This is a genomic window from Clostridium tunisiense TJ (assembly GCF_000300195.1).
GTDB classification, from domain to species: Bacteria; Bacillota; Clostridia; order Clostridiales; family Clostridiaceae; genus Clostridium_J; species Clostridium_J tunisiense.
The window spans coordinates 461,372-519,042 of the sequence record NZ_AMQH01000002.1; the positions used below are offsets into that span (position 1 = coordinate 461,372).

Below are 57,671 nucleotides of genomic sequence, written 5' to 3' on the forward strand. Positions count from 1 at the left end.
TTGACAATATTGACACCTTCTAAGTTTCTTATTTTGTTTTCATAAAAAACTTCTTCGTATGCATCTATATTTAATGGTTTTTTATCATTACCATTTTTCACGCTATGTAAATAATTAAATATTTGAATTACCTTTTCATTTACGTCCACATCTATTCCTCCGTTTTTAACCTATATTATATAATACGTTTTAAAGCTTTAGCTTCACAAAACATTTTTATCTTTTGTCTCACTTTACCCATCTTTAAGAAAGATTTCTGCAGTGAAAGTGGCTATCCTTTATCATAATATCTATCTATATCTGAATATACCTTATAACTACTTATGTAATATTCTACATTAGATTATATTTTACCACATTATTAACTCCAGCTATATTATAATTGAAGCTTTACAATTTTAAAAGAACACTTTACAAATTACAACTCCTGATACCTTTTTAGTGTGAACTTTCAACAATCACTTAAAGTTATGTTTCACAGCCTTTATATTAATAGCGTTACTTTACTTCATAACTGATTAATATTATTTAGACCAATAGAAAAAACAATGATATTACTTATACCATTGTTTTTAAACTAATTAATTATTCAGTACTATAGTTACTCCACTCAAATAAATATCACCCTTAGGAACCAGTAAAATTTCCTTTAAATCTTTTATATCTTTAAGTGAAATGTAATAACTTACCTCTTTAACTTGTCCACCGGAGGATTTTAATGTTTTACTTAATTGTGAATCTTTAGTTTTTACTTCAACATTCCCTCCATTATTGGTAGCAATTAAGGTGATTACCACCCCAGTAACTTGTCCATCAGGCATCTTGAAACTAGTATTCTCCCCAACACCCAAGGTCATAACACTACCATTTCCAGTGTTAAATTCTTTCGCTGTGCTTTTCGTTGATAGGTTCTGTACTTTTGTCTTAGCTACTGTATCATTAACCTCATATTGGGATATTAATTTCGTAGTACTTTTAGTCTCAGACTTTTTAAATTCTACATTATTTCCTATAATTCCTTCGGTTATTAATTCTGCTATGTATTTATACCCTTCATTATTTGGCAATATTCCATTTGAACTCAATTTAGATATATTCTCTCCAGCATTTTTCTTTTTTAGAAGCCCATTGTATACATCTACAAAAGTAGCTCCTTCTTCTGCTGCAACTTCTTCTATAGCCTTTTGGTATTGTGAGTATTTACCTTCTACTAATTCTCCTGTACTTATGTTTATCTCTGGAGGTTCTGTAACACAAATAACATCTATATTATTCTTTTCACCCTGAGCCACTACAGTTTTGTAAAGAGCCTTAAATTCCTCTACTGTCATTGTTTCCATTTCATTTCTGCCAGTGATTAATATCCAATAAGGGTACTCGTAAGCTTTAGACTTTTTTGAGCTACTATCCGAAATATAGGCTAGCATGTTTTCTACAGTACTTCCACCTACTGAGTAATTATCTGATATAAGAGTTTCCTTAGTAAGCATATTAAGACTACTAAAGATTGTTCCCCCTATTTCATCACCCAAGATATTAGGTTTAGATGCTCCACTACCTTGAGCTATGCTATCTCCTAGTATAATCCCCTTAAACTTACTCTGGTTCAGGGCTTCTTCAATATAAGAATTTCTTGGGAAAACTATTTCTTTATTTTTAACTTCTTTAACTAAGATCTTTTTAACTTCTTCGTTTGTTGCTTGTCCCTTTTCTGCTATTTCAACATTGTTATTGGTTTGAGATAAACTAGTAAGTTCCTTGGCATAATTTCTATCTCTAATTTTTCCAAATATAATTATAACTAGATTTATTACTATTAATACAGTTATAATTATTATATCTTTCTTTGAAAAAGTCCTGTTTTTATGGTTTTTAAAATTGCCTCTAGCCATTTACTATCCCCCTACATTTGTATACTACACGTTCTTTATTTATATCCGGAATCCCTTTAATTTTACCATATTATTACATTTAGCGCAATGATTACAGAACTTAAGGGCCACGGATATATTGCTGAATTTACAACCTATCTATGGCCCTAAACCACTTCTATTTATGGGTACCTATTACTTCTTGCAAGAATCTCTTTCTACAATATTATAGGGAAGTAAAAAGTTTCTGTCATCTATAGGTAAATTATTTATAATTTTAATTAAAAGTCTCATAGCTACAGACCCCATGTCATAAAGAGGTTTTGATACTGTAGTAAGCTTTGGATAATAGACATCTGCAAGAGATATATCGTCAAATCCCATTACATCTACCTCTTTAGGAACCTCTATGCCACTTTCTCTTAAAGCATTAATAGCCCCCATAGCCACTTCATCATTAGCACAAAAAACTCCATCCACCTTATTGGATTTTAAAATTTCTTGTATTCCTTTATATCCATCCTCAGCCTTTAAAGATCCAAAGTATACTAATGAAGGGTTAAAACTATCCTTTTCCTCCATAGCCTTTTTATAACCCTTGTAAATCTTTGAATAATCACTAGACTTATCTTCATAATATCCTATGTAAGCAATAGTTTTATTTCCCTTATCCATAAGATACTTAACAGCATCATAGCTTGCCGCATAGCTATCTATTCCTACACTTGGATAGCTTTTGTTGCTATCTATAGTACCTACAAGCACTGTTGGTACTTTCATAGCTTCTATTATATCTTCTATATCGCTCTCTAGAGAATTGCTCATGTAAATAACTCCATCAACCATCTTTTCCCTAAGTACATTAAAGCTTTCCTTTTCCCTCTCCAAATCCAAATCAGTATTGCAAAGCATAATATTATAGTTGTATATACTAGCTACATCCTCTGCTCCTCTTACTATTTCAGGATACACGGGGTTTGATATATCTGGGATTACAATACCTATAGTACTAGATTTATGAGTTTTTAAACTTCTTGCTAAAATATTAGGTCTATAACCCAATTTTTCAATGGTGTCTAACACTTTTCTCTTAGTTTCATCATTAACTACATCTATGCCATTTAAAACTCTTGAAACAGTTGCAATTGATACTCCTGCTTCACGAGCAACATCCTTTATTGAAGTTGCCATTATTATCACTCCTATTTCTGAAACTTATTCCTTGAACCCAGAAATAACTTAAATTAATCATATTATTTCCAAGTTTATTTATATTAATGTAAATGTATCCTTTGAGAAATATACTTATGGTAAAATGTCTGAATATTAGAGGCTATAGTCCTTGAATAAACTATAGAAAAGTTTGTCTTTAGTCAAAGACTCCTACCTTAAATTTGCTTAAGAGGTAACAATTATGGAATAATTACCCTTCCAAAATGTGGCTAAAGCCTTAAAAGAAACTTTAGATTCCATCTAAAACTTGTTTTCTTCTTATTAATTCTACCATATTATGAAAGATTTATCCTTTGAAAATGTCATTTAAATTAAGTATATTCTATGAAAATAAAAAAACTCCTTCTTTAGTTGAAAGATTCCTCTTTAAATTTAGTAATTAATATTAGTATAATGCTAAAATGAAGACTTAACTTTTATAAAAACTTATATTGATTTTCCTATGGATTTCAGCAGTGTATAAGATAAGCTCTACATCATTGGTGTTAGTTACTTCCATTGATTAAAGCTCACTTCTGCATTTTATATGATAACTTCTCATTTTAATTTCTATATTAATAAGGCGATTAACCCAAATCCTACTGATTAAAAGAACTCCCCATAGATTTATATGTTAAAGTCTATGGAGAGTTCTTTCTATTTCTAACTACAAATGTATTCATTTAACGTAACTAATTCTTGTTCTTTTAAATCATTGCTAAAAAAACTATAGCAATTTTTCCCGTTGCTCTTACACTTATACATTGCTACGTCTGCGTTTTTAATTAGTTCCTCTAAGCTTTTTCCATGATGAGGAGATAAGCTTATTCCTATACTGCTTGTTATAGAAAGTTCATTTCCATCTATAGAAAAGGGATTTGTAAATACCTTTAATATTTTTTCTGCTACGGTAACAATATTTTCCTCTTTGTTTAATTTTGGAAATAATATAATAAATTCATCTCCACCTAACCTACATACCATATCATATTCTCTTACCGAATTTTTAAGTCTTTTAGATAAGGCAACTAGAACCTTATCCCCTATGCTATGTCCTAGAGTGTCATTGATAACTTTAAATCCATCTAAATCTAGAAACATCACAGCCACAAACTCCGGATCATTACCACTTTCCACAAAGATTTCCTTAAAGTAGCTAGAAAGAAGACATCTATTAGGTAATCCTGTAAGAGAATCATAAAATGCAAGCTTCTTAATAGCCTCTTCCTCACTGATATAGTTATTTCTACTTTTAATGATTAAATATAAAGTAGGAATTACTATAACTTCAACTAATAGTATGTCTAGCATAGTTTTTAGTGCATTTGTGCCTATGTTTAAAAGATAATTAACTAAAATTTTCTCACCTATTATTCCTAGGGAAATAACCACTAAAAATTTATAGTTTAAAACACTTTTATAAATCCAATTTTTAACCTTAACCCCCCTTGAAATGTTGCACTCACACTTAATTTCCTTCATATTTTTGACCCCCAATGAGATGAAATTTGTTGCTTATAATATATATATGCTATTTACCTAGTTTTTGATTATGTAAATAAAATTAAAGCTATAGTTTAGTTGTTGGATCCTAGTTGGTTATTTATATTATAAAAAACACCTGCCTTCATCCCAAAACCAAGTGTGATCAAAATAAAAAGCACCCTTGAGAAACCAAATTATCTCAAGGATGCTTAATTATATTATTTTTACTTCTTGAATATTCCGAAAGGCTTTCCTACTGGTAAGAATACTCTTCCAAAATGATTATTTAAAACTGATGCAGCTGAGCCATAAAACGAAAGAAGTGATATTATTAACTCAGAGTATGCCGCAAGTTCATGTCCGAATTCTGGTGCAATTCCAAGAGTGCTTAAAGTTAAACCTAAAAATAAGAAGTCTATGAAAAAGAAAATTAAAAATAATACCTTATGAGTTTCCATAGCCCCAATTGTCATAAATATAGTAAAGATTAAATAAGCTAGAAAAGCAAAGCCTAGTTGTTTAGGGTCTGCAGCCTTTGCAAGATTCTGCCCTAAGACTCCATTTTGAATTAACCAAGTAAAGGCTACTCCAAGCCAAAAGAAGCCATAAGCTCCAAAAGCAGTTGCTCCAAAGGTATTATTATGCTTGAAATCATTTGCTGATGCAAATAGCTGTGCTAAAGCCCCTAAGAATAATGCCCAAGGTATTATTAAAGACACTCCTTGAGTTATTCCAAGTTTTTGAGAAGATGCAACTAATGTAATTACTGCCAGTCCGAAAAGCCCAATAGCTGAAGGATCAGCTGTGACAATTTTAACTTCTTGTGTTTCTTTCATGTTTTTCCTCCAATATCTCATCATTAATTTTTATGTATAGACTTAAATATTAATTCCCTAAAAACAATATCAAATTTTAAGTGATTTTGTCAAATGACTAATAATACCAACAAAAATATATCCTATTTTCTTCAACGAACTTGGAATAAGCTTAAATAAAGTTATGCATTACTCATACCTTGACTGACTTAAGGTTTTTGTAATAATCAAAATACATTTTCACCATGGAAGACTATAATTAAAAGAACCTCTAAAAAAGCTAAGTTTCTCAGAGATTCTTTATTAATATTATTACCCTAACTAGGTATTTATATTTATTATTGTTTTTCTACAGCAAGATTTAAAGTTTCGCCATTGATTTTTACTTCTGTGTAAGCAGCTTCTGCTCCATATACAGTTTCAATAGCTAGAGTATCCTTCATGATAGTTTCTTCAAACTTCTTAATTACAGCTTCTAGCATTTCATTGCCTGTTACATAGATTTTTATCTTATCTGCAACTTCAAAGCCGCTCTCTTTTCTCATGTTTTGAATCTTGCTTAGGATTTCCCTTACATGGCCTTCTTCTTTTAGCTCTTCAGAGATGTGAGTATCTAGTACTACTCCCATTTCACCTTCTCCAGCAAAGGCAAAACCTTCAAGTCCTTGCATTGTTACAAGTAGGTTTTCTTTATTTAAATCTATTTCTGTACCATCTACATTAATAGTTACAACCTTGCCGTTATTGATGTTTTGAGCAAGTTCCATTTGGTTCATTGATCCTATTGCTTTTCTGATGCCTGGTATCATCTTACCATAAGCTTTTCCTAGTACTGGTAGATTTGGCTTGATTTCAAAGTTAACATACTTAGAAAGGTCTGCACCAAGTTCTACTGCTTTAATGTTAAGCTCATCTTTAACGATGTCTCCATAGTACTCTGGAAGCTCACTCACAGATACAAGCATTTTTGATAGCGGCTGTCTGTTTTTGATGTTAGCAGCATTTCTTGCACCTCTACCAAGTTTAACTATTCTGTAAGCCTTATCCATTTCCTCTTCTAAAGTCTTATCAACCTCAGTTTCGCTGTATTCTGGCCACATGCATAGGTGAATACTTTCTGGTGCATTTTTATCAAAAGCAACTACTAGGTTTTGGTAAAGCTCTTCTGTGATAAATGGTATGAATGGAGATGCAACTCTTGAGAAAGTTACAAGCACTCTGTATAGAGTCATATATGCTCCAATCTTATCTTCAGTTAGCTCTTCTACCCAGTATCTTGATCTATTTCTTCTTACATACCAGTTTGAAAGCTCATCTACGAAGTCCTCAAGTTCTTTAGCACCTTGAGTTATTCTGTAGTTTTCTAGATGCTCATCTATATTCTTAACCAAAGTGTTAAGCTTAGACATCATCCACTTATCCATTACATTTTCTGATTTAAAGTTTTCATACTTCATTGGATCAAAGTTATCTAAATCTGCATATAGCACATAGAAGGAATAAACATTCCATAGAGTTCCTATGAACTTTCTTTGTGCTTCTATAACTGCATCCTCATAGAATCTTGATGGAAGCCATGGTGCTGAAGCAGTATAGAAATACCATCTTAAAGCATCTGCTCCTTCATTATCTAAAACTGTAAATGGAGATAATACATTTCCTTTGTGTTTAGACATTTTTAAACCGTCTTTATCAAGAACGTGTCCAAGTACTATACAGTTTTCAAATGGATTCTTTTCAAATACAGTTGTTGATATTGCAAGTAAGGTATAGAACCATCCTCTTGTTTGGTCCACAGCTTCTGATATAAATTGAGCTGGGAAGTTTGCTTCGAATAGCTCTTTATTTTCAAATGGATAGTGATATTGTGCAAATGGCATTGAACCTGAGTCAAACCAGCAGTCAATAACCTCGTCTACCCTTGTCATTTCCTTTGAACAATGTGGGCAAGTTAAGTGCACATTATCGATATATGGTTTGTGAAGTTCTATTCCTTCTGGAACATTGATACCTTTTTTATGAAGTTCTTCAATGCTACCTATCATTTCTCTGTGACCACATTCACATTCCCAAATTGGAAGTGGAGTTCCCCAATATCTATTTCTTGAAATACCCCAGTCGATAACTCCTTCTAAGAATTTACCCATTCTTCCTGTTCTAACGTTATCTGGCATCCAGTTGATCTTATCGTTGTTTTGTAGAAGCTCATCTCTTACTGAGCTCATTCTTACAAACCAGCTCTCCCTTGGATAGTAAAGAAGTGGTGTGTCGCATCTCCAACAGTGTGGATATGAGTGTAGGAATTTTTCACTCTTATAAAGAATATTATTTTCTTTCATGAAAGCTATGATTTTCTCATCAGCTTTCTTAACGAAAATTCCTGACCATGGCTCTACAGCTGGCACGAATTTACCTTCTGCATCAACTAAGTTTATCATTGGAAGGTTATATAATTTACCTATTTGATTATCTTCATCTCCGTATGCAGGTGCAATGTGAACTATACCAGTACCATCTGATAAAGTTACATAATCACCATGAACTACATAGAAAGCCTTTTCTTCTGGAGTTTCAAACTTGAACATTTGCTCATATTCTTTTCCAAGAAGTTCTTCACCTTTAAACTCAGTTATTACTTCATACTCTCCGTTAAGCTTATTTAAAAGTTGTCTTGAAAGAATTAAAGTTTCACCCTCATGCAGAACTTCTACATAATCATATTTTTTATTCACAGCTAGTGCTACGTTGCTTGGAAGTGTCCAAGGAGTTGTTGTCCAAACTAGTATATATTTATCTTCATTTTTAAGTTTAAACTTAACGTAAACTGAGCTATCCTTAACATCTTTATAACCTTGACCAACCTCATGAGAAGATAAGGTAGTTCCACATCTTGGGCAATAAGGCATTACCTTATGACCCTTGTAGATTAATTCTTTATTCCACATTTGCTTAAGTGCCCACCATACTGATTCAATATAATCATTATGATAAGTTACATATGGATTATCCATGTCTATCCAATAACCAACTCTTTCAGACATCTCTCTCCACATTTCAACGTAAGAGAAAACACTGTCTTTACACTCTCTAACGAATTTCTCTACCCCGTATTTTTCTATTTCTGGCTTACCAGAAATTCCAAGTTTCTTTTCTATTTCAAGCTCTACTGGAAGTCCATGAGTGTCCCATCCAGCTTTTCTTAAAACCTTATAACCCTTCATCACCTTATATCTTGGGATTATATCCTTCATAACCCTTGTTATAACGTGTCCTATATGAGGCTTACCATTTGCTGTTGGAGGACCGTCATAAAAAGTAAAGTATTCACCATCTTCGTTTAAATCGAAGTTCTTCTTTATAATGTCTTTTTCTGCCCAAAGTTTTAATATATCATTTTCCATGTCCATAAAACTCTTGGTTGAATCAATTTTTTTATACATAATATTGCTCCTTTCTTATTGGTGTTATTTTCTATTATCTAAGTGCTAATAATTTGCCAATTGTGACTTAAGGTATTTGAAAATAAATAACAAGTCAAAGATGTGAAGGATATTTTGAGTTCACAAGCAAGTTTGTGCTGACAAGGAAACAGGTTCCGCAGATAGTAGCGCTATCTAAGGGTTCTGTTGACGCAGTATAACTAAAAATAGACAAACATACTGACTTATTTATTTTTTGAAAATGCCTAATTTAATGATTAACTATGAACCTAAGATTTATACAATTGATTCTGTATGCACTTACAAAGAATTTCTTATTGATTATGTAGCACTTAAAACTGTTAGTTGTTATAGCAAAAGAAATCTCTAGAGAAATAGTACAATTCTCCCAGGCAAGGCCACAGCAGAAAGGTTGCTTTCTCAAACACCAATGTAAAAACATTAGCAAGCATCATAATTTGATGCAAAATAAAAAACTTCGTCCTAAAATAGGACGAAGTTGAATTCGCTATACCACCTATAGTGTTAATGTATAATTTCAAGTACTAACATACTCTATTCTTTAACGCAGAATTACGGATAGACTTACTATTTTCAGCCTTCAGCTCCTAGGTGATTTTCCTTTAAACTTCGCTATGGAGTCACACCAAACCTCCACTCTCTGTAAACTACTTTTAAAGTACTTTTCCTACTCTTAGCTATTAGTTTTATAAAAACAAATTTGTTATTTAAACTTTGTTTCTATCATTATATTACACCCTTGGTTTTTTGTCAAAGAAATTTTCACTATTTTCAAAGAATATAAGTACCTCTACTCAGTAACTTTTATTAAGATAAATTTACAATATTATTACTACTTTGTAACTTTTAAACAGCTCCTCATTATCTATTGAATATTTCTTTCATATTAATCCATAATCTAAATATACAATTACTTTAAATCCAATACTCAGGTTAACCCCTCGTTGATTTTTCAAAACTTTTTAAGAGAATAAAATCATATTAACTTTAATCTTGAAAAACTATACTTAAGAACTATTGGACTAAAACTCAGTGACCTTCACTAAGAACTTACTTTAATTAATATAAAAGATTGGAGAGATACTTATGAAAATTACTTGGCTTGGTCATGCTTCATTTTTACTAGAGGACTTTAAGGAAAGAAGGCTTTTAACAGACCCCTTCGATGAAACGGTGGGCTATTCACTGTATAAAGGTTCTGCTGATGTTATAACCATAAGTCACCAGCACTTCGACCACAACAATGTTCAACACATAAATCCTGGCTCAAAGGTCATTGATAAAGTTGGCTTTTTTAATGAATGTGATATTACCATTCAAGGAATTCCTTCTTATCACGATAAATATAAGGGAGCAAAGCGTGGAGAAAACATAATCTTCATTATAGAAATGGAAGGTTATAAGTTTTGCCACTTAGGAGACCTAGGCCATCTACTTGATCAAAAGGATATTGATTTAATAGGTACTGTTGACGTACTTTTTATACCTGTTGGCGGAAACTATACTATAAATGGTGAAGAGGCTGCAAAAATAGCTAAACAAATTCAAAGCAAAATAGTTATTCCTATGCATTATAAAACTCCTCAATTAAGCTTTGACTTAGACGGTGTGGAAACCTTTTTAACCTTTATGAAAAATGGTGAAAAAGTTAGTGGAAATTCCTTGGAGATTAATGATGAAATATTAGGAGAAAATACTGTAAAAATTTTTACTTTAAACTAACTTATGGTAATTTTTTAGGATTATTTGGATTAATTTATTGTTATATGGAATTTTTTCCATTATAATTTAAGTAATGCAATTTATATTGTTAGTTTTGGGAGTGGGGGGTAAAGAATTGAAAAGTAAACATCTTAAATGTCTATGTGCAGTAACCTTTGCTGTAGGCATATCACTTAAATTGAATACTGGTGTTGCAGTTGCAAACCCAAATGTAAATAATGAGTCAACTTCTCTTAAAGCTAGTAGTGGTGTTGTTACTGCTGATGCACTGAATGTTAGGTCTTCTGCAAATACATCATCTACAATACTTGGGAAGTTATATAAGGGTAATACTGTAACTATCGTTGATACTGTAAATGGTTGGCATAAAATCAATTTTAATAATAGAACAGGCTGGATACACGGAGAGTTTGTACAAACTGCAAAACCTGCAGAAACTTCTTCTAGTAAAGTTGGTACTGTAAACGCCACATCTTTAAATGTAAGAAACGGAGCTGGAACCACCTTTGGTGTTTTAGGATCCTTAAAACAAAATACTAAAATAGACATACTAGAAGCTACTAATGGTTGGTTTAAAATTAGTTATAACGGTTCTACGGGGTATGTAAGTCAAGATTATGTAACACTTGGCTCTGGTAGTAGTGATTCTTCTAGACCAAGTCGCGGAGATAGTGGCACTACTTCTCCTGTGCAAAAGTCTGGGATAGTTAATGTTTCAGCCCTTAATTTAAGGACTGGCCCTGGAACTAATTATGGTATTATTAAGTCTTTACATTCAGGTAATAAACTAGAGCTTTTAGAAGAAGTTAATGGTTGGTATAAGATAAACTATAGTGGAAGCACCGGATATGTATCTAAGGAATTTGTTACTATAGATAGTAACACTGAAGCTCCAACACCACCGCCTTCTAATGTAGAGGAACCTACTACGGCTCCAGTAGTTCAAGGTAAAGTTGCCATAATTTCAGCAGATGTCTTAAATGTGAGAAGTGGTGCAGGAACAAATTATAGTAAAATTGAAGTAGCTAGATATGGAAATAAGTTCCCTATCCTTGCTCACTCAAGTGGTTGGTATAAAATATCCATTAATAATAAGGAAGGTTGGGTCCATGGAGATTACATCAAAGTAACTAATGCTACGGATGTTAGCACTCCATTAGTAAGAGAAACCCCTGCTATTGAAAGCAGATACTCCGGTGAGGACATTGTGGCTGAAGCTGAAAAGTATTTAGGCGTTCCTTATCTTTGGGGTGGTTTTACTCCTATGGGATTTGATTGTTCAGGACTTACTCAATACGTATACAGAAAGCTTGGAGTTCAAATTGAAAGAACAAGCTATTATCAAGTTCATCAAGGGATTACTGTAAGTAAAGAGGATCTTAAACCTGGAGACTTATTATTTTTCACTACTGATGATTCTAGGCCTGATTCAGTTTCCCATGTAGCTATTTACAAAGGAAATGATTTATTTATTCAAGCACCTAAACCTGGAGATGTAGTGAGAGTTTCCAACCTAAACTCTGCGTATTATAGAAACACCTACTATACAGCTAAGCGTATTATTAAATAACGGACAAGCCTTTTCACCGGACTGTCCATACTAATAATTTATAATTAACTAAGTTATTTAATTTAAAATAGCGAAATATTTAGGTGTTATTGAAATATTTCATAACACCTAAAATATTTGAGTATAAAAATAACCTTAATTGATAAGAATATAATTATAATTAAGGTTAACCAAATATGAAAAATTGATTTTTCGCTTTATTTTTTTATTCAGGAGGAAGTTAAATGAAAACAGGTACAGTTAAATGGTTTAATGCAGAAAAAGGATTTGGATTTTTATCTGTTGAAGGTGAAGAAGATGTATTCGTACATTTCTCCGCTATATCAGGTGATGGCTACAAATCTTTAGAAGAAGGTCAAAGAGTTCAATTTGACGTAGTTGATGGTGCTAGAGGTCCTCAAGCATCTAACGTTTCTAAAATTTAATAATCAAAAAATATTACACCTTTCAATTCGAAAGGTGTTTTATACATTTTTTCATTCTAAAATCTTCTTAGGAAGATTTTTTTCTTTGGCTTTTTTCCCTTTTGTAGTTTTTTACCTCATACATCTTTTCATCTGCTTCATGAATTAATTCTTCTAAATTTCTACTAGAGTCAGTTACTTCTATGATTCCATAGCTAAAATCCAAATTTATATCTCCTATGGTTTCATGACTATAGACTTCCCTAACCTCTTCAATGACCTTAATAGCATTCTTTTCATCTCCATGAGGAATAAAAACTATAAACTCGTCTCCCGCCATTCTTCCATATATGTAAGAAGAAGAATTCATTTTCTTTTGTAATATGTTTGATATTAATACCAAGGCTTTATCTCCTGATTTATGCCCATAGGCATCATTGATTCTCTTGAAATTATCTAAATCAATAAATATTAATGTAGACTTTTTACATTTATTTTTTGACATTTCTAAGTGGTAACTTAAAAGATATTCTAGGTATCTTCTATTGTAGAGCCCTGTAAGTGCATCATAATTGGCCTGGTATCTTAAATCATCCTGCATTAAGAATACCCTTAACACTAGTTTAAGTTCATTAATTATATATTTTAAGTATTTTATATCATCTTCTGAAAAAATAGCACCCTTTTCAGTACTATCTAAATTAATTACACCAATAACTCTGTCATTTATAGAAATTGGACAACTTAAAGTACAGCAAATATCTAGGGACTCTGTATCCTGAAAAATTTTGTGTTTTTCAAAATTCAGTATGTTCTCATTAAATCTTGCTGGATTTTTTATTACTGCAATACCTTTAAATTGGTTTTTTGCGTATAAAAACACTTCCTCTTTCATTAACTTAATTTCCTTAAGTTCCTCAGAATATCCTATTAAAGCTTCATAATGAAATAGCTTATCTTTTCCTTCCATTAATATGCTTCCTTTAGAAGCTTTAGGTAACATATCAATAGCAGCTTTTAGAATAAGTTTGTACACTTGTTCCTTATCTACAGCTTCTATAACCTTTTCTCTTAAGTCATACAATATATCTTTTGTATTATTTAAATATGCAATCTTCTTTTTGTGTAACCTCATAGTGATTAATTGTATCCCAATTAGTATAAAACATATTAGTAACAGTATATCCTTTATACTCACCCAACCCATAAGCACCACCTCTAAAGTCCATTATATCTACTATAATATATACTTTCAATTAAATTTCCTATTTATTTAGAATAAATATGCTTTCCTAAAGGAAAAATAACTTAAATAGGTTACTTTTTTTAATTTTACTCTAAATCAAAAATTCTATTAAAATAAGACCATTTTTTTCATGTGAGAAGTAACCTATATTTTTTATTATGGAGGAATATTATGTTAGGTAAAATAATTGATATTAATAATACTGATGCCTTTGTAGAACTCATAGATGGAACAACTATGGATGTGTCCATTAATCGGCTTCCTTCAAATTCTAGGGTAGGTGATAAGGTAGACATAAACATGACTAAACCCTTAAACATGTTAAATGATAAAATGATAGACTTTTTTTAAGTGCCGAATAATTTTTTTCATCATTCTTTTAAATCTTATGCTTATTATAGAAAGCCTGTTGGAAAATTAAGTAAAATTTTATGGAATCATTGCATTACTCACCTGAATATATTAAAATATAATTGAAGTTGAAATTTATTTTGACTAAATTTAATATGTGCTAGGGGTGCCGTTGGCTGAGAGATGATTATATTCATTAACCCTTTTACCTGATCTGGTTAATACCAGCGTAGGGAAGCGTTTAAGATAAAAAGATTAACCGTATTCCTAGGAATATGGTTTTTTTAGTTTAAACACTCCTATAGCACTAAACTGGGAGGAATTTTTATGTCATTTACAGAAAATCTTAAAGAGATTTTATCAAACAAAACCACTATTCTTACTCTCATCGGAGTACTTATAATGATGGTATCTTTCACTAGAATTAAAAAGGTTAAACTTACTTCTAGGCTTATGGCCCACATTGGTCTTGCCCTTGCTTTATCTACAGTATTACAGTTTTTTAAATTATTTGAGTTGCCTTATGGTGGAAGTGCTACCTTAGGAAGTATGCTTCCTATAATAGTTATATCTCTATTATATGGTCCAACGGTAGGTGTACTAACTGGCTTTCTATACGGGCTAGTTAACTTTGTTATAGGACCAGCTTATATACTTCACCCAATTCAGGTTTTATTCGATTATTCACTTCCTTTCATGGCAATAGGTCTTGCAGGTGTACTAAAGAATAATAGAATTCTAGCAGTAATATTTGCTTTCCTTTGTAGATTTGTATTCCACTTTATTTCTGGAGTAGTATTCTTTGGAGATTATGCAAAAGAAGGAATGTCACCAATTTTATATTCCTTCCTATACAATGGTGGATATTTGTTAGCAGATTGCCTGATTTGCGTAGCAATTATTTCAGTGGTTAAAATTGATTTAATATTAAAGAAAACCAACGATTTCAACAATGCCGCTTAGCAGATAATTTCAAAGATTTTTTCAGCTAAAGATGCTGTATTTTAATTAAACCTATAAAACATATAAAAAAATGAAACTACATTATTGAATATAGTTTCATTTTTTATTACTTATTTACTTAGGATTTATGATTTAAAAAGGAACTATTACTCCCCAAAATGTAACTAAACTTATGTTTTCTAGAAGTTTTCTGGCTTTTCAGCAGTAATATTTATCTTCCAGCTACCTTGTTCATATACATTATTTATATAATAGATCACAGGTTTTACCTTAGGGTCCCCCTGAAAAGTTACAGTTGCTTTATACTTAGTAGCGGTATATCCTTCCGTTTTTACTGTCATTACTACATCATAACCTTCTAAGTTATCACCCTCAGTAATTTCCACATTTTGTATTTTCTTTAGCCTATCCTCAAAATACATAATATCTGTGGAAAGTTGATATTTAGTTGTTTCTATATCACTTTTAATGCTCAAGCCTATCTTTTTACCCTTATTATCTCCGGTGTTAAAGGTTTCTATGGTTCTTAGCAAGCTTTCATAGTATATATTTTCAAAATCTATTGGTTTTCTGTTATTACCAAAATTCTTAATTATATCATTATCTAATCTATTAGATACAATATAATTTTTACCCTCATTATAAAAATTAGCTCCGTTTCCCTTGTCTAATCCTGCTACATAGTTAAATTTACTTATCTTATCCGGTGCTTCATAAATCTCAAAAATATAATCTGGTTCTAAGGAAGTCTTTCCCTCCACTTCCTTTGCACTAGAAAGAAGCTTATATATATCCATAATTGCCGCTTCATCGGTTACAGTAAACTTATAACTTTTATCTCTAGTGCTTTGAATAGTTATTTTCATAGCTCCTCGTAGTTTTATGTATTCAAAATCCTTATTCTTTTTCGGCATAATTGCGCAGGCTGATAAAAATGAAGTTGCTACCAATATTGTTATTATAATTAAATACTTATTTAAATTTCTCATTTTCCCCTCCATAACAAAAATTTAGAGAAGCATTATGCTTCTCTAATTATTTTTCTTACTTAGTATAAACTACATTTATTAATAAATATAGTTATTAAACATTTTAATGTACTTATATTATAATACTTCTTCTCATAACTTTACAAGTTATATCCCAATTATTTTACATTGTACATAATTAAGTTTCTACAGGCTAGCCCTTTAATATGTCATTAAAAGAAAAGGTATTTATTATATTTTCTAAAAATATAGGTGTGTTTTCTTTATGCTTCTCATCATTTATAACAAAATTTACTTTTATAATATAATCCTTTTGCTTAATATAATAATTATAAATTTTATTAGTTTTATAATTATTTATACATAGGTTATATTGAAGGATATATCCATCATTATTTTTAATTTTTGATGGATTTAAAGTATAATCTTTAATCCCCATACTTTTAATTTCTTTTATATCTACATCAATTAACTTTTTCATATCATCCTTTGTGTTGATAATTTGTATAAATCCATGGGTATATGTATCATCAGATACAAACTCATTAAAGTAAATAACATTTTCTCTACTACTTGAACCTTCACTTGCAATCCATGACTTTGGAAGGCTATAGCTTAACTTACCTTCCAGGGCATCATATTTTTTAAAGGATCCTATATTATTTTGAATTAAAGTGGCCATTTTTAGTTTACTCTCGAAATATTGACCAAGTCCAACAATAGTAATCATTAATCCTATGAGTATCACTACTAACCCTGTCTGCCTATTCTTTGCTATCATTACTCTCATCCTGTGGTTCCTCCTTTTATACATTATAAATGTACAAGTGCCCATTCATCGCTAGGTACTTGTACATTTATTTATAATAAAAATTAGCTTAAATTTAAAATTAGTACTATAACTAACCCTAAATAAAATTAATTCTTTGTAATATATCTATGAGGCTTGTATAAAAAATAGAATAAATTTAAGTAAAAAAATAATCCCCTACCTTATCAGCAGAGGATTATTACATAGTTTTAAGAACGCTTTATTGGAATTACTACATTATTTGTCTTAAAGTCGTAGTACATGAGCCAGTGTCCCATATCCTTTTCTTCCTTAGATGGCATCCAAGTAACAAATCCTGTTTTTCCACCATAAGGTTGATCTTCTAATGCTTTGGTTCCAGGTATTCCATAAATTATATATTTTAGTTTACCTTCATCATCACACTTATATCCAATTATAAAGTTTTTCTTTTTAGATATATATGGGTAATAACAAATCATTGGATAAAATACTACTGTATACTTATTATAGTCATATATGCAATACATATCTTCAAGTTTACTTACTGCAACTTTATACCAGAAACAGTTTTTAATATTTTCATTTTCTCCGAGCTTTTCAAAGCCTTTAACTACATTCTTAAAGAACTCTCCTGTATTGCCTAATGGCCAGTTGTATTTATACATATGGTTTTCATTGTTTTCCCAATTATTATATTTCCCATAATTTTTCTTATTGTCTTTGCACTGATTGTAAGATTTATGGTCATCATATTCATCATCCATATGGTGTAGCATATGATGTTCATAATGATTATCCTCATCCTGTTCTTCATGATGCATATGGTTCATCATGAGATGATTGAAGTTATCATCGTCATCATGGTTATTTTTATGGTTCTTATGCTGCTTACAGTAATCGCAGTCATCATCCTCATAATCATCCATATATTCATGATGCTTATTGCAATAATCCTGTTGATCTTTGTGCTTCTTGCACTTTTTATGCTTATGTCTTTCAAGTTTAGAACTTTCTATTTCTTCTTCATATCTATCAAAAATATCCATGCCCCTAGGTGTTGTATCACCTTGATTTACTGGGGTCATATTTATAATGGTATCATCTTCATAGTAATCCTCAAACTCATCAATAAAGCCATTTTGTGTTCCTGTAGTAGGTTGTGTACCCATTCCTGCGCCAGTTCCAGTGCCTGTGGTTCCCGCACCTGTTCCAGTTCCGCCTGCACCCATAGTTCCTGTTCCTACAGTACCCGTTCCTGTAGTTCCTGTTCCAACTCCTGTGCCAGCTCCTGCACCTGTAGTTCCAGCCCCTGTTCCTGTTCCACCTGCTCCCATGGTTCCTGTGCCCCCAGCACCAGTTCCTGTAGTTCCAGTTCCAACTCCTGTACCAGCTCCAGTACCTGTGGTTCCTGCTCCTGTTCCTACCCCAGTGCCTGTTCCCATGGTTCCTGTGCCTCCAGTACCCGTTCCTGTAGCTCCAGTTCCAACTCCTGTACCAGCTCCAGTTCCAACTCCTGTACCAGCTCCAGTACCTGTGGTTCCTGTTCCTGTTCCTGTTCCTACGCCAGTGCCTGTTCCCATGGTTCCTGTGCCCCCAGTACCCGTTCCTGTAGTTCCAGTTCCAACTCCTGTACCAGCTCCAGTACCTGTGGTTCCTGCTCCTGTTCCTGCGCCAGTGCCTGTTCCCATAGTTCCTGTGCCTCCAGTACCCGTTCCTGTAGTTCCAGTTCCAACTCCTGTACCAGCTCCAGTACCTGTGGTTCCTGCTCCTGTTCCTACCCCAGTGCCTGTTCCCATAGTTCCTGTGCCTCCAGTACCCGTTCCTGTAGTTCCAGTTCCAACTCCTGTACCTGTGGTTCCTGTTCCATTTGTTCCCGGCTGAGTAGTTCCTTTAGATATTGGGTAAGTAGTCCAATCTTTTGGTACATCAGTAGTTGAAAATCCTACCATAATAGGAGTTATAGTTCCATTCATAGAAACTACTGCTGCCCCAACTATCTTATCCATAGCAATATTAGTGTTGCCTATACTATTCATATCATAATCGAAATTAACATCAGCTCTACCGTTATCGTCTATGTTCAATCTTCCTAAATTTATAAGGCTTCTTGGATTTTGTTTATCTGTTATCAAAATCATATAATAAGGGCCTCTGTCTCGTTTTAAGTTTTGAACATAGTAGGATATTTTTGATCTATTATTTTTAACTTCTAATTTAGCATATCCAGAAGGTGCCTTGTCAGCTTCCATACCGTAACCCTTTTGTTCTTCTTGCAATATGATAAAATATCTACTGTAGCTTTTTCTAGGTGTCACTCCCAATTACCTCCATTATAATTTATACATTATAATATATGAGTGATGTACCTAAAAGATGAAAGTTTTTTTTCTACAGCTTTAATTCTGTTTTTCAGGAACAATTTTTGTAACCAAAATTCTATAAAATCCTATTTAAGTTCTGATACCGTATTAGCCAAGTTTGCAAATTCTTCGATAGATAAAGTTTCGCCTCTTCTACCAGAATCTATATTTGCTTTTTCAAAGGCCTCTTTTAAAGTTTCTTTGTCCAATCCAACATTTTTCATAGCATTAGAAAGAGTTTTTCTTCTCATGTTAAAGGATTGTCTTATTATACTGAAAAATAACTTCTCATCCTTCACTTGTACTCTTGGTTTTTCTAGTATATCTAGTCTTATTACTATGGAATCTACCTTAGGAGAAGGTATAAAGGAAGAAGGTGGTACTCTTCTTATAATTTTTGTGTCACAATAATATTGGGCAAGTAATGAAAATGCACCATAATCTTTAGTACTTGGCTCTGCATCAATTCTTTCTGCCACTTCTTTTTGTATCATTATAGTTATGGATTTAATATTATATTTGCCATTAAGTAAGCTTGCAATTATAGGAGTAGTAACGTAATAAGGTAAATTTGCAACTACCTTTACACTTTTTTCTTCTCCTATAAGTTCGTCATAATCTACTTTTAATGCATCTTTATGTACTAATTGAAAATTAGGAAACTCTTTTAGCTCTTCCTGCAATATAGGTATAAGCCTTTCATCAAGTTCTATGCTTGTAACTTTTTTAGCTCTTTTTAAAAGCTCTTTAGTTAGAGTTCCAACTCCTGGTCCTATTTCTATTACATAGTCTTCCTCTGTAATATCTGCTCCCTCAACTATATCATCTAATACTGTATCATCTGTCAAAAAGTTTTGACCAAGACTTTTTGTGAATTTAAAATTATATTTTAATACTATATCTTTAGTACTTAAGTTTTCCATGCTAAATCTCCTTCTCTATCTTTTCTAGAGCCTTAATAAATTCTTCTTTTGAAATTCCATAGTTATTTAATCTAGTTACAAGTTGGTTAGTGTTGCAATATCCTATTCCTAGTTGCTTTCCTAATGCATCTCTTCTTTCTCGTGCTTTGTTATTGCCTGTAAGCTTAAAGTAATACATATCTTGAATATCAAATTCTTTTCTTGCTTCTTTTATTTCACACTTTGCATTTTCTAAAGCTCTAATAATAGTCTCTGGAGATGCATTTTCAACCCCTATATCTCCATCCTTTGTTCCTTCACTCTGAGTTATGTATGCATGTTTTACATCGGGTACTCTTTTAGAAATAATTCTTCTAATTTTTTCTCCTGCAAAATCTGGATCTGTTAAAATAATTACCCCTTGTCTTTTTTGCGCTTGCTTTATTTTCTCTATTATTTGTCCATTTATTCCAAACCCACTTACAGAAATAACTTCTGCTTCTACAGCTCTTTTTACTGCTGTTATATCGTCTCGTCCTTCTACTACAATAACTTCCTTAATCATAAATCCATGCCTCCAAATAATAACTTACCTATTATATCTACTTAGGCATCTTCAAAAAATAAGTAAGTCAGTATGCTAGTCTATTTTGTGTTATTATTTCTCTTCAGATACCTTATATTATTTTACCATGTAAATTCTCAATATAGGAAACCAAATAAAAAACTTTTCACACTTAATTATGTTGATTTTTCTAAGCTTTTCTCAAAGAATCTTAACTAATAGTATTATAAATAGATTGTGATTTTTATTCATTATGTATTCACACTACAGATAATGAAAATTATGATTTAACTTATACGTGAATAAATGTTGGTTGCCTTAAGACTTTTTGAGGATGAATTTTGTTCATCCTGAATGAACTTCATCATGAGCAAAATAAACTTTCATCATTAAAGCCTTATAGCAAAATAAAAAATAGGAGATTATTCTCCTATTTTATAATATAAACGTTTATTCTTCTTCTTCCCCAATTCATCATCTCTGAATAAGTATTGAAATATACATCTATTATATTTCCCTTTATAGCACCACCAGTATCTTCTGCAATTGCATAACCATATCCTTCTATATATAGTTTTGTACCAAGTGGAATAACTCTTGGATCTACTGCTACTGTGCTATATCCGTTAGGATCACGTCTACATTTTGTACCTGTTGCTGTTCTATCTGATGCATCACCTCTGTCTGCTGTATATGCAGTCGATGAAAACGATAGCTTTTTAGTGTACAAAACTTCTCCTCCACGAGATGGTCTTAAAACGCCAAGTGTACCAATATTAACTATTTTCTTTATTGGATTCTTTTGAACTTTCTCTTCAACCACTTTGCGGTTAACTTCTTTACCATCTTCATACACAACCTCTGTTGTGATTGCTTTTTCTCCTGATGATCCTTCTTGAACTACCTGTTGAGTTCCTTCGGCTAGATCATTATTTTTTCTTACTTCAGTTTCAAAAGCAATTTCTTGAACTTCATTTAATATTTCTCTTTTTACTCTTGTTATTTGAATTTTCATGCCATTCTCTAATGGCTTTTCTAAAGCTGGAACAATTTTATCCTCTGCCTCTAGGGTTATGTTTTCAACAGCTAATAAATCCTTAACTGTTGGTTCTGCAGAAGCAAGGGTTAAATCTTTTCCATCTACATTCACTTCAATTTCCACGGCCTTACTAATATATATAATATCTCCGTCTTTTACTTCACTGTCTAATGTCATAGAAACTTTATCTTTTTCACCAACACTTATACCATAGTCTTCAAAAACCTTATTTAGATTTTTAGCTAAGGTAGTTATCTTGGTTTCCTTTCCGTCTATAACTACTGTTATGTCTTTTCTTAAGTTCAAAATTGTAATTGTTGTACACATTAAAACCAATGCTACAATAAATAATGTCTTAGGCCAAATTGAAAAATATTTTTTCAATTTATCTTTAGCAATGATATTCATAAAGATTACCTCCCCTAGACAAGAGTACTAAGCAATTATATATTACCCTAGTTTATGTGTCAAATTTTAGCACTCTATCTCTTGAATTGACTGTAGTAAATGCATCTCATGCATAGAATTATAAATAATTCCCTTTAATGCTATAGATATCAGTCTTCTCTGGGTGGAATTGAAGTGTTTTTTAATGTATATTCAAAAATGTAATTAATATTCCTGTTCCAAAGAATTAATTTACTATTTTTGAGTGTATTACCAATAATTAACATTATAATGGATTATTTTAAATTTAGCAAGGTTTTTGTGTTTTTTATGGTATTTTTTTCCACATCTTCTTTGGTTATTCCCTTTAACTCTGCTATTTCATCAATTATATATTCAATATAATTTGATTGATTTCTTTTCCCTCTGTAAGGGGTAGGCGCCATGTAAGGACAATCTGTCTCCACTAGTAGCTTATCAATTGGTACAGCCTTAACCACTTCTTTAATTACCTTTGCATTTTTAAAGGTAACCACTCCTGTAATTCCTATATAGTATCCTAACTTTAAGCACTCTTTAGCAAACTCCACACTGCCCGAAAAACAATGAACTACACCCTTAACCTGACTAAATTCCTTCATAATTTCTAAAGTATCTTGATGAGCCTCTCTATCATGTATTACCACTGGTAAATTAAGTTCTCTAGCAGCTTCCATCTGCATTCTGAAGGCCTTTTTTTGCACTTCTCTTGGAGGATTTTCTTCCCAATAGTAATCTAATCCAATTTCCCCAATAGCTCTAACCTTAGGATTTTTAGCATAGTTCCTAATTTGCTCTATTAAATTTTCATCTACTACCTGAGCATATTCTGGATGGATTCCCACAGCTGCATATACAAAGTCATACTTTTCTGCTAGTTCAATAGACATATTGAGCCCTCTTAAATCTGAACCACAGTTTAAAACTCCTATTACTCCCTTTTCTTTTATCTCCTTTAAAACTAAATCTCTATCTTCATTAAATTGGCTATCATCATAATGTGAATGTGAATCAAATATCATGGTTTTCTCCTATTCTAATTAAATATTTTAATGTTCTATGAAGGTTCCCTTACCTTCTGAAAGTTCATAAATCTAATTTTATTTCTTGAGCATAAAAACTTATCCTATAATTTTCTGTGGGAATTTATACCTAAATAAAGCTTTTAACTTCTTGTTAAAACTTATATTGTTATAGTAAACTTGTCCAGAAATTGTACTATAACTTATAGTGGACATAAATCACAACTCTGCTATAAGTTCATTATGATTTATGTCCACTTTTTCAAGTTTTATTCAAAGCTGCTAATTTACCTTATTTTATATTTTAATAAAGGGCGGAAAGTACTGGTGTTAGAATTCCCATAACGGCTCCTAAAACTGCTCCAAGCCAAGTTATTGCACTTAGTTCCTTACTTGCAATTTCCAAGATTATTTCTTCTGCATAAGTAACTTCAAATTCATTAATTTTTTCCTCTACTACCTTTGATATGTTAAATAACTCTATAAAATCCGATGCCTTATTTTCCACAAAAGTGCTATATAAATCTAAGGTTATAGCTGAGATTTTAGAAGATAAATCTCTGCCTTCCTTTTGGAAAATGAATTTCATTTCAGTATTTAAAATTCTTTGTAAGCCACTAGTTAAAAACTTACTTATACTACTTTCCAATCCATAGCTTTCTAAGAACATATCTAATTTATTTTCCACAAAGTTAACTAATTCTTCTTCTAGGTTTATGCCAGCTTTGTTAAATACAGCTCCTAAGGTATCACTGTTACTTAAATCACTTTCAACACCTTCTATAAGAGTGTTAATCACTTTATGTTCTTTTACATTGCTAAGTAAGAACTCCCAAAGTTTTTCTCCAATTAAGTTTTCTTGTTCTTCATTACTAGCAGGAATGTTTTCTAGGATATCTATAACTTTAGTTTTAGTTACTTTAGTTAGCACTTCATTTAAAATTAACACAATATCTACTAAAGTTTCTTCAGTTTCTAGCATTTCAGAGGCTCCACCCACTATTTTGTTATAAATAGTATCTGAGTTTACAAACATTGCTATCATAGGGTTAAGTTGAGTTGATAAGATATTACTAATTATACCTTTAATTTTAATCTCATACTTTTCCTCTTTAAGAGCCCCTTGTATGTACTTTCCTATTTCGTGACGCTTATTGTACATATAAACCTTAAGGTTACCTATCACTGTAGGAGGAATTATTTCCTCTAAGGTATTTTCCTTTATGCCTTCTAGTTTACCTGAAATTAAATTAAGGATATTTTCCTTAATAGCTCCATTTTCCATGCTTTCATTTAAATTATTAATCAAATTAAGTCTTATATTTTCATAAGCTTGTGAAGATAAAACAGCTTTAGGAGAATTGTTTAATAAGGTTCCTATTTCTTTTCTTACAATAGAAGTTACCTTGTTTTTAAATTCGTTGCCTTTAACTTCTTCTACTACCATAGCTGTTATATTTTTTTCTAAGTCACCCTTTATTTCTTCATAGTGTCCATTTAATAAAGACTTTAAGTTTTCTTCTAAGGTTGAATCACTAGTTTCTAACTTTTTTACCTCTCCCTTTATCCAACCTGAAAGGGCTTCTTTAATTTTGTCACTACATAAAGAATTTAGGATAGTTTCCTTTGTTAAAAGATGAGCTCCAATAGCTTCTCCCACACTTTTAGCAATTCTTTTTCTTTCCTTTGGTATAAGTCCTGGGGTAAAAGGAACCTTTATGCCAAAGATTCTTTTTTCCTCATGGGGTCTAAATAACATTTTTATAGCAAGCCAGTTAGTGATATATCCAATAACTGCTCCAACTAAAATACCAATTATGTATTTCATGAAAATTCCTCCTCTTATGATAAATAATGAATAAGTTCATTTTGTAGTTATTATAGGTTCTAAAGATAGGGCTTTACCTTATTCCTCTATGGAATTCCTTATAGAAAAACTAGCCCCCTATGAGATACCTCTCCATCTTAATTACCTAGATTAAAAAACTATTTTTAGTGTGGGTTTTATCCTGCTTATAAATACTATATATAATGAAAAATTATAAAACTACTACTTTAAGATTGCAACTATTAAGGAAAATTTTGTTTACTATAATTTGTGATTTATTGAACACAAAAAAGAGCCGCTTATATTAAAGCAAACTCTCTTTCTGTATTTGGCATCTTAAACCTCATAATTTTCACTGCTTTACTTTGGCAGCTTTGATTTAATCTTCAAATATTCCTCTATTGTAGCTGCAGGAGCCGCAATAAAGTATTGAAATTCGGTTTCTCCTAAAAATACTGTTTTCATGTCATCAAACATATAAAGATACAAGACATCTTTTCCTTCATGTTTCACTGTTCCAAATAAGTATTTATTTGGTGACTCACCGACTTCTACTGCGGAAAAGTTATATTCTTCTTCATCTATATATAACTTTCCGGTTAAGTGATTTATAAGGTGTCCCTTAATTGCTTTCCATTTATAATATTCTGCATCAATCCTTACATTTGTAAGCTTTTTTATATCCTTATGATTTTCGCTAATTATAGCATCATTGAATTCCTTATTTATTTTTACTGGTTTTCTTATGCTATTAATTGCGAAAAAAGATGCGCCAATAATAATAACAAAAACTAATGAAATTAATTTTATATGCTTCCTCATAAACTTATTATAATCCCTTGAATTTTTTTCATTGTTGTTCTCCCCCACTTATAAGTTGTTTTTAATTATACTTGGAACTATATACATATTTTTATTGAAAGTCAAAGCTTTTAGCAACATAAATAGTTACTTTTTTGTTATGATTGTTAAGAGTATATCATTGAATTAGAAAGAACTGTTCTTGAACATCATAATTATAGAAAAGGTTGGTTTTTCGGGTTATATTTTGTAGGTATATAAAGTGGCAATGATTTAAGATTCTCATTCTTAAAAAGCTTCAAGCTCCCTTTGTAAGGGTTTGAATAACATGATGAATAAACCTTTTTAACTATTTAAATATAGTTTACGCTTATGCTGTTTACTTACTTAACATTATTTAACATATTTACTTGTTTAAATAACTTTCACTTCTTTAAAGTCAACACTTTCTGAAGATAACTCTAAGCAACTTTAAAATCGTAGTTAGAGTTTATAGGAATAAATATTAATGGTACCTCATTCATTTGCACTTTAAAAATATTAATTTAACTAAGTTGAACTTTAGTTACATATGAATCATAATAATACTAAGGTATTTTTTAGAACTTTTTTAGATGACTTTGATGGTGAAAAAAACAAATGCAACATTAAAATCTTAGTAGGATGTACAAATTGTGCAGTAAAAGAAGATTGTCAAATGCCTATAACTAAAAATAAATTTAGTGATTTATTGTTATAATATAGAGAACTAAAGGTAGAACTTAATTTATACTGTAATCCTACTTTGTTTTCTTAAGGCCTTTTGGTGATGAATAAAATAAATTATTGCTTTTAAAGCCTATAGCTATGCAAATTAGTTTAAGTACAATGGTTGAAAGGTTGATGAAATTATGATATTTGATACTCATATTCATACTAGTTTTTCTTCTGATTCCAAAATGAATATTAAAGATGCCCTTGATAAAGCTAAAGCTTTAGGTATTGGATTAGTTATTACAGATCATATGGATTTAAATTACCCTGACAAGGACAAATTTAAATTTCCTGTAGCTGACTTTTTTAAAAGCTATGAACCCTATAAAAGCTCCTCTTTGCTTCTTGGCATTGAGCTTGGAATGGACACAGGTTATGAAGCTGAAAACAAAAACCTCATAGATACCTATAATTTTGATGAAGTTATAGGCTCTCAGCATTTTCTTCATGGCTTTGATATATATGATGCTTCTCTTTATAGAGAAAAAACTAAAGTGGAGTTATTTAGAGACTATTTTCTAGAAATTATAGCTTCCTTAAAAACTCATAGTTATATAGATACCTTAGGTCACATAGATTTTATTTCAAGATACTGTCCCTTCGAGGATAAGGAAATTTACTATAATGATTATTGTGATTACATTGATGAAATTATAAAGCTTTGCATCAATTATGATATCTCTCTAGAAATTAATACTCGTAGGCTAGGCATGGCTAAGTCTTTAAATAGTCTTGTAAGTATTTATAAAAGATACAAAGAGCTTGGGGGAAACTATGTTACCATAGGTTCTGATGCTCACACTGTTGATTCTATAGGCCTCAACTTAGATAAAGGCTTCCAAATCGCTGAGAGTCTGGGGTTAAAACCTATTTATTTTAAAAATAGAAGTAGTGAGTATATAAAATAAAAGGTTTGCTTTATTTTATTACACTTGCCAATAACATGAAATTAAAAATAAGCTATAAGAGGGGGATTATCTCTTATAGCTTAGGGGTTAAATCGTCCTATATCTACTGAAAATAGGACTTATAGTATGGGGGGATGTTAGAAACTTCTTTAATTTGAGTATCTATTCTAATTATCTCCACTTATCTAGAAATTATTCCTTTGTATCGTACATTATTTCAAAATATCCTTGAGGGTATTTACATGCAGGACATGCCTTTGGTGCCTCAGTTCCTTCATAAATGTAACCGCAGTTTATGCACTTCCAATATTGAGCTGTATCTCTTTTATATAATCTGTCATTCTTAAGAGCTTCATGTAAATCTAAATACCTTTGCTCATGGCCTTTTTCAACTTCTAATATTTTATTAAAAGCAAATTCTACTTCAGGATAACCCTCTTCTTTTGCTATTTTTGCAAACTCTGGATAAGCAGTGCCCCACTCTTCCTTTTCTCCTTCTGCAGCTGCCATTAGGTTTTCTAAGGTATCTCCATAAGCTACTGGATAATCTGCATCTACATGTATTTGATTTTTACCAAGACCTTTAACTAAAAGATCAAAGAATATATAAGCATGAGCCCTCTCATTATCAGCAGTTTCATAGAACACGTTAGAAATTTGCATATGTCCTTCCTTTTGGGCAACCTTAGCATAGAAGGTATATCTATTTCTTGCTTGAGATTCACCGGCAAAGGCTTTGGCTAAGTTATCAGCAGTTTTACTTCCTACTAAACTTTTCATTTTAAAAACACTCCTTTAAATTCTTTATATATGTATTAGTTTCACTCTGTTTCTAATATTTCCAAAACCAACTTTAATAATTCATTTAAATTTGCCTGTAGTTATATAGAAAAAAATCTAAGCATTCAAGAGGGTTAAACTCTAAATATTTAAAACAATTATAATATCAACAAATTTTTATACCTTCATGAAGGCAAAGCTAAATTCATTGTAAAAAAGAAAAGCTCTAGCTTTTACTAGAACTTTTCTTTCTAACATAATTATAATATTAACTCTTTATAACTGTGGCTAATTAGTAATTATCTTACTATAGACCCTGTTGGTAAATCTCCTGGATTTGTAGCTAGTAATTTACTATCATCATCTGTTGATCCATAAAGTATCATTCCTTGAGATAGTTCGCCTCTTAAAGTTACAGGTTTTAAGTTTGCAACTAGAATTACATTTTTGCCTACTAACTCTTCTGGCTTGTAGTGCTCTGCTACTCCAGATATTACTTGACGGATTTCTCCACCTAAATCTACTTTTAGTTTTAAAAGTTTCTTAGCCTTTTTCACTGGCTCACATTCTAAAACTTTTACTACTCTTAAATCTATCTTGTCAAAATCATCTATAGTGATTTCTTCTTTAATTGGAGTCATTGGAGCTCTTTCTGGCTGTTTTTGAGCTTCAGAAAGTTTGTTTAACTCTTCAATTTTTGCATCCACATCTATTCTTGGGAACATAACTTCTCCCTTATTTACCTTAGTTCCTGCACTAGTTCCGTCAAAGGCAGAAAGACTGTTCCAAGAAGCTACCTCAACACCTAATTGACTATTTATCTTAGCACTTGTTGATGGTAAGAAGGAAGAAAGTAATGCTGAAGTGATTCTTAAAGATTCTGCTAAGTTATATAACACTGTAGCAAGTCTTCCTTTTCTACTCTCATCTTTTCCTAGAACCCAAGGAGTTGTCTCATCTATATATTTGTTTGTTCTTCTAATTAAAGTCCAAATGTGATCTAAAGCATCAGATACCTTTAATTTATCTATTTCTTTTTCTACTTTTCCTGGAACTTCAAGAGCAAGTCTTATAAGCTCATCATCCACTGCCTCTTTTTCATCTGGGGCTGGAATTACTCCATCAAAGTATTTTTCAATCATAGTTACTGTTCTTGAAACTAAGTTTCCAAGGTCATTAGCAAGGTCTGAGTTTGTTTTCTTTATGAAAATTTCATTGTTGAATAATCCATCAGAACCAAATGGGATTTCATGTAGTAAGAAGTATCTCACTGCATCTACTCCAAAGTGTTCCACTAGTACCACTGGGTCTACTACATTGCCCATGGATTTAGACATTTTTCCACCATCAACTAAAAGCCAGCCGTGTCCAAAAATTTGTTTTGGAAGTTCAAGGTCTAACGCCATTAACATAATTGGCCAGTAAATTGTGTGGAATCTTAAAATATCTTTTCCAATTAAGTGAACATCCGCTGGCCAGTATTTGCTATAAAGCTCAGTGTTGTCACTATTATAACCAAGAGCTGTTATATAGTTTGAAAGTGCATCTATCCAAACGTAAATTACGTGTCCCTTATCAAACTCTACTGGTATTCCCCAGTTAAAAGAGGTTCTAGATACACATAGGTCCTGTAAACCTGGTTTTAAGAAGTTATTAACCATTTCATTTTTTCTTGACTCTGGTTGGATAAATTCAGGATGAGACTCAATATATTCTAAAAGTCTATCCGCATACTTTGACATTTTGAAGAAATAAGCCTCTTCTTTAGCCTTTTCTACTGGTCTGCCGCAATCTGGGCACTTTCCATCTTTAAGCTGAGTTTCTGTCCAGAAAGCTTCACAAGGAGTACAGTACCAGCCCTCATAAGATCCTTTATAGATATCTCCCTGCTCGTATAATTTGTTAAATATTTTTTGAACTGCACTAATATGATAATCATCAGTAGTTCTTATAAACTTATCGTAGCTTATATCCATAAGCTTCCAAAGATCTTTAATTCCAGCAACAATTTCATCTACATACTCCTTTGGAGTAACGCCCTTTTCTTCTGCTATTCTTTGAAGCTTTTGACCATGCTCATCTGTTCCAGTTAAGAACATTACATCATGATCTGTAAATCTTTTAAATCTTGCAATTGCATCTGCTGCTACCGTAGTATAAGTGTTTCCTATATGAAGCTTTGCAGATGGGTAATAAATTGGTGTGGTGATATAGTATGGTTTCTTACTCATTTTTCTTCCTCCTCTATTAGGTATCTTCAAAAAATAAGTAAGTCAGTATCCTCGTTTATTTTGTGCTATACTGCGTCAACAGAACCCTTAGATAGCTCTGCTATCTGTGGAACCTGGTTCCTTGTCTAACTCAAAATATCCTTCACATCTTTGACTTATTATTTATTTTCAGATACCTTAAAAATTTTATAATTACTTTTCAACTTTATAGGACACTAAATATTCTTAATTTATGAATCTACCTTGGGTTTCTTTAGTATTTAGTTATTCATAGGTTAGTTATCAATTTAAAGCCCTATAACAAATTAAAATAAAAAAAGTCCCTATGTGGAAATATTTCCACATAGAGACGTAATATACGTGTTACCACTCTATTTTATACTTATTTCACAATAAGTACCTTAGTAAGTGACTCCCCTATAACGGTTTTATCACCCTGCAATATATCGGTTGCCACCGTATTCCCCTAAATAACATTCAGGAAATCTGCTCCAAGGCCATGTTCTCAAGGTTTATTTTCACTGGCTTTCACCTAACCCAGCTCTCTTTGGAAAACTTTCCTTAATACTCTTCTTTTCATAGCATTAATTTAATCTTATATTTATTATTATGATATGATAAAGAAAAAATTATGTCAATATATAAATTTTATTTAATAAAACCTACAAATAATGTTAAAGTTAAAAAACTATCAATAAAAATTGGTTTAGTATAGCTAAGAGCCATTACATTCTTCTCCAAATCATCCTTATAGTTTAAATATCCGTATACTAAACAAACTATACTAATGGTAGCCATAACTGAGGCCCCAACTAAAAAAGTGAAGTTCTGCGGAAGGATTCCTTGAAGTCCTTTAAAGAAAGATCCCTTTACAGCTAAGATCTTAACTATAGCAGTGACAATGTAAGTCATAATAAATATTAATTTTCTAGCTCTATAGGAAAATCTATATTCTATTAAAGATACTAAGCTAAATAAAGTAACTGACGGAATTATCCAAATCATACCATAGGTTATTACATAGGCTAGAGAAAATACTAGGGCTTCAGAGGTTTCCACAAATGCTTGTACTTTTTCATCGAATCTAATCTTATTATTAGCTTTCTTAAAATCTTCTCTAGTAGACGTAATATACAGCTTAGCGCTTCCTTCTTTTATAGGATCTACAAATGCTACTGTGTCTTCATAAATCGCAGGACTTATGGATACTGATTTAGTTCTCGATACAACATCTGAGGCTACTCCTAATTTTCCTTCAATAGGCATTTCTATTATATCTGTTTGATTTTTACCTTTTGGCATGTCCCTAGTTGAGCTTACAAAAAAAGTTCCCTTGTCATTTCTGTAAGGCACTGGAGTTGCAAGGGTGACTCCTTCTCCATTATAAATATATCCCTTTTCTGCAAATTTATCTTTTATTGGAAATTCTCCGCTACCTAAAATTTCTCCTGTTTCAATTGAGAAAGAAACATACTTGTATCCTGTATAGTCACTTTTATAAACATATTCAATTAAGTTTGTAACTATATCCTTATTTATTACAGAAGTCATAGCTGAGAATCTTACTCTGCTAGATGGGCTCATGGCACCACCTGTTTTTATTTCCGATGGCACTCCATTATCTAAGAAAAAATAGCTAAACTCACCAAAATAATTTGTGTAAACTATACACTCTTTATTATTATACTTAACTACAGTAGCTAAGAAGGTATCTTCCCCTGTGTTTACTGTAGTTAATCTATTTTCCTTTAAGCTAATTAAATCAATTTTCTCTTTATATACTGCACCTAAAGTATTATCATCGATTTTTATGTAGCTACGTAACCCCTGAATTGAAGTGGTATCCAAAACATTTAAGCCTTCATCAAGATACGCTACTCTTAATTCACCACCATCTCCACCTGGAATAAAGTATGCTAAAACTAACCTACCTTCATTAACAAATGCATTTATATTTTGTGGTACTTCCGTATTTACTGGTATTGAACTTTCCCTTAAAACCTTTCCCAAAGGGTCTACGGATATAAGTTTAATATTCATGCCATCACTAAAGGCCACAATATAATTATCTTTAAACTTAGTCATAGATGGCAGACCTTTAATATCCCCTTTATGAATTAAAACCTCTTTCGCCCACTTCTGTGAAGGCGGCTGAATTGCTACATCGTAATTTAACTTATAATGGTAGCCAAAAATTGCAAGAATTATAGTAATCATAACTCCATAAAAATATTTATTTATTTTCATTATCATCGCCCCCCTACTGCTTTTTTAATACAACTTCATGTGGATTAAAGGCGTCCCTCAGGGCATCTCCTAAAATATTAAAGCATATTATGGTTATAGATATTACAAGTGCTGGTAAAAACACCTGATAAGGATAAAAAACCAAAGAAAAACTTGCATTATAAAACAAGCTTCCCCAGCTTAATAAAGAGCTTCCAAACCCAATGAAACTTAGCATACTTTCAAGTAATATTACATTAGGTATCTCAAGAGTTATGGTAACTATAGCAATACTTATTACATTTCTCATTAAATGCTTGCTAATAATCCTAGAAGTGCTTGCTCCTAAAGCCTTAGCTGCTAAAATATATTCCTGTTCTTTTTGCTGGATAAACTGCCCTCTTATAAGATTGGCTACATTACACCATCCACTTATAGTTAATGCAATTACAAAGGTGAAAATTGAACGTCCTAGGATTAAATTAACTAGTATAACCACAATTAGCAAAGGTATATTAGTTAAAATCTCGATTATTCTCATTAGAACATCATCTGTAAGACCTCCATAGTAGCTACATATGCCTCCATAAATCATGCCAATAACCAAATTTATAAAGGCAATTAGTATTCCTAAAATTAAAGATACCTTAGCTCCCTGCCATACTCCTGTAAATAAATCACTTCCCCAATTATCTGTACCAAAGAAATGTTCCATCGATGGTTTTAAATTCTTAATTTTATAGTCCTGTTGCAAATAAGAGTACTTTGAAACCATCGGATAAATTATAGCCATAGCAATAATTATTAATAAGATTATTGCTGTTATTATAGCTGCTTTATTTTGAAAAAAAGCTATCCTAACGCTTTTCCAATAGGTAAGACTTGTCCCATTCCACTCCTCACCTATATCAGTTTGTTCTACCCTCTGAAATTTACTAGCTGTTACTTCCCTCATATATATCCCCCATTTTACCCCTTAATTATTTTTACTTATCTTTTGTTTATATATATAAACAAGCTCATAAAATAAACATCTTTTTAGTATGAAAATTTATTCATACCAAGAATAACTTAAACATTTACAATACATTGAGCGTGTCTATATCTTTTGCATAACCCACTTCTTGAAAATACCAATTTAAATGTTGAAGTGTTTTCTCTATAGTGACACAAGGCCAAGGCTTACCTTACTCCTACCTTGTTTCTCTTAAGGCTTTTTGGTGATGGATTTCATTCATCATGAATAAAATTCATTTTCACCTTTGAAGCCTTTATTACCTATTTTATGTAACTAATTATATTTATTATAGCACTGATTTTTTTCAATTACAGAAGTTTCAAAAAATTTAATTATTTCCCTATGTTGCATTCTGTTAATATTGGCATAATTTTGCTATAATGAATTGGTATTCATTTTTAATTAATTATTTATGTGTATTAAAGTAAAAATACTATAGTTATAAAATTCTTTTTTAAAATTTTACTATTAGTAAAAACTTAATACATAAGGGGGATTTTTATGGAACTTACTAATATAAGAAATTATGTTAACAAAAATAATATAAGAGATGTTTTATCTCTTGCACTACCTGCTGTAGGTGAAATGATTTTGTATATGTTAGTTTGGGTGTTAGACACTGTAATGGTAGGTCAGTATGGTGGAGAGCTAGCTGTAAGTACTGTTGGCATTTCCTGCGAAATTGTCTATACTATTGCTAATATACTAATAGCCCAAGGACTTGCTGTAGGAATTACTTCTATTGTAGCTAGAAGGTACGGTGCTAAGGAACTAGATACTGCTGAAGAGTATGCTACCATTGGTTTTTCCCTTGGAACCTTTATAAGTTTTGTTTCTACATTATGTATATTCCTATTTGCAGAAGATCTACTTAAACTAGCAGGGGCAAAGCCTGAAGTTATTTCTTATGGTGTTTTATATATCCATATTGTATGTATTGGTCTTTCTTTCAATATGATGACTAGCATGCTAGCTGCAATTCATAGATCTTATGGAAATACAAAAACTCCTCTCATTATTTCTTCAGTGGTGGTCCTTGTTAATTTAGTTTTAGATGGAGTTTTAATATTTGGTTTATTTGGTGCTCCTGAGCTTGGGATTAAGGGAGCTGCCATTGCTACTGCCATTGCACATATTTCTGGATTTTTGTATGCTGTAATTTATACCTATAAGAAATCACTAATCAAGATAAGGATTAAGTACATAAGCTCTTTCAGCTTTACTAGACTGAAAAGCTTAATCACTCTTTCTATTCCCGCTTCCATGCAGGAGGCTGCTTATGGTATAAGTAAGCTTGGCACTACCTTTATGATTATGTACCTCGGTACTACAGCCTTTGCAGCAAATCAAATTACATTAACTCTTGAATCCATATCCTTTATGCCTGGTTGGGGTTTTGCAGTGGCTGCAACTACCTTGGTGGGAAATAAGGTTGGAGAAAAGGACTTTAAAAAGGCTAAGGAATATGCTTATACCTGTACCATTTTAGGCATAGGAGTTATGCTTTTATTCTCTTTCTTATTCTTAGTGATTCCAACCCAATTAACTAGTCTTTTCATAGCTAGTAGTGAAACAGCAGTTATTTCTTTAGGAACTGCTTGTCTTATGGTGGCTGCCTTTGAACAACCTACTATGGCTGTTTCAATGATTATGGGTGGAGCTTTAAAGGGCTTCGGAGATACTAAGACTCCATTTGTAGTAGCCTTCGTTACTTCTTGGTTTATAAGGCTGCCTCTTGTATATTACTTTATATACTTGTTGAAAATGTCTATAACCTACTTCTGGTGGATTTGTGTAATTCAATGGGGCCTAGATGGACTACTTTTATATATTATGTTTAAAAAGAAATTTAAGTCTTTGGATTACTAGTTATTGTAAAAAGAAAAGTGTAGTTAAGAGTAATAATAGTAGCAAAAATTTAATTCCTTATACACAGACTGCTACTTCTAAATTCACTTTCTATGATAAAATGAAAAAGCTGTATTGTCTGGAAGTTATTTTCCAGGCAATACAGCCTTTTTTAATAAATAATAAACTTAGCAAGATTTATGGCAACTAAAACTGCGCAAAAATCTACTATTAAAGCTACCCATAGACTATGTCGTATTTTCTTTATGCCTATTGCTCCAAAATAAACTGTAATTGTATAAAATATAGTTTCCGTAGACCCCATAATTATTGATGCAGCAGTTCCAATATAAGAGTCTGGTCCAAACTGTTTTACAACATCTGTATAAACCCCAATAGCACCACTACCAGATAAGGGCTTAATAAATATAATAGGCACGATTTCTGGAGGAATCCCCACAAACTTAACCACAGGTTGTATTAGATTTATAAAATAATCCATAGCCCCAGAGGCTCTAAAGCAGTTTACTGCTAGAAGCATTGCAAGTAAATAGGGAAATATTCTTACACAAATATTAAGCCCTTCTTTAGCTCCTTCAACGAAGCATTCGTAAACCTTAACCTTTTTTCTAACTCCATAAATTACAACTCCCCCTATTATAATAGGGATTATGGCTTTTACTATATACTGAAATATATTTCCCATATCAGCTTTCTCCTTTTTAAATTATAAACAATTTGCCTCTACTTTATTGAGAAGCAAATTTAAGACTTAACTTATACATAAAACTTATATTGGTTCTCTTAAGGTTTTTTAAAGATGAATGAAATTCATCTTTAATAAATTAATCTTTGACTAAAAAAGCCTATATAAATAAACAAGCTCTACCCCTTATATACCTTTAAGTGTGGGAATTTGTTCATCTTAAGCCCCTAATGCCGCTTCTTGATAATAAAGCTAAAAATGCTTTTGTAATAACTTACAAAGCAAAACTCCAAGGATTGATGCAAAAGTAGTTGTGCATAGGGCTGCTAAAATAATTGCGCCTGGGTTTTGAGAATTTAGTGCAGCCCTTATGGACACAACAGTAGTAGGTACAAATTGTATACAAGCAGCATTTAGTACTAGAAATAGCACCATGTCATTACTAGCTACTTCCTTATCTCTATTTAATCTATCCATCTCTTCCATAGCTTTAATTCCAAAGGGTGTAGCTGCATTGGAAAGACCAAACATGTTAGCAGTAAGATTCATTACAATGGCTCCTAAAGCCTTTTCATCTCTCCCTGCATCTTTAAAGATAAGTCTTAATACAGGCTTTAAAACTTTAGCTAGCTTATCCGTAAGTCCACTTTTTTCTGCTATTTTCATTACCCCGCACCAAAGACACATCATTCCAACTAAGGCTATGATGAGTTCTACAGTAGAAGAGGTAGAGGATACTATAGCCTTTGAAACCAGCTCTCCATTTCCATTAAAAACTCCATACCCTATGCCGATTACTAAAATTAGAAACCATATTATGTTTATCATTCATATTTCTCCTTTTTAATATGATAATACCCTTGTTAATGCAAGTTTTGAGTAATATTCTTGCACATTTTTGTACTAGCTATAATATATATATTAGTAGGACATACCTCTTATGACTTTTTCTAAAAGAGAAAACCTCTTAAGAAACATATATAAAAAACAAGGAGGGAATTTTATGGAGACCAATAGAACTGTAGAGATAAAAAACTCTAGGGATATGATTACAGTGTTTTATAAAAATCACGAGGTATGGATAAATAGGGTGGACTTAAAAAATGACATTGCTGAAATTTTAGATTTGCAAACCTGTGAAACCTACGTAGTACATTGCAGAAAACTTCTTGAGGGAGTTTCTATAGATAGCTGTAATTCATGTGTTCAGCCCTTATTGAAATTTATATAACTATTTAAATAAGAAACAAGTTAATTTTGCTCAAGAACTGTGGAAGGAGCTTTAGCTCACTCCTAAAAACTATGGAATAACGGTTCTTTCAAGATGTGGTTAAAATCGACCCTTTTAACTAAGATTAAAAGGTAAAAAAATATAAACCTCTAGTATTAGCTAGAGGTTTATATTTTAAAATTTAGGGTATAAATTAATTATAAGTACTTTTTAGTTAAGGAATACTTGCAATTATTACTTGATGATAAAGGCCTAATAAAGTAAAATGTAATCATAAGCTTAACTAGGGCTACCTGGTTAAAAATAATTTTGAAATCATATTTTTATACATTTAAGATCCGTTTTATTTTCATATATAAACAACCAGAGTCAACTCCTATTTTATATATAGGTTTATATTGGTTTTCTTAAGACTTTGGTTTATGAATGAAATAAACTTTAATCCCAAAAGACTACATAATTTATTGCAAAGGAGATTATTATGAAAGAACAAAGTTTAAAACTAGCTCAAAAAGATATTGATGAGGCGTTATCAACTATTGAAGAATTAGAAAAATCTATTCAGGAAAACTCTTTATCTGAGGATGCAATTAAAGAAAACTTTTTAGAACTTTCAAAGAAAATGCAAGAAATTGAGAATATATTAAAAGAAGAAGGAATTCTATAAAATTAAATTTATAGTAACTATTTAATCCTTCCTGTATTAATTAAGACGATTAATCTAATAAAGTTACATAAATAAAAGCGTGCCTTAAGCACGCTTTTATTATTAATAATTAACTTCCTTTAGGAAAAGTCCCTTAGCCTCAGCTACTGCCTTTGCATACTTTCTTTCCTTTTTATCTCTTATAACTTCAACTTCCTCTGGAGTTATAATTCCAAGCCCTACTTCTATTAAGGTACCTGTAATTATTCTTACCATGTTCATTAGGAATCCATCCCCTGTATAGCTTATGTTAATGTAATCCCCCTCTTTAGTGAACTCTATAGAGTTTATTGTTCTTACAGTGGATTTAGTTTTTGATTTTAAGGTTGTAAAACTTTGAAAATCATGGGTTCCTATGAGGTACTTAGTAGCTTCTCTCATAGCATCAATGTTAAGAGGCTCTTCTACATGAGTACAGTGCTTAAGATTAAACACATCTCTATGCTTATTGTTGTATATGCTATACACATAAGTTTTACTTTTAGCGTTATATCTTGCATGAAACTTTAAAGGCACTTCTTTCACCTCAGTTACTTGTATATCTTGAGGTAGATACTTATAGCAGTAATCTAATATGTATCCTGGAGCTAAGTCCTTGGTAGTTTGGAAGTTTGCCACGTAATTTAGAGCATGAACTCCTGCATCAGTTCTACCACAACCATGAACTTGTATCTCCTCTTCTGTCATCTTGCTAAGAAGAGCCTCTAGCTTTCCTTGAATGGTATTATCCTCTTCCTTTTGCTTTTGCCAGCCTTTATATTTACTGCCATCATATTGAAGTGTAAGTTTTATATTTCTCATTGAGTTTTCTCCTACTTTCTAATGGTTTTACTTTTTATTATGTCATAACTATTATACTCTAACTAGAAAAAAATAAGCAGATAGGCTTAACCTATCTGCTAAATTATACTATATAACCACTTTAAATGTAATTAACCTATAATATATTCTCTTACCTAACTAGCTTTTCTGAAACTTTTCCTTCTTCAGTTCCATTTGTTTTTATCCTCCACTGATTATCATCGCCTCCACTAAAGTAGATCCAATTTGAGGATATAGCCAAGTGTCTGCACCAGCTTTTAGATAACCTTGTAAATCCTGATCCATCAAGACCTATTCTATATATACCATAATTCTCTTCACTAGCAGTCTGATTGTCAGCACTAAAAAATATATAATTACCTGAAATATTTATACTATAGGGTGAAAAGTTATTTGGCTTGTATATTGTAGCTCTATTACTTCCATCAACCTTAATTTTGTTAATAGCTCCATTGCTACTTACATAATATATCCAACCGTTGTTAATGGCAAAACTATGTGTACTACTATCTAATATTCTTTCTACTCCAGTACCATCTGTTTTTATTCTACAAAACACTGTTCTCCAATCACTTTTACTATAGAGATTTGTATATATCCATTCTCCAACTACTAACGTCTCATAGCCTTCAACCATGACATAATCATTATTTTTTACGGAGATTTTTGTCTTATTAGAGCCATCCCCTTTAACTTTATAGAGGGTAGACTCGTCTGCTCCTGGTACAATGTAATATATCCATTCACTTACCACATTAATAGACATTACCGTACCATCAACAAGCTTAGCTTTATTAGACCCATCTTTTTTAACCTTGTATATACCTTTATCAGTAATGCCTGATGAGTAATAAACCCATTGTCCCATTATACTTATTTGATATCCTGGGCTATCAGTTACTTTTGTCAGTCCAGAATCGTCAGGTCTAACTTTATAAATTTTATCTCCATCACTCTCGTTAGTAAAATATATAAATTCCCCATCAAAGGCAGTTCCCGACCCATTCATTATGTTGCCTGTAGTATTTCCATAGCTGAATACTGTTGCAGGTGCAGGGTTAGACGTAGAACTTGTATTGGTATTTTTGCTAGGACTATTTGTATTGCCTTTTGATGTTCCTGTACTAGTACTTGTGCTTTTCCCTGTGACATTTGTCCCCTTGCTGTCATTTTCCTTAGCCGTCATGCCTACAAGTTCCTTGTTGTACTCAGCTTTTAATGCTAAAGCCTCTTTATTTGTTTCGTCAAACTTTAAGATAATATCTAGAAACCCAATTGCCTCACTATATCTTTTATTATCTACTTCTAATTTAGCTTTAGCAAGATTCTCTTCAATATATGCTCTGCTGGCCTGTGCAATCTTATCCTGAGAATCCTTTGCATATCTTCCTACACTTTTAATCTTCTTAAACACATCTATTGCCTCTAAGTAATTTTTATCAGCTAAAAGCTTTTCACCTTCACTATAAAGCTCCTTTGCTTCCCTAATTGAATTTACCATGGAAAGCTTTTCATCTATTTCGCTACTATTTTTATTTTTACGATTTAGTGCTTCCTTATAATACTTTTCTGCTTCATCAAAATTTTCACTTTCCAAAGCCTTATCCCCTAAGCTCACAAGATTGTTGTACTGATTTGAGCTATAGGAATATACTGCAGTTGGTATAGATACCGCAAGAATAATTGCCCCTACAATAATTCCTAGTAAAACCTTGTTTTTCTTTTGTCTCTGACCATTTTTGCCTGTTCCCATCTTTCTCCCCCATAACTTAAGTATTTGTTTAATGATAAATTCAAAGTATAGTTTAATGCTGACTTTTCTTTTAAATAATTACTATAAAGTCTAAAATCCGAAGATAATAAACGAAGCATTTATTTAGTAATTCTAGAACTAGCTTGTACCACCCTAAAGATACTTACACTATTCACTAATAAAATTGTGTCGCCTTTTATCTTCCATTAGCTTTCCTAAAGGCTCCATATTTGTAGAAAAAAGTAGCATTATTCAGAATTTTATCAATATATCCTATATTTTACAGGATTATGAATAAAAAATAAAGTATTTTTTAAGGAGATTAATTTGAAAGAAACTAAATTGCATGCTAAATTTCTGCTTTTCCCTTACTCACTAGTTTTTTATGATGTATTTCCATTTCAGCTATGTCAAGAGGTAGCTTGCTAACATAGCATCTTCCATGTTGCCTTAAGTATAAAAAAATTATGTTATCATCTACTCAAGGCTTTGCATATCAAAGGGTTTAGTAGCCGATATTTTACAACGTTTTTGAAATCACTATTTTAGTATAACTATTCAGGTATCTGAGAAATTATTTTAATAGCTGACTAGCTACATTTATTCCATCTATCCAATTAAAACCGCCCTTGCTTATGCAAAGGCGGTAAATAAAGTGATTGACTATTTTTCTTAATTTACAAAATAATTAGTTAATTAAAATTTGTTGAAATAATTCTTTATAATCATTAAAAACTTCCTCGTCTTGCGCATAATGTATATACTCTTCATCAATGCTTATTGCAGTTTTCAAATAGTTAGTTGCTGTATAAAAATCACCCAACTTTGCACATATTACTGATAAATTATAGTAGGCATCAGCATAATCAGAACTAATAGAAATTGCTTTGCTACAAGCTTGTTTAGCGTCATCAAATATACCCATATGACATAACAATTGTCCCTTCCTATTATAGGCTATATCGTAATCAGAATCTAAGTGAATAGCCTTATCGTAGCACTCTATAGCTTGCGTATAACTTCCTAGTTCTTCTTGTGCATAAGCTTTAAATACATAGGTTTCTTTAGTAGCCTCAATATTCAGAGATTTATTGTAATTTTCTATAGATTCATTATATTTTTCAGAACAATATAATGCATAACCTTTATTCGTATATATTGCGGAATTATTAGGGTTAATTTTTATAGCCTTATCATAATAGTATACTGATTCATTATACATTTCTATACAATCGTAATAATAAGCAATAGAATTATATACACATTCATCATCACAACCTGTTTTTATAGCCTCTTTATACAATGAAATTGCCTCATTAAAATTTTCGTGTGAACTTTTTAAATCTGCTAATTCTAATAATTTTTTTGATTTAAATGTTACTGTTAAATTGTATCCCCTATCTTCTAGAAACTTTTCTACTAACTGTTCAGACTTATTCTCTGCATCTTCTTCGCAAAAATCCAATTCTTCAAACCATTGCATATAATGTATTATTTCATGGGCTATAGATACTAATATTGATTTTCTAAATTCATTAACATCATTTAAGTTATCTTTGTGATTTTCCACATCCACTCTAATGTAAGGATTATGCCCTCTGTTATCTGGTGCGAAAAATGATGCTAAAAAAATCTCTTCATTATTTATTTTACTTATATACTTGCTTTTTATATAAACTGTAACTGTAACAGGGAAATCCAACTTTCCCCTAATCCATTTTCCAAACTCTATTGCTATTTCCCTTAGTTGTAATTCAATTTCATCTAAACATCTAATTCTTAATCCACCACACAACATATAAGTAATCCCTTCCTTAATCAATATTTTTTATGTCCTTTTCTTGAAGGAGTATGCTTTTTCATTCCTCTGTTCGTATTTTTGTTACTTCTCGATTCAAAATTCTTATTCTTTCTCTTATTCTCATTTACCTCTCGTCCTTGTTGTTTTCTATTAGCTCTTCCAATTGGGCTATTCACTACTGGCGAATCATTTTTCTTTGAATAACTAATTTTATTTTGCTTACCTTTATAATATTCATAACCTGCATAAGCTATAGTTGCAACAGTAGCAACTCCTAATACAACCCATCCAACTGGATTCCAAAAATTCGCACCACCAAGTGACCAAGATGCTCCTAATGCACCCCCTCCAGCAAGTGCAAATCCCCAAAAATCACCATCACTATCTTCACGCATTACAGGGTTATTGTCACAATAGCTGAATAAGTTCTTATCTGTTAAGTCAGCTAACGTAGATGTTAACACATCTGTATCATCCGCATTTAACATGCGGCAAAACTCAGGGTTATAATAACGACTTTGTAGATAGTATAGTCCATTCTCGGTATCATACCTATATCCTCTATATCTATAAGGATTCTTAACTCCTACAGTATCTTTAAGTGTTCCATCTATAGAAATTAGTTTGTCCCAACTATCATAGGTGTAAGATACAACTTGAGTTCCTGCTTTATCTATTAATCCAATTATATCACCTTACCATATTACTTTTATTACTATCCTTATTATAATTAATAATTAAGGGATACCTAAAAGCATAACTTTCAGACATCCCTATTTTAACTTCTATATTCTTATTTATTATTTTTTATAATCTTAACACATGTTGTAGTAAATGCAATAAAAGCACCAACACATGTTGCTAAACATATGCAGAGAAATGTTATATACTTATCAACTAGATATGGATATATAATTACAAACACTAGTATTATAGTTGCCATTAATGAAAGTATTGGGAAAAGTATTGTTATTCTTGTATAGTATTTTTTGATTTTATCATCAAATTTTCGCTTTCTTATTCCCATGATGACTGCAATATTTGAAATGAATAATACTAAAATAGTAATCTGAATAGGTATATTCTGAATTCCTATTTTATCTAGCAAAAATTTAGCTATAATGAATGATAATATACCTAGTATCGAATAGATATTACTTTGAGACTGTTTCATTATTTAATATGCTCCTCTTCGTAAAATTAATTAAAACTTTTTATCAATAAAATATGTAGCTCCAAGTTTAACTGTTTCTGTCACTACTGCTATTCCAATGCCAACACCTACAATAACTATGCCACCACTACCTACTAATGCTGCTCCAGCAATAATGCCTCCTACAAATCCACCAACATCAAATAAACTTCTCACTAAAGCGGCAGTTGTACTGTATCTTCCCGAAAAATTATCTGCAATTGATATGCCTGTACTTATTCCTCCAGCAATCTTTAGAGTTTTTCCAAGATGTTTAGCAGAAAGCGTTACTTCACTTATTACTTTTGTGCTTTTTCGTGTTGCAATTTTTGTCGTTGAACTGTAAATTGTAACCTTATTTAAACTCTCTTCACTAGCACTTATTGCAGCTCCTTTTCCTACTTCTTTTCCAGAATTGCCAACTGATTTTGCCAAGTTCTGTGATGTATACGTGCCTTCTCCACCTTCTCCAAAAACACTCGAAGATAAAAATCCATGGTCGTCCTTCATATTTATAGGATTATTCTTTGTATAATCAAATATATTTGTAGATAACAAATCACCTGTTACAGCAGCAATTGCATCAGCATTAATAAACCTTCCCACTCTAGGTTGTAATATCTGCTTTATAAATAGTAAAGGTATATGTCGGTGTTATAGTTCTTATTACCTTACTTTCATGATATGAATAGAATGTGGATTACGAGTACTATTCTCTTAATCCACATTCTATTTAGCCTAAATCCTTCATTTATTTAACCTATACGAAGAAATATCTTATTAATACTAATTTTATTTTTTTCTTTTTTTAAAAATAAAATTAGTTATACCTCCAAAAATTATACCAAATACAGTAGAAGCAAATATCAACTCAAAAACCTCTTTAAACTTAATAGGTAATGAGCAGTGTGAACTATTAATTATTAGGCATATGAAAAAGCCTATTATATAGTCTATCTTTCTATCTTTCATTGAATTCACCTTCTAGCACCTTAGTAATTTATCATTACACATTCAAATCTTATATAAACTCAATTGTAAAATTTAATTAACATTTATCTGTCACAACCTCTTGGATGAAAATTATTAAATGAGTTTGGGTCATTTGTTACATTGTTAAAACCTTTAAAAATAACGCCTGTTTTATACATTAAATAATTCTTTACTAAAATAAAAGGTGTAATAGACATAGCATTTATATTTCCTTTTTATTACTTATAATAATTAATAAATTAAGTTTTTTCAAATTATCTTTAAAACATTAGAAAAGTTTCTAGTTTTATTTTATATATTTTAAAATTAACTTAAGGTATGGTTCTTATATAATTAAAATGCTCTAATGAGATAATTTTATATACAAAGAAAGTAGCTCTGTGCCTAAAATTACTACTATGAAAAATATAATCAAACATTTTATAATTTTGCTAGTAGTTTTCTTTGATTCACTTACTTTTTTACTATATATCCAAAGTCCACAAATTATAGGAGTAAAAGATACTATAGTTATTATAAATGCTAATAAGTTATTTTTTGTAGGAATCTGCATTGTTTCAGTAATTATCACGGAAATAAAATAAATAGCTACTCCCAAAGATATTAATATTTTTATTCGGTTCTTTTGAAAATAGTTCTTCATATCCACTTACCTTCCTGTATTTTTTCTAACTTACAGTTATCGTATGTTAAATTTGATGAGGCTATATTGTATAGAGTTTAATTTTGAACAATACAAAGTGATTTTATATCATTAGCTGAATAAGCTAGTATACACTATTATTCGTTGAGGAAAATGACAACTACAACGAAATAACTAAAATATTGTTTGTTATTCGAAAAAAAGTACTTTGAACATTACACTTATCATTGAAATAAAAACTGAACCAAAGAAAAATACGATGAACATTTTTGTTTGTTTATTTTTTTTGTTGTCTGATTCAATAATTTTTTTACCATATTTTAAAAGCTTATAAGTAAAAAAAACAATTGGTAGAACCATTCCTAAAAAATATATAAATTCATCTACTGTAGGCATCTTCATTTTTCGAATATCTACTGACAAAAAGAAATAAAGTAAAATCACTAAAGATATCAATATTGTAGCTTTATTTTTTTTAAAATAATTTTTCATGCTTTTTATTCCTTCCATATGTGTTGATATTCATTATCAAAATAAGCTAAATTGAATGCTCCACTTACATTTCCACCTAATATGAAATATAGAGACGCTCCAAATTGGACTTTAAGGTCACTTTCTATACCTTTTGATTTTGAGTCTACACAATTATAAATTGAGTCCATAGTGTCTTCTAAAAAATCACATGAACATTTATTTGATTTGTTTATATATGAGTGGAATTTTCCAGTTCCAAATTCTTTTGATATAGACCCAATTCCATATCCAATTGATGCTGAATAGTCAGCGCCTATATCATTCTTTCCACCACTACCTTTATATTTTAGCATATCATTTTTTGCAACAGCACTTAAAGATACTGGAACCCTCATATATTGCTCCGAAGCTTGGACACCTATTCCAATGCCTACTCCTACTTCTGCTTCAAATAATTTTACCGCTATATCAAAATGTTGCTTTGTCCCACATGCTTCTTAAAGACATCGAATCAACTCTAGCATTTTCAAGCAAATCCCATATATCATTAAATTACTCATATTTCTCGACTCCATATCGAGTTAAGTACCAACCTTTTTCATTAACACTTATTGTAGTTATTACTTCTTTTATAGTAAATTCAGTGCCAAAAACATCTGTTGCATATTGGCATTTGCATCTTGCTTATTTATCGGATTATTCATTGAGTAGGCATATGCATTATGGGACAATAATTCTCCCGCAGCTCCTACTATACCATCAGCATTTATAAACCTTCCCCACTCTGGATTATAATATCTACTTTGTAAATAATATAATCCAGTCTCGGTATCATACCTATCAAATGTATAATGCAAATATAAAAATAGGCAGGTAGTTTTTGTTCTATCTACTTATTTTCTATTAAAGTATTATTTAAAATAATTAAAACTTTTTTTATATTTCGATAATTGTTTCTACAAGTATTATCATTAGCGCTTTTTTTCAAATAAATCTAATATGACTAAAATTGAAACAAATGGATAGACAATCCAATACTTTGAAATTATAGGTGAAATATCCGCATGAAATATTATCCAAACTATCACTGCACCAAATTTTATTATCAAAAAAATATATACTAATGTTTTGAAAATTACCAGTGGCACAGTATGAATCTTTAACTTTTCAGCAATCTTGTCATACATTTGTATGATAATGCATAAGAAAACAATAGTATCTAATATAAACATAACGCTATCCATAAATCACCCCAAATTAGTTAATATTGAATAAAAATAATTTCTTCACCCGATAAACCGCTGTGTTCGGACATATATTTTAATCCGCCATATGCACCGCTACCCCAAAATGCCACTTCTGCTAAAACCCCTGTACCTGCATACTTTAAGATTTTACAAAAATACTTGCTCCCAAACTTTGCTGAACTACTAACAAGAAAAACAAGTAAATCATATTCATCTGAAACTGGAATTTTATTAGATGTTTCTCCCTTATAGAACGCCACCATTTGACGCATAACAACTAATTATTCTTATAGTAAGTTATTTATAATTCATACTTAAAATTTAGTTTAGTATTCTATGGTTATTTACACTAGCATTTACTTTTTCACTTTAGTAACTTTTATCATCATAGGTATTAGTATAAAAATTAATAATAATCCTATAGCAGAAATATATATATTATTAATATATATTCCTATCGACATCACAACTAGAGGTAAAATCATCATAAGAGCTCCTAATATAGCTAAATAATTCTTTGTGTATACTATTCCTACAAACCCAACAACTGAAACAATTAAAGCAAATGTTATAATTATTAATCTAGAGCCTTCTCCATGTTTAAAGACAACATATCTAGTAAATATTATAGTAATTAAGACTAAAATAGCCCCTAAAATTGGCATGATTTTCTTCATATTCATCATCTCCCATAATATTTGCCTTTTATTCCATTTGAAACTTTATCTATAACTATAACATTGACCAACACATAACTGAAATCCTATAGCACCTACTAGCATTATACATTACGAGAAATACTAGTTTCTCTCATTTCGTTTTTCTCTTCCTCATTGTATATACTGGAAAGAATCTAATAACATTTTTATTATTAATTTAATATACGTTTAAAATAATAAATAGTATTTAATCAAACCTAAAGAGTATTAAATTAAAGTAACCACTAAGTAATGTATTGCGTATTTTTTATTTTATTAAATACAATATTACATTAATTTAAACCCATTATTTGCTACAACCTTTATGTTGTCGGTAATGTATTCTTTAACAATATAATCGCCCTTTATTACATCTTGTAATTCTACATACCTTTTCATCCATTTTATCAATGAATTGAACTCTTTAGTTACTTTTGAATCTTTATTGACTATAACGCCACTATCATCATAATATTTAGATTCTACCCATAATCTTCCCTTTGTTATTATTTTTTTTTCATGTTTCACCAAGGTTCTAGTAAATTCTATTACTGGACTTCTTAAATAATCTAATCTATACTCAAATTCCTCATCAGTTACTATCTTCCCAAACTCTTCCTTATATAGATATAAAATATGAGTTTTTGGGGTTACTTCTCTTAACGCATTGAAAGCAACTAATTTTTTACTTTCTAAATCCTCAGCAAGAATTATAAATCCTTGATTAAAAACCTGCTGAATAAACTTTTCTTCTAACTCTTTTTCTATATAAAAATTTACTTGCTTGCCCAAAGTTTCCACCTCTTTCATACTATGGTTTATATATAATTGGACCGATTCCTGAATTATATGGCATAAAATAAATTGGTGCTCCATTATAATCTGGTGAATTCATAATATCTTCTATTGCTTTTGCTTCACGAGTTATCGGAATGCCATTTTTGCTTAACTTGCCACACTGGTATATTTTAATTACTTCTCCATCTACAATTTCAACTTTATCTGCATATCTATATGATTTTGTTCCATTTGGAGTATTGTATCTATACTCGGTTTGCATTCTGCCATTTGTGGTCATAGGTTTGATATTACTAATTGTTGTTTGGTTCAATATTCCACCGTTTTTACCATTTGGATTTGGCACTGACTTAGTTCCAGACTGAAGACCATTCTTTAAACGTGTAGATCCATAATTAACAGTTTCCTTAAGCCTTCCCCAGATACTCTTATTGCTACTTATAGCACCACCTACTGTTTGATTTCCTGTATTTCTGTCACTTACCCCACCGCCACCGCCATCTTGTGCTTGGATAGCGGCAAACGCCGTATCATCCTTCAGGTTAACAGGCTCATTATAGCAATATGTGAATATATTATGCGATAATAACTCTCCTACTTGTCCACCTAGTGCATCAGCATATATAAACCTACCCCACTCTGGTTTATAATATCTACTTTGTAAATAATATAATCCATTCTCGGTATCATACCTATACCCAAACACCAAAATCTTGGTATCTATCCAATTTTCTCAAATCTGAAACCCGTTGACATTACTGGCTTAGTGAGACTAGCTACAGTACACCATTGTTTCAACTAATGAACTTAGAACCGTCCGTTTCAAAAGCTGTTGCCAAATCAGCTTAGTTTCTACAATGATTTAGAAAACTTGTAGAAACTCATGATTCCATTCCTATTTGCATTTTTGGAGTTTATGGGCACATGTAGGGCATAGTTTGGGCTGATTTAGGACTGATACTTTGTTCATTTCACTTGGTTTGGACTGATAGGACATATATTTTACTCAAATGCAAACTAATCTTTACAGAGATTATACCATATTTTGGGATATACTTGTACCAACCTTTGCCCACTCCGCCCAAACCTATGGAAACACTAGAATTTATCACTTCAAATCTCGCCCAAATGTGCCCTATCTCTGCCCTTGGTACAAAAAAAGAAGAAAGCATCCATCAACCGCAAGTATGGTGGATGCTCTCCTGTATTTAGCTTTTGACTGTCTCTCACTACAGAATTTAGATTATGCAGCTATTTTATATTTTATTAGATACTTTTAAATATTAGTAAGACTCAGTTTTTATATTTTTGAAAATTATATGCATTTTATAAAGTGAGTTAGTATTACTTTTGCAGTTAGCACATACTATTAATTCTCTAGTTCCTTTTTAACTTTTTATATTTTGTTACATAAATATACCTTTTCTTATTCATATAACTTTATCATAATTTCTCAGCAAAATTCGAGTATATTCAAATTTATTATTTTTAAAAAAACTACTCTAAAGATACATTCTTAATTATAAATCCATTCTTGGCACATAGATTTATTTCTGTATCTGATATCCAAAGTAACTTGCCAAAATATTTTGCATAAAACCATTCACTTGGTTTTTCAGTTATTATTAATTTCTTTTTTATTATTTCATTCTGCTTATTACGAACTACAATAAAAAAATCTATTTTTTCTATATGATGTTCAATATATAATTCTGCCGTGTGAGATTTGTTTGGACTTTTTACGTTTTTACCATACACCCAAGAATTATCATAATTTAATTCTTGAACTTTAGTAATGGTTTCTTCTATAGGATTTAAGTCCCATTTTTCTTCTTTTCCTATAGTATAAAAACTTTCTTTAATTATTTGTAGTATACATTGTTTTTTTTCATTACTATTCATATTGAAAAATTTTATATAGTCTAATTCATATCTAACTAAGCCTATTCCAGAACAACTCCCCATATAGCAAGGATATTTTTTTGTAAGTTCATTTTCAACACAATCAATAACTATTTTAGAACAATTTTTAGTTTTATACTTTCCAAGCAATCTCAAAAACATAGAAATAACACATCTTGTTTCTAATTCAAATCTCCTTCTAACTCCAATCATCCAATTTTCTTCATAGTCCATTTTTAAAGCCTCTTCATAAGTACAATTATGCTTAATCATAATATCCTTCAAAATATTAGTTTTTTCTCTATATGGCAAATCTAGTTGTATATCTCTAAGATACATTATATTGCTCCTCCTTATAACTTATTTCATATCCCACCAATTATCAACCGAAGGTCTTACATGATATTTCATAGAATGGTCTTGTGCATAACGAACTGGGAATCCAACCATTCCCATTCAAGTGCACTTTGTCTATCTGGGAAAAACCCCATTATTCTTGATTCATATATATCTTTACTTTCACGTCGATTAAAGTCTCTTACCTGCTTTTCTGCTCTATATGATTTACCATCTTTCCTTATTTTTCCTCCACTTATTCCAACCTTTATTCCGTCCCCTGTTTTTTTATGATATATTTCATAACCATGTTGAGGTTTATTATTGCTTTTACTATTTCCATGTGGTATTGAAGATACCACTGATTTTACAGTATCTTTAATTAATGTCGATGCAGCTTTTGACGCTGTCCAAAATACAGTAACTACAACCGCTATTGCTGCAATTATTTCCTCATCACCATAAGCAGGCAATGCTCTAAAACCATCTTCATCTTTCATATTTACAGGGTTATTCTTACAATAGGCAAATAGATTATGTCCTAACAGTTCTCCAGTTTGCCCAACAATCCCATCTGCATTAATAAACCTACCCCACTCAGAATTATAATACCTACTCTGCAAGTAATATAATCCAGTCTCGGTATCATACCTATACCCTCTATATCTATAACAATTCTTATATCCTACATGGGTTATAGTGTTTGTTATATCCACACCAGTAGCATCCTTTATAGATATTAACTTACCCCAAGAGTCATAGGTGTACGATACAACTTGAGTTCCTGCTTTATCAATTAAACCTATTATATCACCTTGATAATTTCTTACATAGAAGTATTCAGTAGGAGTTGACCAACTAGTTTCAGAAATTTTTGTACTTATATTAATAGACACGAGCTTGCCAGCGCTGTAATAAGTATAATATACATTATCCGTTCCATTATCTTCATAAGTTACTTTATATCCAATAAGGTTACAAGATGTTGTTACACCATTTAAAGTTTTTCAGCTCTTATTCCTGAATCGTCATATTTATAGGAAATAGCTTGTCCAGTTTTGTTTATTGATTTTAATTGCCTACCCATTTCCCACGTATAAGTATAACCATCATAAGTTAATGGATTTCTAATTGCATCAAAAATAAAGGTTAAAAATAGAGAAAATATTTTTAAGAGGGAATTTCAACAACATCTACAAATCAAAAATGGGTAACTTATATTACCTACATTCCCTTTCAACAATGCGGGGATTTGACTAGAGTTGCATAAAAGTGTTTTATAAGTTGTGTCTACTATATCGACTTAACTTCAATATAACCTTGGGCACTTCTAGTGTTTTACCTTAAATCTTAAATTTACTTTTTCACAAAATAAAAAGCCCCATTAAAAAGGAGCCGGTATTAACCAGCTCCCTTCTCATTAAAACTTTTTTATTGATTTTTAACTAGAGTATATAAAAGTCTTGCCCCACTTCCTGTAGCTCCACTTGAATGATATTCTGTTGGTGGTTTTTCACCAGCACAAGTACCTGCTATATCAAGGTGTAGCCAAGGTTTGCTTTCTACAAATTCTCCAATGAATAAACCTGCTGTGATGGTACCTGCTCTTGGTCCTCCAATGTTTTTAAGATCTGCTACTTCTCCTTTGATTTGTTCTTTGTACTCATCAAAGGATGGTAGTTTCCAAACCTTTTCTGCAACTTCTTTTGAAGCTTCTTCTAAGCTGTTATAGAAGTTATCATCATTAGTAACTACTCCAATAGCTGCACTGCCAAGGGCTGTGACCACTGCACCTGTTAAAGTTGCAATGTCTACAACTCTGCTTACTTTTTCGTTTCTAATGATGTAGGTTACTGCATCTACCAATGTAAGTCTTCCTTCTGCATCAGTATTTAATACTTCAATGGTTTTTCCTGCCATTGAACCTATTATATCTCCTGGTCTATAGGCTTCTCCAGAGATCATATTTTCGCAAGCTGCAACTACAGCCACCACATTTTTCTTAAGCTTCATTTTTGCAATAGTGCTCATTGCACCAATTACTGCTGCTGCTCCACCCATATCTGTCTTCATGTTTGCCATGCTTTGACCTGGTTTTATGCAGTATCCGCCTGTGTCAAAGGTTAAGCCTTTTCCTACAAGTCCAAATATCTCCTCTGGATTCTCACTATCTCCCATATGTCTCATTACAATTAACTTTGGCTCATTTGCTGATCCCTTAGCCACTGCCATGTAAGCCTCCATGCCTAAGCTAATTATTTCTTCTTTATTATAAACCTTAACTTCAAAGCCATAATCCTCACCAGTTTTTTCTGCTCCTTTTGCAAGTTCTGCTGGAGTTAATATGTTTGCAGGCTCATTTACTAAAGCTCTTGTTATTAAGTTTCCTTCTCCTAGGGCAACACCTTCTTTTACTGCTGCCTCTAAGATACTTACATCACACTGACTGCAACATAATAAGGTTACAACATTTAAGGTTACAGGCTTCTTATCACTTTTGTAAGTGTCAAAGGTATAAGTGGCCATGGTTACAGCTTCCCCTATAGCTTTTGCTGCTATTTCCATATCAAAATGTTTTCTTAGTGCAGGTACATTAATTTCTAAAGTAGTTGCCTTTAGTCTCAAGCATTCCTTAACTAATTTTCCAAGGCTTTTTCTAATAGTTTCTGCTGTTAATTCTTCCCCTTTACCAGCACCTACTAAAATTAATTTACTTGGAGCTTCTTTTCTAAGTAAATTAACAGTATATAATTCTCCCTTTTTACCAGTGAATTCTTTATTTTCTATTACATAAGAAATTGCATTATTTATAGCTTCATCCTCAAACTTCATATGAAAATCTTCTTTAGATTCGAACATAAGAATTGCTTTAACTTCTGCAGTTTCTTTGTATTCATTAAATTTTGTTACTCTAATATCCATAATATCACCCTTTCATCTACTATAATTATTCTCTTATAAGTTTAGTTCTATAAAGGATTTTTAATTCCTTCTTTTTTTGCGAGTTAATAGAAATTTAATATTATTTAATAATCATTATTAAATTGTATTTTTAATTAACAGTCCTAACTTATGAGATTTATTAAAAATATAGGAAAATTATCTTTCCAACATGTCGTTAAGTTTCATATATAAGAGTTATCTTTAAATACCAAAGAATTATCCTATACCTATAAGTTTTTAAGTTTAAGCTTTACCTAAAAGGATATGTAACTTATAAAAGTCCTATGCCGAAATGCATAAGCTTTTTTATTCTAATACTTTTAAATAAAATAACCCTAAGAAAATAGGTTTTTCTACTTTCTTAGGGCTTAATATAGGTTTTAATAATAACCTTCATATACAAAACCAAATCCAAGACTTATCTAAAAGGTAAAGCTTTATATTATTAGTGGTTAAGCTTCATTCCTTGGAATATCAAATTGCGGTTCTGTGAAGCCTCTTCCCACTACTTCTCTTACGTCTGTGATGGTTATAAAGGCCTTGTCATCTATACTGGTTACAACCTTTTGTAGTGCTACTATTTGGTTTTTAGAACAAACCACAAATAATATTCTTTTATCTCCGCCAGTATACATACCTGTACCATTAATTCCTGTTACCCCTCTGTTTAATTCTTTCATTAAGGCTACAGATACTTCCTCTGATTTAGTTGAGATAATGTGTACTGCCTTGGAGTAATTGATCCCCTCAAGTACACTGTTTATCACCTTAGAAATAATAAATACTGAAATTAAGGCATACATGGCCTTTTCTACTCCGAATACAAAAAGTCCAACGGTGATTATTACTGAATCTATACCTAACATTACATTTGAAATTTGCAGCCTTCTAAAGTAATGTTTAATTATTGTGGCTAAAAGGTCTGTTCCTCCAGTAGTTGCTGAGGCTCTCAATACGAGTCCAATACCAACCCCTACTAAGACTCCTCCAAATACAGCAGCTATTAAAAGGTCTGCTTTTACTGCTGGAATATAACTTGTATACCAAAGCGCTAGAGATAAAAAACCTGCAGCAAATATAGATTTACCTGCAAAGGATTTACCCTTTAGTTTTATTCCAATTATAAATAACGGGATATTTACTAAAAGGTTTGTAAGCCATAGGGGAACTCCAAAGCCAAGGGTGTTTTTAGACACATATTCTACTACAATGGCTAGACCTGATAATCCTCCTGTTACTAAGTGGTAGGGTGAATAAAATATATTAATTCCCATAGCTGTTATAGTAGTACCTATAATTATCATTAAGTATTTTATTAATTCTTCTTTGTTATTTGCTTTATTCATTTTCATAGCTCCCTTCATTAATTTTTTCCCCTAGTATGTTATAACATACTTTCAGTATATACAAAACAGCTTATTATTAATTTTAAATAAAATTAACAATGAAGCCCCCTTGAATTAGATTCACTCTAATTGGATATAACTATAGGTATTACCCCCTACAAAACACCCTTAATGTTTCTAATTTGATTCTCAATATATTAAGTTTTTACATATATTGATAATTTTTCACATTACCTTTAAACTATATATTGTAGATAGATTAATAAACTTATTAAGGAGACGCTATGAATGCATATAACATATTTATAAGTATTGTAAATATAGTATTTGTTATAAATATCATATTTGCAATAATTGTTATACTTTTTGAAAGAAGAAATGCCAGTAACACTTGGACTTGGCTTATGATTATGCTATTTATCCCTGTGCTGGGCTTTATCTTTTATTTATTCTTTGGTCAGGACCTGAGGCGTAAGAAGTTCTTTTATTTAAAGAAAGAAGAAGAAGAAAATCTTCTTGCTATTGTTTCTGAACAAAAACATATCTTAAATAATGAAAATCTCATAAATCAAAATGATCTCCTTCATGATTATCATGATGTAATTACTTTAAACCTTTATAGTGACAACTCTATATTTACTACTAATAATGAAATTGAAATTTTGAATAATGGTCATGAAAAGTTTCCTAAATTAATTAAGCATCTTAAAAATGCCCAAAAATATATTCATTTGGAATACTATATTTTTAATGATGATGATTTAGGAAATGAAATTTTAAATATTCTTATTGAAAAAGCCAAAGAGGGTTTGGATGTTAAGGTTTTATATGATGGTATGGGTTGCCTACATAATAACGTAAAGTTCTTTGAAAGATTACGAAGTGCTGGGGGCTCTGTTGTTTGTTTTTTTCCACCCTTTATTCCTTATATAAATATTAGAATTAATTACAGAAACCACAGAAAAATATGTATTATTGATGGTGAACACGGTTTTGTTGGCGGTTTAAATATTGGTGATGAATATTTAGGCCTCTCTAAAAGATTTGGTTTTTGGAGAGATATTCACCTTTATTTAAGAGGTGATGCTTTAGATTCCCTTCAGATAAGATTTCTTTTAGATTGGCGATTTGCAGCTGGGGAAGATTTTGTTATGGATCAAAAGTACTTTCCTAAAAGAGATAGAATTAATCATAAGGGAGTTCAAATTATCACTAGTGGCCCTGACTCAAAATGGTGTTCCATTAGAAACTCTTATCTTAGATTAATTTATAAGGCTCAAAAAAGTATTTATATTGAAACCCCTTATTTTGTTCCTGATGAGAGTATTTTAACTGCTTTAAAAATTTCTGCCCTATCAGGAATAGATGTAAGAATAATAATCCCTTGTAAGCCAGACCATCCTTTTGTGTATTGGGCCTCTAAGTCTTATATATGGGACTTAATGGATTCTGGAGTAAAATGTTATACCTATGACAATGGTTTTATCCACAGTAAAATGATTTCTATTGATGGAAAAGTTTGCTGCGTAGGCTCTGCTAATATGGATATTAGAAGCTTTAGCCTTAACTTTGAGGTTAGTGCCATAGTTTATGATGAAGCAACGTCTTTAAAGCTAGAAGAAGCCTTTAAGCAAGACTTACTGAAATCCACCCTATTGACTAAAGATCATTATAATAACAGAGGAATTATTATAAGATTTAAAGAGTCTGTATCAAGACTCCTCTCTCCTATTCTTTAATCATAGTTTGGAACAGTGCTTCTATCACACAATTTATACTTATAAATAACAAAAGGCCACTGAGTTAAAGCTAATGCATCTTTAACTTCAGTGGCTTTACTTATAGGCTTTTAAGCTGTCCTTCTATTTTTTACATTCCTAAATATAAAAGATATAGTCCTACGAATATAACTAGTATACCAAAGAAAATTTTTAATATATTTCCTACTTTAAAGTACCTAGGTGAACTTTGCAGTGTTTCAATAAAGCCTACTGAAGTGCCTGCAATTACAATTAAAATACAATGTCCAATGGAATAGAGTAATAACATTACTATTCCTAAAACTATATTGCCGCTACTTGCTACAAAGGCAAGAATGGCTGCAAGAATTGGTGTAGCGCAAGGTGAGGATAATACTCCTCCTAGTATTCCTAGAAAGAAGGCCCCTACTACCCCTTTACTGGTTCTTGGAACTTTGCAAGAATTACTTTCTTTACTGCCAATGACTCCTATGGTCTTTAAGCCTACAAACATCATTATGGCTCCAAGTGCTAGATACCACAATTTTCCCCCACCAGCAAAAAACTTTCCTAGAACTGCAGAGGCTATTCCTAAGGCAACAAAGGTAAATATGAGCCCTAGTGAAAATACTAAAGAATATTTTAAGGCTAAGTTTTTATTTTTCTTTCCGTTAGCTTCAACATATCCAATAACCAAAGGTACCGTTGATAGTAAGCAAGGACTAAAGGATGACACTATTCCAGCTATAAAG

53 protein-coding genes, 1 riboswitch and 2 other annotated features (2 of these 56 running past the window's edge) are annotated in these 57,671 nt (G+C 31.3%); of the genes, 11 read left to right on the forward strand and 42 right to left on the reverse strand.

Annotated features, from left to right (window positions below; all coding sequences use genetic code 11):
- The 6 genes from C661_RS0102130 to ileS form a co-directional block, all read right to left on the reverse strand.
- On the reverse strand, positions 1-149 hold the 5' end (the start) of the coding sequence (locus C661_RS0102130) for an AAA domain-containing protein (protein ID WP_017413647.1). Its footprint begins 3,931 nt before the window's first position; 149 of the gene's 4,080 nt are visible here — the first part of the coding sequence; it begins with the start codon at positions 147-149; the stop codon falls past the left edge of the window.
- A gap of 432 nt (positions 150-581) precedes the next feature.
- Complete coding sequence (locus C661_RS0102135; protein WP_017413648.1) at positions 582-1,892, reverse strand: SGNH/GDSL hydrolase family protein; 1,311 nt, start codon at positions 1,890-1,892, stop codon at positions 582-584.
- A 174-nt stretch (positions 1,893-2,066) separates the two neighbouring features.
- Positions 2,067-3,062 (reverse strand): LacI family DNA-binding transcriptional regulator, encoded by a 996-nt coding sequence (locus C661_RS0102140; RefSeq protein WP_017413649.1) that lies wholly within the window; start codon positions 3,060-3,062, stop codon positions 2,067-2,069.
- Positions 3,063-3,746: 684 nt separating this feature from the next.
- Positions 3,747-4,565 carry a GGDEF domain-containing protein gene (locus tag C661_RS21110; protein ID WP_017413650.1) on the reverse strand — a complete coding sequence of 273 codons (819 nt, stop codon included), beginning with the start codon at positions 4,563-4,565 and terminating at the stop codon, positions 3,747-3,749.
- A gap of 227 nt (positions 4,566-4,792) precedes the next feature.
- Positions 4,793-5,404, reverse strand: a complete 612-nt coding sequence (locus C661_RS0102150; RefSeq protein WP_017413651.1) for an acetate uptake transporter — start codon at positions 5,402-5,404, stop codon at positions 4,793-4,795.
- Between the two features lie 317 nt (positions 5,405-5,721).
- On the reverse strand, positions 5,722-8,823 hold the full coding sequence (ileS, locus tag C661_RS0102155; protein WP_017413652.1) for an isoleucine--tRNA ligase: 3,102 nt from the start codon (positions 8,821-8,823) through the stop codon (positions 5,722-5,724).
- Positions 8,824-9,309: 486 nt separating this feature from the next.
- Positions 9,310-9,528: a binding site (T-box leader), on the reverse strand.
- Positions 9,529-9,930: 402 nt separating this feature from the next.
- On the opposite strand from ileS, the gene C661_RS0102160 reads away from it, so the two are divergent.
- The 3 genes from C661_RS0102160 to C661_RS0102170 all read left to right on the forward strand — a co-directional run bounded on the left by C661_RS0102160 (position 9,931) and on the right by C661_RS0102170 (position 12,561).
- Positions 9,931-10,566, forward strand: a complete 636-nt coding sequence (locus C661_RS0102160; RefSeq protein WP_017413653.1) for an MBL fold metallo-hydrolase — start codon at positions 9,931-9,933, stop codon at positions 10,564-10,566.
- Between the two features lie 115 nt (positions 10,567-10,681).
- Positions 10,682-12,136, forward strand: a complete 1,455-nt coding sequence (locus tag C661_RS22575; protein ID WP_017413654.1) for a C40 family peptidase — start codon at positions 10,682-10,684, stop codon at positions 12,134-12,136.
- A 224-nt stretch (positions 12,137-12,360) separates the two neighbouring features.
- Entirely contained in the window at positions 12,361-12,561 is a 201-nt protein-coding gene (locus C661_RS0102170) for a cold-shock protein (RefSeq protein WP_017413655.1), read from the forward strand.
- A 67-nt stretch (positions 12,562-12,628) separates the two neighbouring features.
- Here C661_RS0102170 and C661_RS0102175 read toward each other — a convergent pair whose 3' ends face one another.
- On the reverse strand, positions 12,629-13,747 hold the full coding sequence (locus C661_RS0102175) for a sensor domain-containing diguanylate cyclase (protein ID WP_017413656.1): 1,119 nt from the start codon (positions 13,745-13,747) through the stop codon (positions 12,629-12,631).
- Positions 13,748-13,957: 210 nt separating this feature from the next.
- Between C661_RS0102175 and C661_RS0102180 the strand changes: the two genes are divergently transcribed.
- Positions 13,958-14,137, forward strand: coding sequence for a hypothetical protein (locus C661_RS0102180; RefSeq protein WP_017413657.1), 180 nt, complete (start codon positions 13,958-13,960; stop codon positions 14,135-14,137).
- Between the two features lie 152 nt (positions 14,138-14,289).
- Positions 14,290-14,390, forward strand: a riboswitch (TPP riboswitch).
- Between the two features lie 74 nt (positions 14,391-14,464).
- A complete protein-coding gene (thiT, locus tag C661_RS0102185) occupies positions 14,465-15,100 on the forward strand; it encodes an energy-coupled thiamine transporter ThiT (protein ID WP_017413658.1) in 636 nt (211 codons plus the stop codon).
- Positions 15,101-15,279: 179 nt separating this feature from the next.
- Here thiT and C661_RS0102190 read toward each other — a convergent pair whose 3' ends face one another.
- From C661_RS0102190 to C661_RS0102230, 9 genes are all read right to left on the reverse strand, one after another.
- Positions 15,280-16,089, reverse strand: coding sequence for a YhfM domain-containing protein (locus tag C661_RS0102190; protein ID WP_017413659.1), 810 nt, complete (start codon positions 16,087-16,089; stop codon positions 15,280-15,282).
- Between the two features lie 193 nt (positions 16,090-16,282).
- Entirely contained in the window at positions 16,283-16,879 is a 597-nt protein-coding gene (locus C661_RS0102195; protein ID WP_017413660.1) for a hypothetical protein, read from the reverse strand.
- A 230-nt stretch (positions 16,880-17,109) separates the two neighbouring features.
- Positions 17,110-19,197 (reverse strand): DUF7922 domain-containing protein, encoded by a 2,088-nt coding sequence (locus tag C661_RS23865; RefSeq protein ID WP_017413661.1) that lies wholly within the window; start codon positions 19,195-19,197, stop codon positions 17,110-17,112.
- A 131-nt stretch (positions 19,198-19,328) separates the two neighbouring features.
- The gene (gene rsmA, locus C661_RS0102205) at positions 19,329-20,165 is read right to left on the reverse strand and encodes a 16S rRNA (adenine(1518)-N(6)/adenine(1519)-N(6))-dimethyltransferase RsmA (RefSeq protein WP_017413662.1); all 837 of its coding nucleotides are present in this window, start codon (positions 20,163-20,165) and stop codon (positions 19,329-19,331) included.
- Between the two features lies 1 nt (position 20,166).
- On the reverse strand, positions 20,167-20,709 hold the full coding sequence (gene rnmV, locus C661_RS0102210) for a ribonuclease M5 (RefSeq protein ID WP_017413663.1): 543 nt from the start codon (positions 20,707-20,709) through the stop codon (positions 20,167-20,169).
- Between the two features lie 430 nt (positions 20,710-21,139).
- Complete coding sequence (locus C661_RS0102215) at positions 21,140-22,156, reverse strand: resuscitation-promoting factor (RefSeq protein ID WP_017413664.1); 1,017 nt, start codon at positions 22,154-22,156, stop codon at positions 21,140-21,142.
- Positions 22,157-22,431: 275 nt separating this feature from the next.
- Positions 22,432-23,196 carry a TatD family hydrolase gene (locus tag C661_RS0102220; RefSeq protein WP_017413665.1) on the reverse strand — a complete coding sequence of 255 codons (765 nt, stop codon included), beginning with the start codon at positions 23,194-23,196 and terminating at the stop codon, positions 22,432-22,434.
- A gap of 304 nt (positions 23,197-23,500) precedes the next feature.
- Complete coding sequence (locus tag C661_RS0102225; protein ID WP_017413666.1) at positions 23,501-25,024, reverse strand: DUF445 family protein; 1,524 nt, start codon at positions 25,022-25,024, stop codon at positions 23,501-23,503.
- 360 nt (positions 25,025-25,384) lie between these two features.
- The gene (locus tag C661_RS0102230) at positions 25,385-25,894 is read right to left on the reverse strand and encodes a hypothetical protein (protein WP_192812638.1); all 510 of its coding nucleotides are present in this window, start codon (positions 25,892-25,894) and stop codon (positions 25,385-25,387) included.
- Positions 25,895-26,396: 502 nt separating this feature from the next.
- On the opposite strand from C661_RS0102230, the gene C661_RS23870 reads away from it, so the two are divergent.
- The gene (locus C661_RS23870) at positions 26,397-26,564 is read left to right on the forward strand and encodes a hypothetical protein (protein WP_192812639.1); all 168 of its coding nucleotides are present in this window, start codon (positions 26,397-26,399) and stop codon (positions 26,562-26,564) included.
- A 151-nt stretch (positions 26,565-26,715) separates the two neighbouring features.
- The gene (locus C661_RS0102235) at positions 26,716-27,486 is read left to right on the forward strand and encodes a histidinol phosphate phosphatase (protein WP_017413668.1); all 771 of its coding nucleotides are present in this window, start codon (positions 26,716-26,718) and stop codon (positions 27,484-27,486) included.
- Between the two features lie 192 nt (positions 27,487-27,678).
- Here the strand turns inward: C661_RS0102235 and rbr are convergent, their stop codons facing one another.
- The 4 genes from rbr to C661_RS0102255 all read right to left on the reverse strand — a co-directional run bounded on the left by rbr (position 27,679) and on the right by C661_RS0102255 (position 33,678).
- Positions 27,679-28,266: a rubrerythrin gene (rbr, locus tag C661_RS0102240; protein ID WP_017413669.1), complete on the reverse strand. Its 588-nt coding sequence runs from the start codon at positions 28,264-28,266 to the stop codon at positions 27,679-27,681.
- Positions 28,267-28,565: 299 nt separating this feature from the next.
- On the reverse strand, positions 28,566-30,497 hold the full coding sequence (metG, locus tag C661_RS0102245; protein WP_017413670.1) for a methionine--tRNA ligase: 1,932 nt from the start codon (positions 30,495-30,497) through the stop codon (positions 28,566-28,568).
- A gap of 342 nt (positions 30,498-30,839) precedes the next feature.
- Positions 30,840-31,086: a binding site (T-box leader), on the reverse strand.
- A gap of 59 nt (positions 31,087-31,145) precedes the next feature.
- Complete coding sequence (locus tag C661_RS0102250; protein ID WP_017413671.1) at positions 31,146-32,744, reverse strand: hypothetical protein; 1,599 nt, start codon at positions 32,742-32,744, stop codon at positions 31,146-31,148.
- A gap of 13 nt (positions 32,745-32,757) precedes the next feature.
- Positions 32,758-33,678, reverse strand: a complete 921-nt coding sequence (locus tag C661_RS0102255; protein WP_017413672.1) for an ABC transporter permease — start codon at positions 33,676-33,678, stop codon at positions 32,758-32,760.
- 564 nt (positions 33,679-34,242) lie between these two features.
- On the opposite strand from C661_RS0102255, the gene C661_RS0102260 reads away from it, so the two are divergent.
- Positions 34,243-35,610 (forward strand): MATE family efflux transporter, encoded by a 1,368-nt coding sequence (locus C661_RS0102260; RefSeq protein ID WP_017413673.1) that lies wholly within the window; start codon positions 34,243-34,245, stop codon positions 35,608-35,610.
- A 151-nt stretch (positions 35,611-35,761) separates the two neighbouring features.
- On the opposite strand, the gene C661_RS0102265 is transcribed toward C661_RS0102260, so the two are convergent.
- Together C661_RS0102265 and C661_RS0102270 are read right to left on the reverse strand one after the other, a co-directional pair.
- Complete coding sequence (locus C661_RS0102265) at positions 35,762-36,295, reverse strand: spore maturation protein (protein WP_017413674.1); 534 nt, start codon at positions 36,293-36,295, stop codon at positions 35,762-35,764.
- A 252-nt stretch (positions 36,296-36,547) separates the two neighbouring features.
- Positions 36,548-37,123: a nucleoside recognition domain-containing protein gene (locus C661_RS0102270; protein ID WP_017413675.1), complete on the reverse strand. Its 576-nt coding sequence runs from the start codon at positions 37,121-37,123 to the stop codon at positions 36,548-36,550.
- A gap of 175 nt (positions 37,124-37,298) precedes the next feature.
- Between C661_RS0102270 and C661_RS0102275 the strand changes: the two genes are divergently transcribed.
- Both C661_RS0102275 and C661_RS0102280 read left to right on the forward strand, forming a co-directional pair.
- A complete protein-coding gene (locus C661_RS0102275) occupies positions 37,299-37,526 on the forward strand; it encodes a small, acid-soluble spore protein, H family (RefSeq protein WP_017413676.1) in 228 nt (75 codons plus the stop codon).
- A 481-nt stretch (positions 37,527-38,007) separates the two neighbouring features.
- Positions 38,008-38,193, forward strand: coding sequence for a hypothetical protein (locus C661_RS0102280; protein WP_017413677.1), 186 nt, complete (start codon positions 38,008-38,010; stop codon positions 38,191-38,193).
- 102 nt (positions 38,194-38,295) lie between these two features.
- On the opposite strand, the gene truA is transcribed toward C661_RS0102280, so the two are convergent.
- The 19 genes from truA to C661_RS0102380 all read right to left on the reverse strand — a co-directional run bounded on the left by truA (position 38,296) and on the right by C661_RS0102380 (position 55,180).
- Positions 38,296-39,033 carry a tRNA pseudouridine(38-40) synthase TruA gene (gene truA / locus C661_RS0102285; RefSeq protein WP_017413678.1) on the reverse strand — a complete coding sequence of 246 codons (738 nt, stop codon included), beginning with the start codon at positions 39,031-39,033 and terminating at the stop codon, positions 38,296-38,298.
- Positions 39,034-39,184: 151 nt separating this feature from the next.
- Positions 39,185-40,807, reverse strand: coding sequence for a DUF5050 domain-containing protein (locus tag C661_RS0102290; protein ID WP_017413679.1), 1,623 nt, complete (start codon positions 40,805-40,807; stop codon positions 39,185-39,187).
- 688 nt (positions 40,808-41,495) lie between these two features.
- Positions 41,496-42,605 carry a tetratricopeptide repeat protein gene (locus C661_RS0102295; RefSeq protein ID WP_017413680.1) on the reverse strand — a complete coding sequence of 370 codons (1,110 nt, stop codon included), beginning with the start codon at positions 42,603-42,605 and terminating at the stop codon, positions 41,496-41,498.
- 20 nt (positions 42,606-42,625) lie between these two features.
- Positions 42,626-43,297, reverse strand: coding sequence for an RHS repeat-associated core domain-containing protein (locus tag C661_RS24470; RefSeq protein WP_083861605.1), 672 nt, complete (start codon positions 43,295-43,297; stop codon positions 42,626-42,628).
- A 104-nt stretch (positions 43,298-43,401) separates the two neighbouring features.
- Positions 43,402-43,782, reverse strand: a complete 381-nt coding sequence (locus tag C661_RS0102305; protein ID WP_017413682.1) for a hypothetical protein — start codon at positions 43,780-43,782, stop codon at positions 43,402-43,404.
- A 30-nt stretch (positions 43,783-43,812) separates the two neighbouring features.
- Entirely contained in the window at positions 43,813-44,406 is a 594-nt protein-coding gene (locus tag C661_RS0102310) for a hypothetical protein (RefSeq protein ID WP_017413683.1), read from the reverse strand.
- Between the two features lie 730 nt (positions 44,407-45,136).
- Positions 45,137-45,436, reverse strand: a complete 300-nt coding sequence (locus C661_RS0102320; RefSeq protein WP_017413685.1) for a hypothetical protein — start codon at positions 45,434-45,436, stop codon at positions 45,137-45,139.
- A gap of 189 nt (positions 45,437-45,625) precedes the next feature.
- The gene (locus tag C661_RS0102325; protein WP_192812640.1) at positions 45,626-45,946 is read right to left on the reverse strand and encodes a hypothetical protein; all 321 of its coding nucleotides are present in this window, start codon (positions 45,944-45,946) and stop codon (positions 45,626-45,628) included.
- Positions 45,934-46,305 carry a hypothetical protein gene (locus C661_RS0102330; RefSeq protein WP_017413687.1) on the reverse strand — a complete coding sequence of 124 codons (372 nt, stop codon included), beginning with the start codon at positions 46,303-46,305 and terminating at the stop codon, positions 45,934-45,936. Before C661_RS0102330 ends, C661_RS0102325 begins: the two co-directional genes overlap by 13 nt.
- Positions 46,306-46,539: 234 nt before the next feature.
- Positions 46,540-46,767: an RHS repeat-associated core domain-containing protein gene (locus tag C661_RS23030; RefSeq protein WP_083861606.1), complete on the reverse strand. Its 228-nt coding sequence runs from the start codon at positions 46,765-46,767 to the stop codon at positions 46,540-46,542.
- A gap of 114 nt (positions 46,768-46,881) precedes the next feature.
- Complete coding sequence (locus C661_RS0102335) at positions 46,882-47,154, reverse strand: hypothetical protein (RefSeq protein WP_017413688.1); 273 nt, start codon at positions 47,152-47,154, stop codon at positions 46,882-46,884.
- Between the two features lie 17 nt (positions 47,155-47,171).
- Positions 47,172-47,429, reverse strand: coding sequence for a hypothetical protein (locus tag C661_RS0102340; RefSeq protein WP_157785669.1), 258 nt, complete (start codon positions 47,427-47,429; stop codon positions 47,172-47,174).
- Positions 47,430-47,513: 84 nt separating this feature from the next.
- Positions 47,514-47,834: a hypothetical protein gene (locus C661_RS0102345; RefSeq protein ID WP_017413690.1), complete on the reverse strand. Its 321-nt coding sequence runs from the start codon at positions 47,832-47,834 to the stop codon at positions 47,514-47,516.
- Positions 47,835-48,143: 309 nt separating this feature from the next.
- Positions 48,144-48,647 carry a hypothetical protein gene (locus C661_RS0102350; RefSeq protein WP_017413691.1) on the reverse strand — a complete coding sequence of 168 codons (504 nt, stop codon included), beginning with the start codon at positions 48,645-48,647 and terminating at the stop codon, positions 48,144-48,146.
- A 19-nt stretch (positions 48,648-48,666) separates the two neighbouring features.
- Positions 48,667-49,359: an RHS repeat-associated core domain-containing protein gene (locus C661_RS0102355; RefSeq protein WP_242825961.1), complete on the reverse strand. Its 693-nt coding sequence runs from the start codon at positions 49,357-49,359 to the stop codon at positions 48,667-48,669.
- Positions 49,360-50,150: 791 nt separating this feature from the next.
- Complete coding sequence (locus C661_RS0102365; RefSeq protein ID WP_017413694.1) at positions 50,151-50,894, reverse strand: hypothetical protein; 744 nt, start codon at positions 50,892-50,894, stop codon at positions 50,151-50,153.
- A 68-nt stretch (positions 50,895-50,962) separates the two neighbouring features.
- Complete coding sequence (locus C661_RS23875) at positions 50,963-51,787, reverse strand: RHS repeat-associated core domain-containing protein (RefSeq protein ID WP_017413695.1); 825 nt, start codon at positions 51,785-51,787, stop codon at positions 50,963-50,965.
- 535 nt (positions 51,788-52,322) lie between these two features.
- Complete coding sequence (locus tag C661_RS0102375; protein ID WP_017413696.1) at positions 52,323-53,813, reverse strand: leucyl aminopeptidase; 1,491 nt, start codon at positions 53,811-53,813, stop codon at positions 52,323-52,325.
- 473 nt (positions 53,814-54,286) lie between these two features.
- Positions 54,287-55,180: a YitT family protein gene (locus C661_RS0102380; protein WP_041876934.1), complete on the reverse strand. Its 894-nt coding sequence runs from the start codon at positions 55,178-55,180 to the stop codon at positions 54,287-54,289.
- A 284-nt stretch (positions 55,181-55,464) separates the two neighbouring features.
- On the opposite strand from C661_RS0102380, the gene cls reads away from it, so the two are divergent.
- A complete protein-coding gene (cls, locus tag C661_RS0102385; RefSeq protein ID WP_017413698.1) occupies positions 55,465-56,919 on the forward strand; it encodes a cardiolipin synthase in 1,455 nt (484 codons plus the stop codon).
- A 130-nt stretch (positions 56,920-57,049) separates the two neighbouring features.
- On the opposite strand, the gene C661_RS0102390 is transcribed toward cls, so the two are convergent.
- On the reverse strand, positions 57,050-57,671 hold the 3' portion of the coding sequence (locus tag C661_RS0102390; RefSeq protein ID WP_017413699.1) for a cytochrome c biogenesis CcdA family protein. Its footprint extends 56 nt past the window's final position; 622 of the gene's 678 nt are visible here — the last part of the coding sequence; its start codon lies off the right edge, out of view; the stop codon is at positions 57,050-57,052.

Excerpts from the sequence above, each read along its gene's own strand:
- C661_RS0102340 (WP_157785669.1), bottom strand. The coding sequence starts at position 47,429 with ATGCGTCAAATGGTGGCGTTCTATAAGGGAGAAACATCTAATAAAATT.
- C661_RS0102135 (WP_017413648.1), bottom strand. The coding sequence starts at position 1,892 with ATGGCTAGAGGCAATTTTAAAAACCATAAAAACAGGACTTTTTCAAAG.
- C661_RS0102335 (WP_017413688.1), bottom strand. The coding sequence starts at position 47,154 with ATGGATAGCGTTATGTTTATATTAGATACTATTGTTTTCTTATGCATT.
- rsmA (WP_017413662.1), bottom strand. The coding sequence starts at position 20,165 with ATGGAAAACTTAAGTACTAAAGATATAGTATTAAAATATAATTTTAAA.
- C661_RS0102175 (WP_017413656.1), bottom strand. The coding sequence starts at position 13,747 with ATGGGTTGGGTGAGTATAAAGGATATACTGTTACTAATATGTTTTATA.
- C661_RS0102160 (WP_017413653.1), top strand. The coding sequence starts at position 9,931 with ATGAAAATTACTTGGCTTGGTCATGCTTCATTTTTACTAGAGGACTTT.
- rbr (WP_017413669.1), bottom strand. The coding sequence starts at position 28,266 with ATGAAAAGTTTAGTAGGAAGTAAAACTGCTGATAACTTAGCCAAAGCC.
- C661_RS0102380 (WP_041876934.1), bottom strand. The coding sequence starts at position 55,180 with ATGAATAAAGCAAATAACAAAGAAGAATTAATAAAATACTTAATGATA.
- C661_RS0102320 (WP_017413685.1), bottom strand. The coding sequence starts at position 45,436 with ATGAAGAACTATTTTCAAAAGAACCGAATAAAAATATTAATATCTTTG.
- C661_RS0102295 (WP_017413680.1), bottom strand. The coding sequence starts at position 42,605 with ATGTTGTGTGGTGGATTAAGAATTAGATGTTTAGATGAAATTGAATTA.
- C661_RS21110 (WP_017413650.1), bottom strand. The coding sequence starts at position 4,565 with ATGAAGGAAATTAAGTGTGAGTGCAACATTTCAAGGGGGGTTAAGGTT.
- C661_RS0102220 (WP_017413665.1), bottom strand. The coding sequence starts at position 23,196 with ATGATATTTGATTCACATTCACATTATGATGATAGCCAATTTAATGAA.
- C661_RS0102330 (WP_017413687.1), bottom strand. The coding sequence starts at position 46,305 with ATGAGGGTTCCAGTATCTTTAAGTGCTGTTGCAAAAAATGATATGCTA.
- truA (WP_017413678.1), bottom strand. The coding sequence starts at position 39,033 with ATGAGAAATATAAAACTTACACTTCAATATGATGGCAGTAAATATAAA.
- cls (WP_017413698.1), top strand. The coding sequence starts at position 55,465 with ATGAATGCATATAACATATTTATAAGTATTGTAAATATAGTATTTGTT.
- C661_RS0102255 (WP_017413672.1), bottom strand. The coding sequence starts at position 33,678 with ATGAGGGAAGTAACAGCTAGTAAATTTCAGAGGGTAGAACAAACTGAT.
- C661_RS0102345 (WP_017413690.1), bottom strand. The coding sequence starts at position 47,834 with ATGAAGAAAATCATGCCAATTTTAGGGGCTATTTTAGTCTTAATTACT.
- thiT (WP_017413658.1), top strand. The coding sequence starts at position 14,465 with ATGTCATTTACAGAAAATCTTAAAGAGATTTTATCAAACAAAACCACT.
- C661_RS0102215 (WP_017413664.1), bottom strand. The coding sequence starts at position 22,156 with ATGAATATCATTGCTAAAGATAAATTGAAAAAATATTTTTCAATTTGG.
- C661_RS0102190 (WP_017413659.1), bottom strand. The coding sequence starts at position 16,089 with ATGAGAAATTTAAATAAGTATTTAATTATAATAACAATATTGGTAGCA.
- C661_RS0102235 (WP_017413668.1), top strand. The coding sequence starts at position 26,716 with ATGATATTTGATACTCATATTCATACTAGTTTTTCTTCTGATTCCAAA.
- C661_RS0102305 (WP_017413682.1), bottom strand. The coding sequence starts at position 43,782 with ATGAAACAGTCTCAAAGTAATATCTATTCGATACTAGGTATATTATCA.
- C661_RS0102375 (WP_017413696.1), bottom strand. The coding sequence starts at position 53,813 with ATGGATATTAGAGTAACAAAATTTAATGAATACAAAGAAACTGCAGAA.
- C661_RS0102195 (WP_017413660.1), bottom strand. The coding sequence starts at position 16,879 with ATGAGAGTAATGATAGCAAAGAATAGGCAGACAGGGTTAGTAGTGATA.
- C661_RS23870 (WP_192812639.1), top strand. The coding sequence starts at position 26,397 with ATGAATCATAATAATACTAAGGTATTTTTTAGAACTTTTTTAGATGAC.
- rnmV (WP_017413663.1), bottom strand. The coding sequence starts at position 20,709 with ATGATTAAGGAAGTTATTGTAGTAGAAGGACGAGACGATATAACAGCA.
- C661_RS0102290 (WP_017413679.1), bottom strand. The coding sequence starts at position 40,807 with ATGGGAACAGGCAAAAATGGTCAGAGACAAAAGAAAAACAAGGTTTTA.
- C661_RS0102265 (WP_017413674.1), bottom strand. The coding sequence starts at position 36,295 with ATGGGAAATATATTTCAGTATATAGTAAAAGCCATAATCCCTATTATA.
- C661_RS0102170 (WP_017413655.1), top strand. The coding sequence starts at position 12,361 with ATGAAAACAGGTACAGTTAAATGGTTTAATGCAGAAAAAGGATTTGGA.
- C661_RS0102250 (WP_017413671.1), bottom strand. The coding sequence starts at position 32,744 with ATGAAAATAAATAAATATTTTTATGGAGTTATGATTACTATAATTCTT.
- C661_RS0102260 (WP_017413673.1), top strand. The coding sequence starts at position 34,243 with ATGGAACTTACTAATATAAGAAATTATGTTAACAAAAATAATATAAGA.
- C661_RS0102325 (WP_192812640.1), bottom strand. The coding sequence starts at position 45,946 with ATGGAAGGAATAAAAAGCATGAAAAATTATTTTAAAAAAAATAAAGCT.
- C661_RS0102140 (WP_017413649.1), bottom strand. The coding sequence starts at position 3,062 with ATGGCAACTTCAATAAAGGATGTTGCTCGTGAAGCAGGAGTATCAATT.
- ileS (WP_017413652.1), bottom strand. The coding sequence starts at position 8,823 with ATGTATAAAAAAATTGATTCAACCAAGAGTTTTATGGACATGGAAAAT.
- C661_RS0102225 (WP_017413666.1), bottom strand. The coding sequence starts at position 25,024 with ATGAAATACATAATTGGTATTTTAGTTGGAGCAGTTATTGGATATATC.
- metG (WP_017413670.1), bottom strand. The coding sequence starts at position 30,497 with ATGAGTAAGAAACCATACTATATCACCACACCAATTTATTACCCATCT.
- C661_RS0102365 (WP_017413694.1), bottom strand. The coding sequence starts at position 50,894 with ATGTATCTTAGAGATATACAACTAGATTTGCCATATAGAGAAAAAACT.
- C661_RS0102280 (WP_017413677.1), top strand. The coding sequence starts at position 38,008 with ATGAAAGAACAAAGTTTAAAACTAGCTCAAAAAGATATTGATGAGGCG.
- C661_RS0102180 (WP_017413657.1), top strand. The coding sequence starts at position 13,958 with ATGTTAGGTAAAATAATTGATATTAATAATACTGATGCCTTTGTAGAA.
- C661_RS0102275 (WP_017413676.1), top strand. The coding sequence starts at position 37,299 with ATGGAGACCAATAGAACTGTAGAGATAAAAAACTCTAGGGATATGATT.
- C661_RS0102150 (WP_017413651.1), bottom strand. The coding sequence starts at position 5,404 with ATGAAAGAAACACAAGAAGTTAAAATTGTCACAGCTGATCCTTCAGCT.
- C661_RS0102270 (WP_017413675.1), bottom strand. The coding sequence starts at position 37,123 with ATGATAAACATAATATGGTTTCTAATTTTAGTAATCGGCATAGGGTAT.